51 protein-coding genes and 2 rRNA genes (1 of these 53 running past the window's edge) are annotated in these 57,671 nt (G+C 38.2%); 31 read left to right on the plus strand and 22 right to left on the minus strand.

From position 1 onward, the window contains the following. Positions 1-93 (plus strand): 23S ribosomal RNA (locus MM239_RS02200); the annotation flags it as partial. Positions 94-277: 184 nt separating this feature from the next. Next, positions 278-389, plus strand: a 5S ribosomal RNA gene (gene rrf, locus MM239_RS02205). 181 nt (positions 390-570) lie between these two features. On the opposite strand, the gene MM239_RS02210 is transcribed toward rrf, so the two are convergent. After that, positions 571-738 carry a DUF5522 domain-containing protein gene (locus MM239_RS02210; RefSeq protein ID WP_241346231.1) on the minus strand — a complete coding sequence of 56 codons (168 nt, stop codon included), beginning with the start codon at positions 736-738 and terminating at the stop codon, positions 571-573. 87 nt (positions 739-825) lie between these two features. Between MM239_RS02210 and rocD the strand changes: the two genes are divergently transcribed. From rocD to ftsY, 11 genes are all read left to right on the plus strand, one after another. After that, positions 826-2,100, plus strand: coding sequence for an ornithine--oxo-acid transaminase (gene rocD / locus MM239_RS02215; protein WP_262918402.1), 1,275 nt, complete (start codon positions 826-828; stop codon positions 2,098-2,100). A gap of 130 nt (positions 2,101-2,230) precedes the next feature. Continuing rightward, on the plus strand, positions 2,231-2,890 hold the full coding sequence (locus tag MM239_RS02220; RefSeq protein WP_241346234.1) for an HAD family hydrolase: 660 nt from the start codon (positions 2,231-2,233) through the stop codon (positions 2,888-2,890). Between the two features lie 346 nt (positions 2,891-3,236). After that, the gene (locus tag MM239_RS02225; RefSeq protein WP_241346236.1) at positions 3,237-4,445 is read left to right on the plus strand and encodes a porin; all 1,209 of its coding nucleotides are present in this window, start codon (positions 3,237-3,239) and stop codon (positions 4,443-4,445) included. A gap of 48 nt (positions 4,446-4,493) precedes the next feature. Beyond that, positions 4,494-5,006 carry a TlpA family protein disulfide reductase gene (locus tag MM239_RS02230; RefSeq protein WP_241346238.1) on the plus strand — a complete coding sequence of 171 codons (513 nt, stop codon included), beginning with the start codon at positions 4,494-4,496 and terminating at the stop codon, positions 5,004-5,006. Between the two features lie 33 nt (positions 5,007-5,039). Continuing rightward, positions 5,040-6,008 carry a porphobilinogen synthase gene (gene hemB / locus MM239_RS02235; protein ID WP_241346240.1) on the plus strand — a complete coding sequence of 323 codons (969 nt, stop codon included), beginning with the start codon at positions 5,040-5,042 and terminating at the stop codon, positions 6,006-6,008. Between the two features lie 159 nt (positions 6,009-6,167). Beyond that, the gene (locus MM239_RS02240; RefSeq protein ID WP_241346242.1) at positions 6,168-7,304 is read left to right on the plus strand and encodes a DUF4221 family protein; all 1,137 of its coding nucleotides are present in this window, start codon (positions 6,168-6,170) and stop codon (positions 7,302-7,304) included. A gap of 39 nt (positions 7,305-7,343) precedes the next feature. Beyond that, entirely contained in the window at positions 7,344-7,850 is a 507-nt protein-coding gene (locus MM239_RS02245) for a TlpA family protein disulfide reductase (protein WP_241346244.1), read from the plus strand. A gap of 172 nt (positions 7,851-8,022) precedes the next feature. Then, positions 8,023-8,265, plus strand: coding sequence for a 50S ribosomal protein L28 (gene rpmB / locus MM239_RS02250; RefSeq protein WP_241291275.1), 243 nt, complete (start codon positions 8,023-8,025; stop codon positions 8,263-8,265). A gap of 30 nt (positions 8,266-8,295) precedes the next feature. Next, positions 8,296-8,478, plus strand: coding sequence for a 50S ribosomal protein L33 (rpmG, locus tag MM239_RS02255; protein WP_014020702.1), 183 nt, complete (start codon positions 8,296-8,298; stop codon positions 8,476-8,478). Positions 8,479-8,522: 44 nt separating this feature from the next. Beyond that, positions 8,523-8,675: a DUF4295 domain-containing protein gene (locus tag MM239_RS02260; RefSeq protein WP_241291277.1), complete on the plus strand. Its 153-nt coding sequence runs from the start codon at positions 8,523-8,525 to the stop codon at positions 8,673-8,675. Positions 8,676-8,768: 93 nt separating this feature from the next. Continuing rightward, on the plus strand, positions 8,769-9,725 hold the full coding sequence (gene ftsY / locus MM239_RS02265) for a signal recognition particle-docking protein FtsY (protein WP_241346246.1): 957 nt from the start codon (positions 8,769-8,771) through the stop codon (positions 9,723-9,725). Between the two features lie 148 nt (positions 9,726-9,873). Here ftsY and MM239_RS02270 read toward each other — a convergent pair whose 3' ends face one another. Beyond that, complete coding sequence (locus tag MM239_RS02270) at positions 9,874-11,118, minus strand: M48 family metallopeptidase (protein WP_241346248.1); 1,245 nt, start codon at positions 11,116-11,118, stop codon at positions 9,874-9,876. A gap of 21 nt (positions 11,119-11,139) precedes the next feature. Beyond that, positions 11,140-12,189 (minus strand): PorP/SprF family type IX secretion system membrane protein, encoded by a 1,050-nt coding sequence (locus MM239_RS02275; RefSeq protein ID WP_241346250.1) that lies wholly within the window; start codon positions 12,187-12,189, stop codon positions 11,140-11,142. Between the two features lie 82 nt (positions 12,190-12,271). Here MM239_RS02275 and MM239_RS02280 point away from each other — a divergent pair, with 82 nt between their 5' ends. Together MM239_RS02280 and yaaA are read left to right on the plus strand one after the other, a co-directional pair. Then, the gene (locus MM239_RS02280; protein WP_241346252.1) at positions 12,272-17,815 is read left to right on the plus strand and encodes a gliding motility-associated C-terminal domain-containing protein; all 5,544 of its coding nucleotides are present in this window, start codon (positions 12,272-12,274) and stop codon (positions 17,813-17,815) included. A gap of 9 nt (positions 17,816-17,824) precedes the next feature. Beyond that, on the plus strand, positions 17,825-18,568 hold the full coding sequence (gene yaaA, locus MM239_RS02285; protein WP_241346254.1) for a peroxide stress protein YaaA: 744 nt from the start codon (positions 17,825-17,827) through the stop codon (positions 18,566-18,568). 72 nt (positions 18,569-18,640) lie between these two features. Here yaaA and MM239_RS02290 read toward each other — a convergent pair whose 3' ends face one another. The 4 genes from MM239_RS02290 to MM239_RS02305 all read right to left on the minus strand — a co-directional run bounded on the left by MM239_RS02290 (position 18,641) and on the right by MM239_RS02305 (position 22,975). Beyond that, entirely contained in the window at positions 18,641-21,169 is a 2,529-nt protein-coding gene (locus tag MM239_RS02290; protein ID WP_241346256.1) for an ATP-dependent Clp protease ATP-binding subunit, read from the minus strand. Positions 21,170-21,249: 80 nt separating this feature from the next. Further along, positions 21,250-21,870, minus strand: coding sequence for a WbqC family protein (locus MM239_RS02295; protein WP_241346258.1), 621 nt, complete (start codon positions 21,868-21,870; stop codon positions 21,250-21,252). Positions 21,871-21,891: 21 nt separating this feature from the next. Next, on the minus strand, positions 21,892-22,521 hold the full coding sequence (locus MM239_RS02300) for an L-threonylcarbamoyladenylate synthase (RefSeq protein WP_241346260.1): 630 nt from the start codon (positions 22,519-22,521) through the stop codon (positions 21,892-21,894). A gap of 37 nt (positions 22,522-22,558) precedes the next feature. Next, complete coding sequence (locus MM239_RS02305) at positions 22,559-22,975, minus strand: (deoxy)nucleoside triphosphate pyrophosphohydrolase (protein WP_241346262.1); 417 nt, start codon at positions 22,973-22,975, stop codon at positions 22,559-22,561. Between the two features lie 69 nt (positions 22,976-23,044). Here MM239_RS02305 and mltG point away from each other — a divergent pair, with 69 nt between their 5' ends. Genes mltG through MM239_RS02320 form a run of 3 tightly spaced genes read left to right on the plus strand, consistent with a single transcriptional unit; the run spans position 23,045 to position 25,459 of the window. Then, a complete protein-coding gene (gene mltG, locus MM239_RS02310) occupies positions 23,045-24,088 on the plus strand; it encodes an endolytic transglycosylase MltG (RefSeq protein WP_241346264.1) in 1,044 nt (347 codons plus the stop codon). A gap of 1 nt (position 24,089) precedes the next feature. Next, a complete protein-coding gene (locus MM239_RS02315) occupies positions 24,090-24,494 on the plus strand; it encodes an acyl-CoA thioesterase (RefSeq protein ID WP_241346266.1) in 405 nt (134 codons plus the stop codon). Positions 24,495-24,505: 11 nt separating this feature from the next. Next, on the plus strand, positions 24,506-25,459 hold the full coding sequence (locus MM239_RS02320; protein WP_241346268.1) for a YihY/virulence factor BrkB family protein: 954 nt from the start codon (positions 24,506-24,508) through the stop codon (positions 25,457-25,459). An 83-nt stretch (positions 25,460-25,542) separates the two neighbouring features. Here the strand turns inward: MM239_RS02320 and MM239_RS02325 are convergent, their stop codons facing one another. Continuing rightward, positions 25,543-26,331: a tetratricopeptide repeat protein gene (locus MM239_RS02325; protein WP_241346270.1), complete on the minus strand. Its 789-nt coding sequence runs from the start codon at positions 26,329-26,331 to the stop codon at positions 25,543-25,545. Positions 26,332-26,458: 127 nt separating this feature from the next. Between MM239_RS02325 and MM239_RS02330 the strand changes: the two genes are divergently transcribed. Continuing rightward, on the plus strand, positions 26,459-26,884 hold the full coding sequence (locus MM239_RS02330; RefSeq protein WP_241346272.1) for a heavy-metal-associated domain-containing protein: 426 nt from the start codon (positions 26,459-26,461) through the stop codon (positions 26,882-26,884). Between the two features lie 23 nt (positions 26,885-26,907). After that, a complete protein-coding gene (locus MM239_RS02335; protein ID WP_241346274.1) occupies positions 26,908-27,483 on the plus strand; it encodes a globin family protein in 576 nt (191 codons plus the stop codon). Between the two features lie 63 nt (positions 27,484-27,546). On the opposite strand, the gene hisB is transcribed toward MM239_RS02335, so the two are convergent. From hisB to MM239_RS02405, 14 genes are all read right to left on the minus strand, one after another. Further along, positions 27,547-28,641: a bifunctional histidinol-phosphatase/imidazoleglycerol-phosphate dehydratase HisB gene (gene hisB, locus MM239_RS02340; protein WP_241346275.1), complete on the minus strand. Its 1,095-nt coding sequence runs from the start codon at positions 28,639-28,641 to the stop codon at positions 27,547-27,549. Next, positions 28,638-29,690 carry a histidinol-phosphate transaminase gene (hisC, locus tag MM239_RS02345; RefSeq protein ID WP_241346276.1) on the minus strand — a complete coding sequence of 351 codons (1,053 nt, stop codon included), beginning with the start codon at positions 29,688-29,690 and terminating at the stop codon, positions 28,638-28,640. Before hisC ends, hisB begins: the two co-directional genes overlap by 4 nt. Beyond that, a complete protein-coding gene (gene hisD, locus MM239_RS02350; protein WP_241346277.1) occupies positions 29,690-30,988 on the minus strand; it encodes a histidinol dehydrogenase in 1,299 nt (432 codons plus the stop codon). Before hisD ends, hisC begins: the two co-directional genes overlap by 1 nt. Positions 30,989-31,029: 41 nt before the next feature. Continuing rightward, complete coding sequence (hisG, locus tag MM239_RS02355) at positions 31,030-31,890, minus strand: ATP phosphoribosyltransferase (RefSeq protein WP_241346278.1); 861 nt, start codon at positions 31,888-31,890, stop codon at positions 31,030-31,032. Between the two features lie 291 nt (positions 31,891-32,181). After that, positions 32,182-32,760, minus strand: coding sequence for a phosphatase PAP2 family protein (locus MM239_RS02360; protein WP_241346279.1), 579 nt, complete (start codon positions 32,758-32,760; stop codon positions 32,182-32,184). Positions 32,761-32,971: 211 nt separating this feature from the next. After that, entirely contained in the window at positions 32,972-33,661 is a 690-nt protein-coding gene (locus MM239_RS02365) for an SGNH/GDSL hydrolase family protein (RefSeq protein WP_241346280.1), read from the minus strand. Between the two features lie 72 nt (positions 33,662-33,733). Beyond that, entirely contained in the window at positions 33,734-34,090 is a 357-nt protein-coding gene (locus MM239_RS02370) for a translation initiation factor (protein WP_241346281.1), read from the minus strand. Between the two features lie 4 nt (positions 34,091-34,094). Next, positions 34,095-34,940 carry a universal stress protein gene (locus MM239_RS02375; RefSeq protein WP_241346283.1) on the minus strand — a complete coding sequence of 282 codons (846 nt, stop codon included), beginning with the start codon at positions 34,938-34,940 and terminating at the stop codon, positions 34,095-34,097. A gap of 68 nt (positions 34,941-35,008) precedes the next feature. Then, the gene (locus MM239_RS02380; RefSeq protein WP_241346285.1) at positions 35,009-35,923 is read right to left on the minus strand and encodes a 1,4-dihydroxy-2-naphthoate polyprenyltransferase; all 915 of its coding nucleotides are present in this window, start codon (positions 35,921-35,923) and stop codon (positions 35,009-35,011) included. 48 nt (positions 35,924-35,971) lie between these two features. Beyond that, positions 35,972-36,556, minus strand: coding sequence for a glutathione peroxidase (locus MM239_RS02385; RefSeq protein ID WP_241346287.1), 585 nt, complete (start codon positions 36,554-36,556; stop codon positions 35,972-35,974). An 80-nt stretch (positions 36,557-36,636) separates the two neighbouring features. Continuing rightward, complete coding sequence (gene argS / locus MM239_RS02390) at positions 36,637-38,424, minus strand: arginine--tRNA ligase (protein WP_241346289.1); 1,788 nt, start codon at positions 38,422-38,424, stop codon at positions 36,637-36,639. 96 nt (positions 38,425-38,520) lie between these two features. Next, the gene (locus tag MM239_RS02395; protein WP_241346291.1) at positions 38,521-39,471 is read right to left on the minus strand and encodes an arginase; all 951 of its coding nucleotides are present in this window, start codon (positions 39,469-39,471) and stop codon (positions 38,521-38,523) included. A 181-nt stretch (positions 39,472-39,652) separates the two neighbouring features. Then, positions 39,653-41,572 (minus strand): DUF3857 domain-containing protein, encoded by a 1,920-nt coding sequence (locus MM239_RS02400; RefSeq protein WP_241346293.1) that lies wholly within the window; start codon positions 41,570-41,572, stop codon positions 39,653-39,655. A gap of 392 nt (positions 41,573-41,964) precedes the next feature. Next, positions 41,965-45,207, minus strand: a complete 3,243-nt coding sequence (locus MM239_RS02405; protein WP_241346294.1) for a TonB-dependent receptor — start codon at positions 45,205-45,207, stop codon at positions 41,965-41,967. Positions 45,208-45,553: 346 nt separating this feature from the next. Here MM239_RS02405 and MM239_RS02410 point away from each other — a divergent pair, with 346 nt between their 5' ends. The 11 genes from MM239_RS02410 to MM239_RS02460 form a co-directional block, all read left to right on the plus strand. Further along, positions 45,554-46,276, plus strand: a complete 723-nt coding sequence (locus tag MM239_RS02410; protein WP_241346295.1) for an alpha/beta fold hydrolase — start codon at positions 45,554-45,556, stop codon at positions 46,274-46,276. Positions 46,277-46,387: 111 nt separating this feature from the next. Continuing rightward, positions 46,388-48,934, plus strand: a complete 2,547-nt coding sequence (locus MM239_RS02415; RefSeq protein ID WP_241346297.1) for a TonB-dependent receptor — start codon at positions 46,388-46,390, stop codon at positions 48,932-48,934. A 37-nt stretch (positions 48,935-48,971) separates the two neighbouring features. Further along, a complete protein-coding gene (locus MM239_RS02420) occupies positions 48,972-49,892 on the plus strand; it encodes a sulfite exporter TauE/SafE family protein (protein WP_241346299.1) in 921 nt (306 codons plus the stop codon). Positions 49,893-49,949: 57 nt separating this feature from the next. Then, the gene (locus MM239_RS02425; protein ID WP_241291331.1) at positions 49,950-50,360 is read left to right on the plus strand and encodes an RrF2 family transcriptional regulator; all 411 of its coding nucleotides are present in this window, start codon (positions 49,950-49,952) and stop codon (positions 50,358-50,360) included. A 146-nt stretch (positions 50,361-50,506) separates the two neighbouring features. Beyond that, on the plus strand, positions 50,507-50,995 hold the full coding sequence (locus tag MM239_RS02430; protein WP_241346300.1) for a hypothetical protein: 489 nt from the start codon (positions 50,507-50,509) through the stop codon (positions 50,993-50,995). Positions 50,996-51,127: 132 nt separating this feature from the next. Then, the gene (locus MM239_RS02435; protein WP_241291335.1) at positions 51,128-52,519 is read left to right on the plus strand and encodes an arginine decarboxylase; all 1,392 of its coding nucleotides are present in this window, start codon (positions 51,128-51,130) and stop codon (positions 52,517-52,519) included. Positions 52,520-52,778: 259 nt separating this feature from the next. Continuing rightward, positions 52,779-54,746 carry a hypothetical protein gene (locus tag MM239_RS02440; protein ID WP_241346302.1) on the plus strand — a complete coding sequence of 656 codons (1,968 nt, stop codon included), beginning with the start codon at positions 52,779-52,781 and terminating at the stop codon, positions 54,744-54,746. A gap of 4 nt (positions 54,747-54,750) precedes the next feature. Next, entirely contained in the window at positions 54,751-55,590 is an 840-nt protein-coding gene (locus tag MM239_RS02445; RefSeq protein WP_241346304.1) for a DUF2490 domain-containing protein, read from the plus strand. Positions 55,591-55,601: 11 nt separating this feature from the next. Next, a complete protein-coding gene (locus MM239_RS02450) occupies positions 55,602-56,069 on the plus strand; it encodes a hypothetical protein (protein WP_241346305.1) in 468 nt (155 codons plus the stop codon). A 257-nt stretch (positions 56,070-56,326) separates the two neighbouring features. Continuing rightward, the gene (locus tag MM239_RS02455) at positions 56,327-57,238 is read left to right on the plus strand and encodes an ROK family protein (protein ID WP_241346307.1); all 912 of its coding nucleotides are present in this window, start codon (positions 56,327-56,329) and stop codon (positions 57,236-57,238) included. 172 nt (positions 57,239-57,410) lie between these two features. Then, positions 57,411-57,671, plus strand: partial view of a hybrid sensor histidine kinase/response regulator transcription factor gene (locus tag MM239_RS02460; RefSeq protein ID WP_241346309.1) — the beginning only. Its footprint extends 2,499 nt past the window's final position; the window shows 261 of its 2,760 coding nt (coding positions 1-261); the start codon lies at positions 57,411-57,413; its stop codon lies off the right edge, out of view.

Below are 57,671 nucleotides of genomic sequence, written 5' to 3' on the forward strand. Positions count from 1 at the left end.
GGGCCGTCAGAGACGATGACGTTGATAGGCAGCAGGTGTAAAGTCAGAGATGACATAGCTGAGCTGTACTAATTGCCCGAAAACTTACGTGCTATCAGCCCGTTCAATTTTCTGCGAGACATATCAAGCCCGAAATTAATCGGGAGAGACAAGAAGCAATAAGCGAGAGATTAGAGCATAGTCCCGTGTAAGTTGAAGTCAAAGAACAAAAGAAATAAAGAGATTGAGGATAGAGCTGTCTAACAGTTTAAACGCTATCTTCTAAAAGTCTCAAAGATTAGGCGGCCTAGCGCAGGGGTCCCACCTCTTCCCATCCCGAACAGAGAAGTTAAGCCCTGCTGCGCCGATGGTACTGGGGTTACACCCGGGAGAGTAGGTCGCCGCCACATTATTAAAAAGCCTTTCAGGAAACTGAGAGGCTTTTGGCGTTTATGGGGGAAAACGAGAGATTAGAAATTAGAGACAAGAGAGTACTTTTAGTTTTTGAAGAATGCAAAACATTCTATCCTTCCTAAATTATCAACCGTCCAACTGAGACAGTCTGTATCTATGATAGAATCAATCGGGAATCTAAACGCTATCCTTACTTTCGTAAGGGCAGTGTTTACAACCGTTTTTACAGCAATACCCTCGTCTAATATGATATTGCGCAGTGAAAACCATCAATCCATTTTCATTTAAATAATAGTCTCCAGCAATCAGTTTTGGCGGTGTACTTTGCTTCTTTTTTGAATTCATGCGTTAAGCTGTCTGGCTTTTATTATATTTGTTCAATACTGAAATAGTTCTATAGATGACTTTTAGTGAATCAAAAATACAATTATTATGATGGAAACAATCAATTCGAGTAAACAAGCAATTGAATTAGAAGAAAAGTACGGGGCTCATAATTATCACCCCTTACCTGTCGTGTTGAGTAGAGGTGAAGGAGTGTTTCTTTGGGATGTTGAAGGTGAGAAGTATTATGATTTTTTGTCAGCATATTCTGCTGTTAACCAAGGCCATTGTCATCCTCGCATTAAAGAAGCATTGATCGAACAGGCTGGTACTTTAACATTAACATCTAGGGCTTTTTACAATAACATATTAGGCCCTTTTGAAAGATACATCACATCGTATTTTGGTTTTGATATGGTTTTGCCCATGAACACAGGGGCAGAAGGTGTAGAGACAGCGTTGAAAATAGCAAGGAAATGGGGATATGAAAAAAAAGGTATTGTAGAAAATGAGGCAGTTATCATTGTTGCAGAAAATAATTTTCATGGCAGGACAACTACAGTAATTTCATTTTCCAATGATGAAAATGCTCGAAAAAACTTTGGCCCATATACGCCAGGTTTTGCCAAAATCCCATATGATGATATTCCGGCTTTGGAAAATGCCCTAAAGGATCAGCATGTAGTTGCATTCTTGGTGGAACCGATTCAAGGTGAAGCAGGTGTGTATACTCCAGCTGAAGATTATATCCGAAAAGTTTCGGAAGCTTGCAAGAAAGCTAATGTGCTTTTTATCGCTGATGAAATCCAAACAGGGATTGCTAGGACTGGTTCATTATTAGCAGTATGTGGAAATTGTAGTTGTGAAGGACATTGTGAGCAGCAGCCTTCTTATACAAAGCCAGATATGTTGATTTTAGGAAAAGCTATTTCTGGTGGATTTTATCCTGTTTCTGCTGTACTAGCTGACGAGGATGTTATGAGTGTAATTCGTCCAGGCCAACATGGTTCTACGTTTGGAGGAAATCCGCTAGGGGTGAAAGTTGCAATGACAGCCCTTGAGGTAGTTAGAGATGAAAGACTCGCACTTAACGCTAGAAAACTTGGAGTCATTTTTAGACAAAGAATGCAGGTATTAGTTGATCAATATTCAATTCTAAAGCTTGTTCGAGGCAAAGGTTTGTTGAATGCAGTAGTAGTGAATGATACAGAGGAAAGTTCTACTGCCTGGGATATGTGTGTGGCCCTTAAGGATAATGGCTTACTAGCGAAACCTACACATGGCAACATAATCAGGTTTGCACCTCCTCTAGTAATGACGGAAGAGCAGTTGCATGAATGTTGTGATATAATTGAAAAAGTAGTGAAGGATTTCTCAAAATAGGTAATCAATAATTGAACCTAAAAGTTAAGTAGTGTTCATTAAATCATTCCCTCATGTTTATGCTAAAATCCAAAGGTAATACTTTGGATTTTTTATCTTTGTACCTTAACTGAACCAAACCTATTAATTCATGCAAAAAGCTATAATTTTCGATATGGATGGAGTAATCTGTCATACAAATCCATTTCATTCATTGGCATTCAAATCTTTTTTTGAAAAACGGGATATGTTTCCTACGGAAGAGGAATTTGCCCAGCATATGTATGGCAAAAGTAATTCTTATATCATGAGTCATTTTTTTGAGAGAAAAATTGAAGGCGAAGAGTTACTTCAGCTAGAAGATGAAAAAGAAAGTTTATTTAGAGAAATCTATAAAAATGAAATTGATCCTATTGCAGGCTATTTAGAGTTTTTAATTGAATTGAAAGCCAATGGAATTGTCACAGGAGTGGCTACTTCGGCTCCATTGGCTAATTTGGAACTTATAGGTAATAAATTAAATCTGTTTGACAAAATGGAGTCAGTTTTGGCAAGTGAGCATGTAACTAAGCATAAGCCAGACCCTGAAGTGTATTTGAAATCAGCGAGAAACTTGAAAGTACACCCCAGTCAATGTGTGGTTTTTGAAGACTCATACTCGGGGGTAACTGCTGCTATCAATGCAGGGATGAAAGTAGTAGGCGTATTGTCATCACACTCAAAAAAAGAGCTCCCTATTTGCGATTTGTATATTGAGAATTACATAGGGCTCAATATTGATTCAGTTCTGAGTTTGATTTCAGGAAAGTAAAGATTAAGAAGAGTATTTATTTATAATGGAAAATTATAACCTCGAGTATGCTATATATACTTGAGGTTTTTTTGTTTTGAGTATAAATGCATAGGAAATTCACTTAATAATTTTTTGACTTTTTATTAACATTGGTTGATGCTTAACATTAGCATAATATTGATTTTGCGGCTATTTGGCTATTTCGTGCTGTTTTTCAATTATTTGATCTTGTTTAATCAATGTTTGATGATATATCTCAATTTTTGGCGTAACAAATTTTTAATTTCTTGTTCATTATAAAGAAATATTAGAGTCTCACTTTTGCGTTGCTGTACAATTATTCTATTTATCAATTTTTCATTTAATGAACAAATTCGTAATCATGATCATCATCTTGATGGTCTATACAATGGATGGATTTTCCAACATTGATCCCGTTGACTCTATCGCTTCAGAAGAGATGAAGACTATCATTAGAAAGCCTTGGTATGAAACTATTCAGCTTAGAGGTTACGCACAAATGCGTTATAATGGATTCTTTGAAACAAACCCAGACTTACAATGTGCGCAATGCGATAGGTCTTGGGGTGGTGATGCAGATGGCTTTTTCTTTCGTAGGATAAGGTTGATTTTTTCTGGACAAATACATGAGCGAGTTTTTATGTATATCCAGCCAGATTTGGCTTCTGGAGGAAATAACACAGCCCAAATTAGAGATGCATATTTTGATTTGGGTCTTGATGCAAAACAAGAGTTTAGACTAAGAATAGGTCAATCAAAAGTGCCATTCGGGTTTGAAAACTTACAATCAAGCCAAAATAGACTTCCTTTGGATAGGCATGATGGGATGAATTCAGCCGTACTAAATGAGCGGGATTTAGGTGTGTTTTTTTATTATGCTCCTTCAGAGATAAGAAAACGTTTCAATTATCTAGTAAACTCCGGGCTTAAAGGATCAGGTGATTATGGTATGTTTGGTTTAGGCCTTTATAATGGTCAGACGGCTAATTTGCCAGAACAGAATAGAAATTTCCACGTGGTAAGTAGAGCCACATATCCTTTTGAGCTAGCCTCTGGTCAGATAATTGAAGCATCATTTCAGGCTTATACAGGTAAGTTTGTAATCAATAGAGAGATGAAGACAGATACAGATCAGACTGAGTTCGAGGAGTTTCGGTATGGGCCTACGTTTGTGATGTATCCACAGCCATTTGGCTTTCAAGCTGAGTTTAATTGGGGAAGAGGGCCTGAGTATGATCCGGAGTTGGATGATGTAGTAGATGCGCCATTGAGAGGTGGGTATATATTAGCTAACTATTTCTATGAAGCCGGAAAACACTTATTTATCCCATTTACAAGGTATCATTATTATCAGGGAGGTAAAAAATTCGAATTTGATGCAACAAGACACCGGGTGAGAGAATTAGAGATTGGTGTAGAGTGGCAGCCTCATAGAAACTTTGAGTTGGTAGCAATGTACACGATTTCAGATAGGACATTTGAAAACTCCCTAAATCCTGATAATCGACAAAAGGGAAGCTTGCTAAGGCTTCAAGCTCAAGTTAATTTTTAATTTCCATTTAAAGAATATATCTTTAGTCTAAACTAAGCAAATATTCACATGAAAGCACTTGTTAGCGTCCTATTATCTTTGGTTATTTTCTTGTCTACTTCAGAAGTGGATCATATAAGTTTCAAGGATGATTTCAATAAGGTACTATCTAATACAGCTGAGATCCCCGCATTAGCTCCTGGAGAAGTTGCTGTAATCAATTTATGGGCAACTTGGTGTGGGCCTTGTATTAAGGAGATTCCTGAGATGAATGAAATTGTAGAAGAATATGAAGGTAAGAATGTGAGATTTTTAGCGTTTTCTGAGGAAAACAGGAGTGTTTACGATACATTTCTTTCCAAAAGACCAGACTTTAAATTTAGTTATGAGATGAGCTTTGGAAACAAAGAAGCTGCAGCAATGATCAAAGCTCTAGATCAAAGTGAATATAAAGGTAGGGCGATACCCATACATGTTTTGATTGACAAGGATGGTCAAGTAGTTGATACCTTCATAGGTGCATCTCCAATGAATATTCAAAAAATTAAGGACTTCTTAAGTGAACATGCTTCTGCTGAATAGTGTTAACTTTGCATTGAGTTAAGAATACAAATTATGCAAAGAAGACCAAGAAGAAACCGAAAGTCACAAACTATTCGCAATATGGTGGAAGAGACTCGACTTTCTGTTAAAGACTTTATATTTCCTATGTTCCTTATTGATGGGGTTAATCAAAAGATTCCAGTGGCCTCAATGCCCGGAATATATAGATATTCTTTGGATTTGATGTTGCGTGAGATTGAGGACTGCGTGAATTTAGGAATCATGGCATTTGATGTTTTTCCTGCTTACCCTGAAAGCAAAAAAGATAAATTTGCTACAGAGAGTCATCATCCAGAAACTTTTTATCTTAAAGCTATTTATACTATAAAGCAAAAGTTTCCTGAAGTTGTTCTCATGACTGATGTGGCGATGGATCCTTATAGTTCTGATGGGCATGATGGGTTGGTAGAGGATGGAAAGATTTTGAATGACGAAACGCTCGAAATTTTAGGTAAAATGTCTTTAGCGCAAGCCCAAGCTGGTGCTGATATTTTAGGCCCCTCAGACATGATGGATGGTAGAGTCGGCTATATCAGGGAAGTTCTAGATAGTCAGGGGTATACTGACGTTTCTATCATGTCATATACGGCGAAGTATGCCTCTGCTTTTTATGGGCCTTTTAGAGACGCCTTGGATTCTGCTCCTAAACATGGAGATAAAAAAACCTATCAAATGGATCCAGCCAATTATTATGAAGCAATGATAGAGGCTGATTTGGATACTGAGGAAGGAGCAGATTTTTTGATGGTTAAGCCAGCTTTGGCCTACTTGGATGTGATAAGGTTACTCAAGGATAACTCAAACTTACCGATAGCTGCTTACAATGTCAGTGGTGAATACGCCATGATTAAAGCTTCTGCAGAGAAAGGATGGTTAGATGGAGAACGTGCGATGCTAGAGTCATTGCTGAGTATAAAAAGAGCGGGAGCCAATATCATCTTGAGTTACTTTGCTAAAGAATTTGCAATGCTAGATAAGTAGGAGGGTGAAAGCCCTCTTTTTTTTTGTCATTTCTAAAAAAGCAAATCACTAAATGTATAATGTATTGACTAATTTTGATTTAATACAATTTTACGATATATTGATTTTTTAATAGCTTAGTCGAAAAAGAAGGTTCTTCCTTTTCTCAAATCCTATAAAATGAAAATTGATAATACTTTAGTATTGCTTCTGTTTTTTCTTATGTCATGTTCAGAAACGAGCACTAGTTCATATCGTTTGCTAAGTAGTAATGAAGTCCTAGCTTTCCATATTGATGAACATACCCCAAATGCAAGTCTTGGTTTTTTGGCATTTGAGGACTTGTTGTTTAATGTAGTGTGGGAGAAAAATGAGCTTCAGATCTATGATATTATCCAAAGTAAATTTGTCAAGCGACTGAATTTTGATGTTGAGGGTGATCAAGGAGTTGGTCAAATATTTGGTTTTCATGTTCATAATCTTGATAGCATTTTCTTGTTTGGTCAAGTTGCGCCATTTGTTTATTTGACTGATACTAGTGGAGTACTAAAGCATCGTCTTCGCTATGAGATCCCCGACGGATATACTTCAGCGTTTGTTCATCCTCATTATTTTGTATCTCCACCAGTTGTCAAGGGTGAGGAAATGATCGTGAAAACGCATGTTAATGGTAGTTATCGAGAATTCACCAATGATCTCTTGAGCTCAAGCCATCTAGTCTATGCATTGAATTTAAAAAATGGAAAAGTTAGATTGATGAATCATTTGTATCCTGATGATTACTTGAAAGGTGGGTTGAAGCATTTTGAACCAAGTATGGCCATGGGAAAGGATAAGGTGGTTTATTCATTATTTGGAGATCATCGGTTGTTTTATGCAGCTTCATTTGAAGAAGAGCTAAGTTCAGTCGAAGCTGCAAGTGAGTATTTAGATAGTAATTTAAAGCTTCTTCCAACTGGAGGAGAAAGACTCGAAACCATGCAATACATGAATACCAGTTCCAGATATGATAACCTGATTTATGATTCATATAGGAACTTGTATTATAGGTTTGCTTACCCATCATTAGACTTGACTGATATAAATGATATTCAAAGGTTGAGAATTGCGCCAGGGCCATTTGTTATCATGGTACTTGACGAAGAGTTGAATGTGTTGGGGGAAACCTATTTTGAAGCGGGCAGGTATTTACCTAACAATTTCTTTGTCCATAAGGATGGGTTGTATATATCTACCAATCATCCTGATAATCCAGAAAATGAAGAAGATGAATTCAAGTTTGAGTTGCTGGAAATCAGAAATGAATTACCCAACTAGAAAGGTTTTGGGTAACAATCAGTTTAAACATATGGTGCTATGAAAATATATAGTATTCTAAGCATTCAATTGATCTTTACTTTGTTTTCCTTAAACATGGATAGCAGTGATAACTTTAAAAACCTGCTGAATCAAAGTGTGAAAGACAATAAATATATTCTTCAAGTGAAGCCGCAAGAAGCAGTCGTTATAAATCTTTGGGCGACATGGTGCGGACCTTGTATAAGAGAAGTAAAAGATTTGAATGAGCTTGTAGAAGCTTATGAAGGTAAAAATGTGAGGTTTTTAGCCTTTTCAAAGGAGTCAGTTGATGATTACAAGGCTTTCAGGAAGGGCAGACCGAATTTTAAATTTAAATATGAGCTGAGTTTTGGTGATGTTAATACAGTTAAACTGTTGCAACAGTTGGATAAAAATGATGGAGTGAGAGTCATTCCTGTACATATTCTGATAGATAAAGAAGGTCAGGTAGTAGAGGTTTTGAGAGGTGCGTCTTGGACAAATCTCCAAAAAATCAAAAGCTTTCTGAATACCCAGACTGGGTAAAGTTTAAAGTAAGGCTGTTTGAATAAGATTGATTAGGACGTTTGACTTCAAATCTCTCACATTTTTAAAACTTTACGGAATATTTTTACGCATGCCTTTTGGTTATTCGTGAAAAACTCCGATATTTGCAGACTCAATTAGAAAAACGCATTAAATATTACGATCATATATCATGGCAAAAGTTTGTGACATCACTGGTAAAAGACCTCAAGTAGGTAATAATGTATCGCATGCGAACAACAAGACCAAGCGTAGATTCTACCCTAACTTGCACAAAAAGTCTTTTTATGTGCCTGAGGAAGATGCTTGGATCACCTTGAAAGTTTGTTCGAAAGCTTTGAGAACCATCAATAAGAATGGTATCAGCGCAGTTTTGAAAAAGGCTCAAAACGAAGGTTACATTATCATTAAATAATTATTGACTCTCTATAAATAGTTCAAGAAGATGGCTAAGAAAGGTAACAGAGTACAAGTGATTTTGGAATGCACGGAGCATAAAACTTCGGGTATGCCAGGTACTTCAAGATATATCACTACCAAAAACCGTAAGAATACTACAGAGAGATTGGAATTGAAGAAGTTCAACCCTATCTTGAAGAAAGTAACGGTTCATAAAGAAATTAAATAATCAAAGGACTGATTGCTGAAAGGCAATATTAAACCCTCAAAGATATGGCTAAGAAAGTAGTAGCAACGCTAAAAAAAGAAGGTGGTGTAACTTACGCTAAAGTTATCAAGGCTGTAAAGTCTGAGAAAACTGGTGCTTACACCTTCAGAGAAGAAATGGTCCCTACCACTGCGGTACAGGATACATTGAAAAAATAATTGCCATTTGCATCGTAATGCAAATATAAAGTCCCTCTGAGTACGACTCTAGAGGGACTTTTTCATTATATTCGGGCTCAAATTGTAAATACTATGGGAATTTTCGGGTTTTTTTCAAAAGAAAAAAAAGAAAGCCTTGATCAAGGTCTTCAAAAATCCAGCGACAACATTTTTTCTAAGCTTAGCAAAGCTGTCGTAGGGAAGTCTAAAGTTGATGAAGAGGTTTTAGATGAACTTGAGGAGATTTTGATAACCTCTGATGTAGGTGTGGATACGACAATAAAGATTATTCGTAGGATCGAAGATCGAGTAGCCAAGGATAAGTACGTCAGTGCAGATGAATTGGACACTATTTTGAGAGATGAAGTGATGGCTTTGCTCGAAGAAAACAAAAGTGCTGATCAGGGTGATTTTGATCTTCCAAAGGATAAGAAGCCATATGTTATTATGGTCGTTGGAGTAAATGGAGTTGGTAAAACCACCACCATTGGAAAACTAGCATATCAATTCAAACAGGCTGGAAAATCAGTAGTCCTAGGCGCAGCAGATACTTTTCGAGCAGCAGCAGTAGATCAGCTGATCCTATGGGGTGAGCGTGTAGATGTGCCAGTTATCAGTCATGGTATGAACACAGATCCTGCTTCTGTAGCATTTGATACCGTTAAGAAGGCTGTAGAAATGAATGCTGATGTCGTGATAGTAGACACGGCAGGTAGGCTTCATACAAAGGTTAACTTGATGAACGAGTTGACAAAAATCAAAAGGGTAATGCAAAAGTTTATCGATGATGCACCCCATGAGATTCTTTTGGTGCTAGATGGATCAACTGGTCAAAATGCTTTTATCCAAGCAAAGGAGTTTACCAAAGCTACTGACATATCAGCATTAGCCATTACTAAACTTGATGGCACAGCCAAGGGAGGCGTGGTCATAGGTATATCTGATCAATTTAAGATTCCTGTAAAGTATATTGGTGTTGGAGAAAAAATGATTGACCTCCAAGTCTTCAACAGGAAAGAGTTTGTCAATTCTTTGTTTAAAAAGAAATAGCAAATTTATTGGTTTTTAAAGGGTCTCTTTTCTTGCAAATTTTAATCGAAATTACAGTTACAATTTTCTTGGAAAGGCTCAATTGTTATCAATATTAAACATATGAATATCCGCAAAGTTACTATTGACTCTTTGCGGATATTCTTTTTTAATCAATTGCTGTTTTTTCTAATTTTTCAAGCCTTTGCATCAATGGAGGGTGTGAATAATTCACAAATACATACCATGGATGAGGATTGATGTTGCTAAGACTATTTACTGATAATGTTTTCAAAGCTTCCGCAAGGGGTTTACCGTCATAAGTTTCTTTTGCAAAAGCATCAGCTTCATACTCATTTTTGCGACTTATCATGTTCATGAAGATCTCAATGATCATAGATATGGGGGAGAAAAGCATGGTAAATCCTATTATGTTGAGGTGTATGGAAGAGCTTTCTCCACCTAAGGCCATACTAATAGAAGTGCTATCAATGAATTGTGCCAAAATATACAGTAGAATTCCAATTTGAAAAATGCTGGATACCATACTTTTTAGGATATGCTTTTTCTTGAAATGGCCAATCTCATGAGCTAGTACAGCTACAAGTTCATCAGGGGTGTGTTGCTCGATGAGGGTGTCATAAAGTACTACTTTTTTCCTTTTGCCTATTCCAGAGAAGAATGCATTTGCTTTAGAACTTCGTTTGCTGCCATCAATAACAAATAAGTTTTCAAGTGGGAAATCCACTTTTTTTGCATAAGCCATTATTTTTTCTCTTAATTCAGAATCTGGTAATGGTATCAGTTTATTAAATAGTGGAAGTACGAGTGAGGTGTAGAAAAGATTGATAATTACCATGAAAATCCCAGCGATTAACCAGAACTGCCACCAAAAATCCTTCCCCATTTGATGTATTAGCCATAGTAAAATAGCCAAAAGGCCGCCTCCTACAAGAATGGAGAGAATATATCCCTTTATTTTATCTATGAAAAATGTACCTACCTGTGTTTTATTAAAACCAAATCGCTCTTCGATATGAAAAGTCTGGTAATAATCAAATGGTATGGATAACATATCCGAGCCTATGAAAATGATCCCAAAGAATACTATTGATTGTAAAATAGGATGTAAAATAAAGTCGGACAACCAAATGTCAATTGCCCCAAAAATACCAAAATTGATTAAAATTATGGTGATGCTTGTACTTACTAAACTCGTTAAGAAGCCAAATTTGAAATAAGCTTTTTGGTAAAGATAACTTTCGAGTAGTTTTTTTTCATCTATATATTCTTCTAGACTTTTTGGTACTTTGCTTGTTTTCCTGTAAGTATTTAGAAAGCTTAATGTTTTTTCAAATAAAAAGCTGAATATGACAATACCTATCAAGAGGTATTTCACTTGAGTAGCATCCATTCGTTGTAAACGGCTATTGAATTAGAATTTTGGACAAGGTAAAATGGTATCTCTGCTTCTAGGCTTGCCTTGATTTCTGCTTGGTAATGTGTATGATACACTCACTTCATGTGCGCCTCCAGATTGAATTCCCAAATTGGATACTGTGTAGTCAAAACTATACCCCATATTAAGTCCAGATAGTAAGTTGACTCCCACCATAAGTACTATCGCATCTCGGTTGCTCTGTTGCTCCACAGGTTTATAAGGTAGGCCTCGATACCAAAGTCCAAAGATAATAGGTTCCATGAAAAGATAAGCACCGACATCCAATTGTTCAAAAGGACCTTGTCTCTTATAGTTAACTGTAGGTACAAAATACCTTTGCTTAGACATGTGGGTAAAATCATTCCTGTAACCGCCTGAGCCTAGAGAAATTTTGTAACCAGAATGTAAAGAAACCTTCATTGGTAGATTACTTATACCATTATCAATAAAAGACTGATTTGGTTGATTTACATGATGAACAGATGCTCCCAACCAGAATTTTTCTGTAAAGAATAGCCCTCCGAGGGAAAGTGAGAGTAGATTTACAGGCTCACCAAACCCAGGTATATCATCACCAGGTAGGGTTGGGCCAAATGGGTCTGATGGGTTAATTTGATTCGCAAAAATCAAGTTGTCATAAAATCCAATATCCCTTCTGATATAGCTAGCTTGAAATCCAGGTCTGAAATATGCCCCTTGACCAATCCTGAGTTCATAGGAGTAAAGCCCTGAGATTGTTGTAGATCTCAATTGGGCAGCACCTTCAACATCATTCATTACCAAAAAACCTATACCACTATTGTAATCGTCTAAATAGGTGTCGATATATGCGGAGAATGTGGTGAATTGTGCATTCATACCTGGCCATTGATTTCTATAATTTGCACCAATTCGGGTCGTTTGCTCTGCACCCGTGAATGCTGGGTTCAAATATAAAGGAGCTGCGTAATATTGACTATATTGCGGGTCTTGAGCATAAAGCTTTCCAGAGACCAAAAGTCCCATAATTGAAAAAAAAAGAATGCTTAGATAAGACCGTTTCAATTGTTTATTCGTTAATTAAGGGATTCATCACCACCTCTGAACGTATGATCTCATTCGTTGTTGTAGATAGCAGCTGTAAATTATGAAAAGCCTTTTAAATAATATTAAGTTTTTAAAGTTTTTTACGGGAATAGGTCTGTTTTTTTATTTACTTCTACCTTTTCTTTCTTTTTCTCAAGGTGTCAACAATAACGAATGGATATTTGGGTATTGTAATGATGATAATATCAAAAGAGTAGTGTCATTTGGAAGAGGTTCAGAACCGACTATTCGTGATATTTCAGGTGCATACAATTCAAATAACTCAGCTGTAGCAGTAGATCCGATTACAGGAAATGTGATTTTTTATACAGATGGGGAGTTGATTTACAATGGGGATAACAATATAATGACTGGAGTTGGCAATGGTGTCAATGGCAACAGTGAGGGGAGACAACAAGTAGCAATTGGAACGCTTGATTATGAACCTAATGGAAATAGACTTTTTTATACTTTTTATGTATCAACTACGGGTCAATTGCAATATGCTGTAGTGGATATGAACGCACCAGGTGATGGAGGGGCAGGTTTATTGCCTAATCAGCCACCTTTGGGAGAGGTGATTTCTCCCAATTCTGTAATCGGCCCAGCCGAGGGATCCATCGCTGTCGTGAAATCTGCCCAATCTCCTTCTTATCTGATTAGTTTTACTGGAGGTAGTTTGATTTCAAGAAGAATAGAGGATACTCAAGGTGATTTTACAAATACTGATGATATCAATATCCCGTTCACACCTAAGGCAATCATTTTTAATGAAGATTCTGGTCAGTTGATCCTTATTCCCGAGGGAAATGGAGAGGATTTGATTGTAATTGATTTTGATACAAGCGATGGGACATTTGGAGCAGTTAGTACTATTGCTCAGTCAGGTGGAGATGATCCCATTGAAGGTGTTTCTTATAGTCCTGATGGAGCTTTTATTTATTTTTCAAGAGGTGATCAAATATTAAGAGTCCCTGCTAACGACTTGGATGCAAGTTCAGAGCTGATTCCATTAGAAAATGATGTTTTCAAAATTTATGATTTGAAAATCGGTCCAGATGGAAGGCTTTATTACATCTATGAAGAGGTAGAAGGTGGTCCTCAGCTGCTTGGGAGGGTGGATAATCCTAATGAAGAAGAAATAGAGGGCCTGGAAATAAATGAAGATCCTTTTAATGGAGTTGATTTTTGTGGAAGGATATTCCCTCAATTTGCTCCAAATGCGGATGTAGATGCACAAGTTGACTTTACTTGGCAGCCTGATGAGCCTTGTAGCAATAATCCCGTGCAGCTGACCAGCACAATCACACCAGAAAACTATAGGCCTGTAAGTTTTGAGTGGTCTTTTGAGCCAGAGTTGACAGATGAGGATGGAGATCCTATTGAGATGGATTTCAATCAAGAGCATTTATTGCTACCTGCTGAAGCTACTTCGGGGGAAAGTGTTACAGCGACTTTAGTGGTGACTTTTGCTGATGGAACGACTAGTGAGGTGACTCACACGATTACGCTTTCACCAAATGACCTTCAGGCTAACTTTACACCACAAGATACCACGATATGTGAACCTTGCCTAGACTTGATGCCTTTGCTAGAGGCACAGCAAGGTGGAGGGCAAGATGGCGGTCAGGGCCCAGGGGTTGGTGGGCCAGGAGGTGGAGGAGGAGAATTTGAGTATTTCTGGTCAAATAAGCGAGATGAAGGTTGGGGGCCAGAAGCGTCGAATGAAGTATGTGAGCCAGGGCTTTATTGGGCTTTGGTAAGAGAGCAAGGCTCTACATGTTATGCTTATGCAACTATCCGTGTTAGAATATGGGGGGAAGATGATCAAAGCAATAATATTTGGTATTTCGGCGATGGGGCAGGTATGGATTTCAACCTAGATCCTGATGATCCAGAGGGTCCCATGCCAAGGCCAGTTACTCACCCTCAAAATATTCCAGCAGGTACTACTACTATTTCGGATGAGACCGGGCAAGTACTTTTTTATACTGATGGATCCACAGTATGGGATCTCAATGGAAATGTAATGCAAAATGGGGAAGATATTGGAGGGAGTAGTCAGGCATCAGAAGGGGTCATTGCCGTGCCAGTACCACAAGAAGAAACCATGTTTTACTTATTTACCACTTCCACTGCAGCAGATGGAAGTAGTCAAGTAAAGTATTCTTTAGTAGATATCAAAGCAGAGAATCCCACAGGTGTCGGAAATGTGGTTACTAAGGATAATTTTCTTTTTAGCCCTGCGACACAACATTCTTCAGCTTTAGCAGCAGGAGATACCACTTGGGTTCTTTTTCATGAATTAGGAAACAATACTTTTAGAGCCTACCCTGTAGGAGCATTAGGTATTGGTTCTCCAGTTTTCTCATCTGTAGGTTCTACTCATGGGTTCAACTCTGGCGTAGGAGGCATGAAGTTTAGTCCAGATGGAACAAAAGTAGCTGTGACCATACAAGATGGAGCTTGTAGTAAGGTAGAGCTTTTTGACTTTGATCAAAGTTCGGGTCAGCTCACTGAATATGCATTGCTTGATTTGGGTTGTGATAATGATGAAGTTTATGGAGTGGAATTTTCTAATGATAGTGATAGACTTTTTGTATCCTATACAGGAAATGGAGGTAAGGTTGAAGAATTTATTATCCAATCCCCATCTTCTGAAGATGAAGGCGATGATTGTGGATCATGTCTCGAAAATGCAAGTAGTAGCGCTGAGAGAGCAACTTGTATTTTAGATTCAAGAAATGATTTGGGAATCAACGGGCCTATCGGAGCCATACAGATGGGGCCTTTAGGGGATATTTATGTAGCTAGACCAGGACAACCCTATTTAGGTACAATAAGACCAGGGTCAAACTGTGAACAAAGTACCGGTACTACTGAAGGGTTTGAGTTGCTTCCTGGGACTTCTTCTAATCTTGGATTGCCGTCATTTGTTCAGCAGTCAGGAAGTAGCATTCCCGAGCCCGCGATTAGTGGTCCTGATCAACTTTGTTTGGATCCTGAGACTGGGGCAGAGGGCCTCTTTGAAGGGGCTGGTGAACCAGATATTGATAGCTACTTTTGGACAATTGTCCACGAAGATGGAGAAGTGGAGTTAGATAATTTTGGAGGGCCTGGGGAAGATTTTCAGAATCATACGCATTTCTTTCAAAGGGAAGGGCTATACACAGTTACCTTAGTCGTAGATCGCTGTACTGAGATTGGTTATTACAGTGAAGATAACAGTATTCAGGTGCGAGTGATCGCTCCACCAACGATCACATTGGAAAATGATGTCACCTTGTGTGTTGGGAATCCAGTGACTCTGACAGCAATCGATGGATATGATCCGGCAGAAGGGTTGTATGATTTCGAATGGAGAAATGCGGCTGGCTTTCAGATTGGAGATGAAAACTCTAATAGTATAACCATAGATGAAGAGAGTGTATATACTGTCACAGTTTCATTTAGAAGACCAGAGGGAGGGAATGAGGAAGATGAATTCAATACCTGTCCTGCTTCAAGTGCTGTTTTTGTCGGGCCAGCGTTTGAATTTGAATTGACCCAATCAGCGGAAGAAGTTTGTTATGATGAGTCTCTGGTGATTTTTGCGCCAGATACACCAGTAGCAGGTGAGTGGTTTTATCAGCGAGCAGGTGATCCAGATAGGGTTCAGTTTCCAGTTGGTTTAGCTTTTGAATTGGAGATTGAGCCATCACTTGATTTGCCCTCACCAGGACAATATGAAATTATTTTTGTCACAGAGGACCCAATCGTAGAAGGGTGTTTAGTGGAAAAAGTATTGGAGTTGGAGGTGTTTCCACTACCAAATTTTGATATCGTTATCTTGATACCAGAGACCGAGTGTGGTGTAGATGATGGGAGCTTTGAGATCGAGGCATTAATTGATATGGATATTCTAGAAATTCTAGAAACAGGGGATCAATATCAGAATGTATCAACGGGGGATGTTTTTACTTTGATAGATTTAGCTCCTGGTAACTATACCATCAGAGGTCAGACAGCTTTTGGTTGTGAATATTCTCAGACCGTCACCATAGCAAATGCAAACCCTCCAGCTGAGTTAGAGAATATGACATTGTTATCCACTGATGAGACATGCGGTAATAATGAGATCTTACCTGGCTCAATTACTATTACATTAGAAAACGCACCTTCAGAAAACTATACCTATACCATAACGCGTCAAGGTGATGGGCTGGAGCTGTCTGGAACAATAGAAAGTCAAGTTACTTTGGTGACTGGTCTGGGATATGGAGTGTACGAGGTTCAAGTAGAAGATGAAAATGGCTGTGCAGTACCAGTAGGTTCAGTAGATATAGCAAGGCGTTTTTTGGCTGATTTTAATGTTCCTACTACTATTGTCGCTTGTGAGAGTTTTGAGCTGGAGATCTCTACACAGCAGAATTTGGTTTTTACTGTAACTGATCCATCTGGGGCAACAGTCGCTCCAGATAGTGATGGGATTTACTTGCTAACAGTGTCAGGTGAGTACATTGTGTTTGGTGAAGATCCTTCAGGGGATTCATGTTCAAGAGAGCGCTTTATGAATGTCACAATAAATGATGCTATTCAATTTGAGCTTTCTGACCCACAAGTAGATTGTGTTGATGGGGTGACTTATGAGGCTATACTTACGGGGACAAATGCTTCGGATGTGTTTTTCTTTTGGAGAAATGATGTTGGGGAGGTTGTAGGGAGAAGTCAGACTTTCAGGCCAAGAATGCCAGGTGATTATTCATTGGATGTTCAGCCTAGGGTAGGAAGTAATTGCCCCACACCTGTGATTCCTTTTACTGTAGAGGAGTTTGAAAGCAGTATAGATTATGAGCTAGAGGTATTGCCATTTTGTGCAGAGGATGTTTTTACATTGATATCGATCAATGGCGAATTGGAGAACACGAGTATTTCATGGTTTAGAATTGTAGGTCAAAATAGGTTACAGCTTGCGGAGTTTTCTGATCAAGTAGAAATTACGGTAATCGAAGATGGACTTTATGAGGTGGAAATCCTCAATAATTTCGGTTGTCTTGTTGGGAGAGAACAAATATCTATTAGACAATCAGACTTGGAAGCTCCAGACTTGGAAGCTTCATATACGATTTGTGAATTGGAAAATGTCCTTCAGGAGATTACCCCTGGTCAGTATGAAAACTATGCTTGGTATAAAGATGGAGAGGAGGAACCGCTTTCTCTTGCACCCACTTTTACACCAACCGAAGCTGGCAGCTATAGACTGGTCGTGTTTGATGAGGTAGGATGTGAAGAAGAGGTAAGGTTTGAGGTTGTAGATGATTGTGATATTATCGTTCGCTTCCCAAATGCCATGATCCCTAGTGATCCAAACAAGCAGTTTGTAGTTTATACAAGTGAGTTTGTAGATGAACTTGCTGTGTTTATTTATAACCGTTGGGGTGAGCTTATATTTTATTGTGAGCAGACCAGTCTACCAGGAGATTCTACAACTGGATATTGTCCTTGGGATGGAAAAGTTAATGGAGTTTCAGTGCCAATTGGAACATATCCAGTAGTTGTGAGGTTTAGAAGTAATAATCAGAATGTCACAAAGACACTCAAGGATGCCATTATTGTAATAGAATAGTATTTGGATATGATCACATTGATTTCACCAGCCAAGACGCTGGATTTAAGTTCTTCGGATGTTTCGGTCTATACACAACCTGATTTCCAAAAGGAGACTTTTGAACTTGTCTCTATCATGAAGAAAAAGACTTCTGATGAGATTCGTCAACTCATGGGAGTGAGCGAAAACATAGCTACATTAAATGAAAAGCGGTACAAAGAATTCAAAAAGTCCTTTGATCCTGATAATGCAAAGCAAGCAATTCTTGCATTTAAAGGGGATGTTTATACTAAGATAGATGTAGAGAATTTTAGTAAAGCTGATTTCGAGTTTGCACAACAGCATTTGAGGATTTTGTCTGGGCTCTATGGATTATTGAAACCTATGGACTTGATTCAACCTTATAGGCTTGAGATGGGGATCAAGCTTGAGAATAAAAGAGGGAAGAACCTCTATGAGTTTTGGGGGACGAGAATAGCAAAGGCGATTAATGAGGTAGCTCAAGCAGGGCCAATCGTAAACCTTGCCTCGGTAGAATATTTCAAAGCTGTGGATAAAAAAGCGCTTCAATCAGAGGTGGTGTCACCCACTTTTCAAGAATACAAAAATGGTAAATATCAAGTTGTTGGTTTTTTTGCTAAACAAGCCAGAGGCTTGATGACAGATTTTATCATAAAAAATAGAATCAATGATCCTGAAGGATTAAAAACTTTTAATGAAGCTGGATATGAGCTTCATGGAGATGGCTCGGAATGGAGGTTTGTGAGGTGATTCGAAGGATGAGTTCGATACAAAAAAGCGACTAGTTAATTCTAGTCGCTTTTTTACTATCTATTTCTTGACCTATTCGGCTTTTTCTTTCTTCTGTACTTTGATCTCAAGAGCTTCTCCTTCACCAGGATAGTCTGCAAGGATTACATCGCCTTCAGAAAGCTCACCTTTTAGGATTTCCTCAGCCAAAGCATCTTCAAGGTATTTTTGAATGGCTCTGTTGAGAGGTCTTGCTCCATACTGTTGATCATATCCTTTTTCTGCCAAGAAGTCTTTTGCCTTGTCAGATAACTCGATAGTATAGCCTAAATCGGTAATTCTACTAAACAATTTGCCTAAGCTAATATCAATAATCTGATGAATATGAGATTTTTCAAGCGAGTTGAAAACTACAACATCGTCAAGCCTATTAAGGAACTCTGGACTGAATGCCTTTTTTAATGCACTCTGGATAGTCGATTTCATGATATCATCCAAGTTTTCTTGTTTTGCCTTATTGGCAAAACCAATACCTGCACCGAAATCCTTGAGGTCTCTCACACCGATATTAGAAGTCATGATAATTATTGTATTTCTGAAATCAACTCTTCTTCCAAGTCCATCAGTCAATATACCATCATCCAATACTTGGAGTAAGATATTGAAGACATCAGGGTGTGCTTTTTCGATCTCATCTAGTAAGACAACAGAGTATGGTTTTCTCCTTACTTTTTCGGTAAGCTGTCCACCTTCTTCATAGCCAACATATCCTGGAGGCGCTCCTACGAGCCTTGATACGGAGAATTTCTCCATATACTCGGACATGTCTATTCTGACCAATGAATCTTCCTTGTCAAAGAGGTAAGTCGCTAGCATTTTGGCCAATTCGGTTTTTCCTACTCCAGTTGGACCCAGGAAAATGAAAGATCCAATTGGTTTTTTAGGATCTTTTAGACCTACTCTTGTTCTTTGGATAGCTTTAGTGAGCTTTTTAATTGCATCATCCTGCCCAATGACTTTTCCTTTGAGTTCGTCAGTCATGCTAAGGAGTTTAGCTCCCTCTTTCTGAGCGATTCTCTTGGCTGGAATACCAGTCATCATGGCGATTACTTCTGCAACATTATCTTCCTCTACTTTATATCGCTTAGACTTACTTTCCTCTTCCCATTTCACTTTGGCATTTTCAAGCTGCTCAAGAAGCTTTTTCTCCTTATCTCTAAGTTGAGCTGCTTCTTCATATTTTTGGCTTTTTACCACCCTGTTTTTTTCAATCTTGATTTGCTCAACTTCTTCCTCCAGTTTTAAGATTTCATCTGGTACATGGATATTGTTGATATGTACCCTTGCTCCAGCTTCATCTAAGATGTCAATGGCTTTGTCTGGTAAGAACCTATCAGAGATATATCTGTCTGAAAGCTTGACACAGGCTTCTATCGCTTCAGGAGTATAGATGACGTTATGATGATCTTCGTATTTGTCCTTGATATTATTGAGAATTTGTACTGTCTCTTCAGGAGAAGTCGCATCTACCATCACCATTTGAAATCTTCTGGCAAGTGCACCGTCCTTTTCGATGTACTGTCTGTATTCATCCAGGGTCGTAGCACCTATACATTGGATTTCGCCTCTTGCCAAGGCAGGTTTGAACATGTTGGAGGCATCTAGAGATCCACTAGCACCACCAGCACCCACGATTGTGTGAAGTTCATCAATGAAAAGGATGACATTTGGTGATTTTTCCAACTCGTTCATTACTGCTTTCATACGCTCTTCAAACTGCCCTCTGTATTTCGTGCCAGCTACAAGTGAGGCAAGGTCCAAAGTAACCACTCGCTTGTTGAAAAGCACACGAGAAACTTTTTTCTGAACGATTCTCAAAGCAAGACCTTCAGCTATAGCGGTTTTACCTACACCAGGCTCACCGATGAGGATTGGATTGTTCTTTTTTCTTCTAGATAAAATCTGTGCAACCCTCTCTATTTCTTTTTCTCTTCCGATGATAGGGTCTAACTTATCTTCTTCTGCCATTTTGGTGAGATCTCTTCCGAAGTTATCCAATACTGGGGTTCGAGATTTTTCAGTTCCTGGCTTAGAGGCTCCTTGTGACCCACTCCCCGAAGAACCAAATAGCTTGCTGCTATCCTCATCTGGATCATCAGCTTCAGCTCTTGATCTTGGGTTGGCGTCAGTCTGGAATTCCAACATTTCTTTGACTGCATCGTAGTTTGTGTCAAATTTCTGTAAGATTTGTGTAGCAATATTGTCTTCATCTCTAAGGATAGAAAGCAACAAGTGCTCTGTGCCTATCAATGCACTTTTGAAGATTTTAGCCTCCAGGTAAGTGATTTTTAATACTTTTTCTGATTGCCTTGTCAATGGTATATTGGCAAGGTTTTTCACGTTGTGCGTTGCGGTACCTTTAACGGCACGCTCCACCGAATTCCGAAGTTCGTCAAGTGGAACTCCAAGTTTTTTCAGTATGGAAACAGCCACTCCTTCACCCTCGCGAATCATCCCCAACAAGAGGTGCTCTGTACCTATGTAATCATGACCTAAACGCAAAGCTTCTTCGCGACTTAGGGAGATCACCTCTTTGACTCTGTTTGAAAATTTTGCTTCCATTTATATCCTTTCTAAATGATTTGAAATCTATTCTAATGATACCGATTTTGTTTTAAAAACGCAATCCATTCATATATTGTTCATCGATTTTTTTGTGATTGGTACAGAATGTTTCTTGTTTCTGGTCCCTTGCAAAACAATAAATCGAGGATACTTAAATTAGGTACAAAGTCTAAGCCAAATAGCTGCTGATAGGGTGCTGGGCTGTAGATGCCTCTATCTTCAAACGACTCTTTTGCTTGAATCTTACCTCTTAAGTCCTTAAAATCTCCTAATTCTTCGATATTTGAGAGTAATTGTAATTTTGTCTTACTTTGAATCATCTTAAGACAAACTGTCAGTAAAGCCCTGTTGAAATCTGCTAATAAGTCCCACTTTTCCTCATATATAGGTTCGAAGTAGGGGAAATAGAATTCAAAATATGGTGCTTTTCCGTAGGCACTTTGGATTCCTCTCAAATGCACATTTTTCCATTTTTGACTATGATCAATTCTTATCTGGCTTGATTTGACCTTTTTGTTACCTCCAATCACAGGGATGCTCAAGGTCTCTACTTTGTTTGCAAGCTTTATATGTGTTCGGTTTCTGTATGTTTGTTTCTGATAGTTTTCACTGATATCTAAATATACAACATCTTCATTCTGAATCGCAGTAAAGTATTCTAAAGAAGGTAAGTAAAACAGCTCTGAAATAATTGCCATGGAATAAATATCTGTTTTAGCTTAGATTATCGAATCAAATTCCCCCAAACCTTCTCTTAATACCACGATTTCTTCACCACTACAATCTACAATAGTAGAACCTACATTATTACCATAACCTCCATCGATCACGATATCTACCAAGTTTTCATATTTTTCAAAGATCAATTCAGGATCGGTACTGTACTCGATCACATCATCTTCATCTCTGATAGAGGTGGTCAGTATTGGCTGTCCCAATTCTTTTACCAATAGCCTCGGGATATTGTGATCAGGAACTCTGATACCGACTGTCTTTTTGTTACTATTCAAGATTTTTGGTACTGATGTGTTGGCTTCTAGAATAAATGTAAATGGTCCAGGAAGTGCTTTTTTCATCATCTTGAATACAGGCGTGTTCAGTGCTCTTGTATATTCTGAAATATTGCTCAAATCATAACATATAAACGAGAAATTATGCTTTTTTGGTTTTATCCCTTTGATTTGACAGATGCGTTCTACAGCTCGTTGGTTGTGGATATCACAACCCATTCCATAGACTGTATCAGTGGGATAGATAATTACGGCTCCATTTCTGAGTGCATTTACGATGTAGTCAATTTTTTTGATTTCTGGATTCTCAGGGTATAATTTTATCAATTCAGCAGACATGGTTGGTTTTGGTTTAGTTTTGAAAATATCGACTGGATTAGCTTGAAATATCTTTGATCATATTGTGATTGATCAATTGATTTAAGATTGGTATATCAGCCTCCGACCAGTCAAGGGTGTTCAATTCAGCAGGTCTTAACCATTTCGCTGACCTGTGTTCTTTGAGTTTTATTTCACCATTAATATAGCTACAAATAAATGGAATTAGTTCAATTTCTGCATTTTCTCTGATTTTGTGCTTGTTTGCAGTAAGAATTTCTAAGGTCTCAATATTTAGGTTTAATTCCTCCAATATTTCCCTTTTGATGCAATCTTCCAAGCTTTCAAAGGCTTCTAATTTGCCTCCTGGAAATTCCCATTTAAGAGGATTCGACATGGACTCACTTCTTTGGGCGACAAGGATTTTGCCTTGATGTATGATAATGGCGCAAGTAACTTTTATGGATTGAAACATGAAAATTGGAAAGTTCACTAAACAAAATTCCCTATTTTTGCGCTTTATCAAAGAGAATTAACAAAAAATATGTTTGAAGATAAGAAAACGAAGTACTACCTCATCGGAGTGATCACTTTCTCAGTATTGCTGACATCCTTGTCGTTTTATTTCTATCAGGCATTTTTCAGTCCAAATGCCCTTTTGGAGAAAGATGAGCCATATATGCTACGAATATCGAGTGGGGCAAATTTTCAAGCTGTGTCAGATAGCTTGTATAAAACTGAAGCAATTCATGATATTATAACTTTTAGCTTTGTTTCAAAAGTCCTAGGCTATCAGGATCAAGTGAAGCCTGGTCTTTATAAAATTGAACCTAGAATGAACAATTTGAATTTAGTCAAGTTACTCAGATCAGGCGCTCAAACACCTGTGCGATTGACATTTAACAATATAAGGACAAAGGAGGACTTGGCAGAAAAGATCGCTAAAAACCTAGAAATGGATAAAAGGTCATTTCTTAACCTCTTAGAGGATTCAGTGAATATCAGAAAATTTGGGTTTGAAGCAGAGACAATTATGTCTATGTTCATACCAAATACCTATGAGGTGTGGTGGAACACTAGCCCTGAAAATCTTTTTGACAAGATGCATAAAGAGTATGAGAAGTTTTGGTCGTCAGAAAGAAAGCAAAAAGCCGAAGAGTTAGGCTTGAGTCAAGTGGAAGTGTCTACTTTGGCATCAATTGTACAAGCTGAAACGCAAAAGGCCGATGAGAGACCAAAAGTAGCTGGTGTTTACCTGAATAGACTTAGGCTTAATATGTTGTTGCAGGCAGATCCCACGTTAGTATTTGCGACGGGTGACTTTAGTCTCAAAAGGGTACTGAATGTGCATAAGGAATTAGATAGTCCGTACAATACTTATAAATATGCAGGTTTGCCTCCAGGACCGATCAATTTGCCAGAAATTTCCGCTTTAGATGCAGTTTTGAATTATCAAGATCATGATTACTTGTATTTTTGCGCTAAGGATGACTTTTCAGGATATCATGCTTTTGCAACAAACTTCAATGAACATCTTGTCAATGCAAGAAAGTATCAACAGGCCTTGAATAAAGCAAAAATCTATTAAGATGTTTATCTCAGAAACAAAAGTAAGGGTAAGGTATGCAGAAACTGATCAAATGGGGTATGTGTACTATGGTAATTATGCCATGTATTTTGAAGTGGGTAGGGTAGAGGCACTACGATCAGTTGGCTTTTCATATAAAGAAATGGAAGAAAATGGCGTGATGATGCCTGTGCTAGAGCAAGAGACGAAGTATCTTCGACCAGGTAAATATGACGAGTTACTTACTATCAAAGTAAAAATTCCTCAATTGCCTGGAGTAAGGATTACTTTCGAGTATGAAGTATTTAATGAATCAATGGAGCTGATCACTATAGGTAAAACGATACTGACATTTCTGAAAACCGATTCTCATAGGCCAAGTAGGCCGCCACAATATTTGTTGGATATTTTAAAACCATATTTTTAAATTTAGAACTTTTGGTAAAGAGCAGACTAAGATTATTGTCCTTTAGGCTGATCCGAAAAGCGAAAAAGCTTAGATCGTTTCATTTTGGAAACCCAGACCAAAATGTATATGATGTAGGTAAGATATTTTTGGATCAGATTAGAAAAGATGAAATCATAGAACGTGCAGGTTCCGTGGCATTTAGCTTTACGATAGCAATGTTTCCTTTGTTGTTGTTTTTGTTGAATATGATTCCCTATATCGGTATATTTTTTACCAATGTTACCACACAAAATATCCTTTTGTTCATTGAGGAAATCATCCCTCCAAGCATTTATAGTGAGGCAGAAGCTACATTTTTGGATATTGTCAGCAAGCCAAGGCAAAGTTTGTTGTCTTTGGGTTTTTTCTTAGCATTATTTCTTGCAACCAATGGGGTGATGTCCTTGATGAACGCTTTCAACGCAGTCTATAGAACGAAAGAAAACAGAAAATTTTTTCAGACCAGAATGATAGCTGTAGGGATTATTTTGGTTTTGGTACTGACATTATGTGGCGCAGTGGTGATCATGATTTTGGGAAGCAGCATGCTTTATACAATCTCTGATTGGGAAATCGTTTCGAGTAATGTGTATTATTACCTTTTGGCTTTCTTCAGGTTCTTTGTGTTACTCACCGTATTTATGGTAGCGACTTCATTTATTTTCAGGTTTGCACCAGCAGTGCATGATAAGTGGAGGTTTTTTTCAGCTGGGTCAATTACAGCTGGGTTATTGATTTCACTTGGGTTTTACTTGTTCTCATTTTACCTGAACAATTTCGCAAACTACAACAGGCTATACGGCTCGATAGGGACCATGCTAGCTGTAATGCTGTGGCTTTTTATAACATCCCTGATTATATTAGTATGCTTTGAAATCAATGTGTCGTTAGATAAAGCTGCTAAGCGAAAACTAGTGACAAGGGCATTAAAGAACAACTTGTAAAATCTGTGAGCTTTACCGAATTTGATTGAAAAAATTAGTCTGTCTTTGAATTATGAGAATATGCCAAAAACATTCATTTATTTCTAGCAGTCTTCCATATTCATTTTGGCTATTTGACTGCCTCTTTTGGAAGCTAAAATAAGATCTTGGCAACCAGTGGGGTCTTTTAGAACTTTTTTGCACATTCCTTTTCTTGCAAGTGCATCTACATGATTGGGGTTCTTCTTGAGAAGCTTTTCAAAGTCTTCCAAAGCCCATTGAAATTCTCCAGTAGCCATATTAGCAATGCCTAGATTGTAAAGTGTTACCAAGTTGTCAGGGTCTAATTCCAGTGCCATGTTGAAAGAACCTGCCGCTCCGAATGTATCTCCAATAGCTGATCGTGCCATACCCTGATAAAAGTAAACCCGAGCATCTTTAGGATTTTTCTCTTTGGCATATCCCAAAAACTCATCAGCACTTTTGAAGTTCTTGTTTTGAAGCATCGCACGTCCAAGTAAAAATATTGTTTCAAAATCATCCCCTTCATATTTCGCAGCTTTGAGAAGGTGATTCTCTGCTTGCCTGTAGTCTTCAAGCTTCCAATAAAGCTTGCCTATGCCTGCATGGGCTTGTCCATAATTTGGGTCAATACTCAAAATTCTTTTGTAATCATCATAAGCATCTTCGTATTTCTCTAACTCTTCGTATGCTCTGGCTCGCAAATGGAGTGATTTGATATCAGTCACATTCAAAAATAGGGTCTTAGAGAACTCCGAAATTGCCTGATCATAGTCTCCATTTCTGAAGTGCAACTCCCCTTCTGAGAATGTTCCAAAACAAGATCCAAGGCCTAAAGCCAAGACTATTAGAAATTTAGAAAGATGTCTCATGATATTAGTTTTTTCAAAACTAATAAAATAGCTGATATGATAAAAGTTTTTTATTGCTTTTTAAAAAGTTGTAAATCCAATTGTGACCATAGACTCGTAAATGCCGATAATCAAACAGTAATTTATCATGTTAAAGAGAATTCTAATTGGAACCACATTACTATTAGTTGTTTTGGTTACTACGCTAGCCGTACATATATATGCTGTCACCAGACCTAAACCTGGTGCTATATCGCACTTGGCTTTGACCAGAATAGATTTTGATCAAAGTTTGGATTCACTTCAAGCTGTTCAAATGACGAACTTAGTGAATAAACTTGAAGGGGTACAGGAGGTAAGGGTAAATAAGAACTCAGGGCATGTGATCTGCATGTACAATCATAAAGAGATTTCTCCTAATGATATCGCAGCAATGCTTAAGTCAGAAACATCCATGGTGGCAAGTGTCTATCAACCCTCACAAGAAACATTGGCGCAAAGTTGTCCTGCATTTAATGAAGAATCCCTTACTTATAAACTGGGTGCATTCTTCCAAAAATCTTTTGAAAATTAAACTAAAACCAAACTTTAATGATTATGAAAAATGTGAAATACTGGTTAGCCAGTGCTTTGATTGGAACAATGATTGGGTTCTCTGCATGTAGCAGTGAAGATGAGCCTGATATGGTAGATGAATCTTTCTATGCTGTACAATTAGGTGGAGAGACAAGGGTAGCTGATCCGCAAAACTCGGGTCAGACGATAGAACAAGGGTTCTTGAATTTGAGAACTGTAGTAACCAATACTGTATTGACTATCGCAACAAATGAAGGTGGGAAATATGATGCATTGCAGCCGTACTTCAGTGTGCTTTTGACAGAAGTTGGTAGTGGTACGACTACTGGGTTGAATACTTTGGTTATGGACTTCTCGGAGTTTTTAGCTGAAGCTACAGGAGCTAAAAACTTCACCTATTCAGGATTGGATATGGCAGCTGCCCATGATCCAGATAGAAATCCAAGGATGACTGGAAGGGTAAATAATGCAGATTATGACTTGTTTATTCAGGCTGTAGTGGAAGGAGCTGCTCAAGCTGGTATTACTTCTACTGAAGTTTTAGGGCCAGTTGGACAATTGCTAGAATCTGTAAGACAGCCAATCGTTCAGAGATAATTGCAAATCAATAAAAAGAAAAACCTGTTTGAAATTTCTTCAAACAGGTTTTTTTGTTTTGTATCAAAGCACTCCCTTTGTACTAGGGAGTTGATTCAATGCGGATAGGTCTCTTTTTACAGCCATTTTGATAGCTCTTGCTAAGGCTTTGAAAATAGCTTCTATTTTATGATGTTCATTAGTGCCTTCTGCTTTGATATTCAAGTTACATTTGGCAGTGTCTGAGAATGATTTGAAAAAATGGTAGAACATTTCCGTTGGCATTTCTCCGATTTTTTCTCTTTTGAATTCTGCATCCCATACCATCCAAGGTCTTCCTCCGAAGTCAATAGCGCACTGAGCCAAGACATCATCCATGGGAAGAAGAAAGCCATACCGATAGATACCTTTTTTATCTCCAAGTGCTTTGAGATATGCTTCACCTAATGCCAATGCGGTGTCTTCGATTGTGTGATGTTCATCTATGTGTAAATCTCCTTTTACTTGGATGTCTAGGTCTGTACCACCGTGCTTGCCTAATTGCTCCAGCATGTGATCAAAAAAGTGTAACCCTGTACTGATATTACATTTTCCAGTACCATCTAGGTTCAGACTGATATTGATTGCAGTCTCAGAGGTAGTTCTTTCTACAGATGCAGTCCTTTCAGGTAGTCTGAGGTAATGATAGATATCATCCCAAGACTTGGTACTGAAAGTAGCGTCTTCAAATGAATCTCCTATAAAAATAGATTTTGCGCCAAGGTTTTTTGCTAGTTGAACGTCTGTTTTTCTATCTCCTATCACATACGAGTTAGCCAAATCATAATCGCCATTTTGATATTGCGTAAGCATGCCTATTCCTGGCTTCCGTGTAGGGAGATTTTCATGCTCGAAAGATTTGTCTATATGAACTTGAGAAAAAACGATGCCTTCACCCTGGAGTGTTTTCATCATTTTATTTTGAGCTGGCCAGAAAGTATCTTCTGGAAAGGATGAAGTTCCTAACCCGTCTTGGTTGGTCACCATGACCAGTTCGAAATCACATTCTTCGGCGATTTTTCTCAAGTTTGAGAGCGCGCGTGGGTAAAACTCAAGTTTTTCTAAACTGTCTACTTGAAAATCTACTGGTGGCTCGACAATGATCGTCCCATCCCTATCTATGAAGAGTACTTTTTTCATGCTTGATATTGGTTTAATGCCTGAAGGAAGGCTTTGTTTTCGGTTCTAGTACCAACAGATATTCTGAGGCAATCTGCACATAAGGTGACCTTAGATCTGTCTCTGATGATTATAGTCTGCTCTATTAGGAATTCATAGATTTTTCTTGCTTCTGTCGCTTTGATAAGGATAAAATTCGCATGAGAAGGAAAGACATGAGACACAAAGGGTGACTTGATGATTTCTTGCTCCAGATAGTGACGTTCAGATAAAATATCATTTACGATTTGTTTGATGTCTTTAACGTTATCTAAAGCTTCAAGCACTTTCTCTTGCGTCAATCCTGATATATTGTAAGGTGGTTTTATTAAATTGAGAATTTTGATGATCTCTACTGAGGCGAAAGCCATTCCTATCCTTAAAGATGCCAATCCCCACGCCTTCGAAAATGTCTGCATTACGAGCAGGTTTGGGTAATTTTTTAAATCCTGAATAAAACTTGGTTCATCACTGAAATCAATGTATGCCTCATCTACCACGACAATTCCGTCGAATTGATTTAGGATATGGTATATATCGGCACGATTCAGTTTGTTTCCACTTGGATTGTTAGGAGAGCAGATGAAAACAAGCTTAGTCTTTTCATCCACTTCTGCTAATATTTCTTTTGGTTTGAGTTGGAAATCTTCGGTGAGATTTACCCGCTTTATAAGGATGTCATTGATGCCTGCGCTAACTTCGTACATTCCGTAAGTAGGAGGGAGTATGATGATGTTGTCTACTGACGGTGTACAAAATGCACGCATCAGCAGGTCTATAGCTTCATCCGATCCATTTCCCAAGAATATCTGATTGGCTGGTATTTGCTTTACTTTGGATAATTTTTCCTTGATATCTAGTTGGTAAGGATCTGGGTAGCGGTTGTGGTTTCCTTTGGCCATAGACCCAAATGGATTTTCGTTGGCGTCTAGGAATATTCCAGCTTTGCCAGAATACTCGTCTCTAGCAGAGGAGTATGGTTTGATGCTACTGATGTGAGGTCTAAGTAGCTTTTCTAAATTGAAAGCCATTATTGATTTTCTTTTAGGAAGTTAAGGCGTAAGGTGACAGCATTTTTGTGAGCCTCCAGCAGTTCGTTTTCAGCCATGATTTCAATCGTTGGACCAAGGTTTTGAATTCCTTTGGGGCTGATTTTTTGATAGGTAATCTTTTTTGTGAAGCTATCCAAGGATACACCACTATAGCTTTTGGCGTAGCCATAAGTGGGGAGGGTGTGGTTTGTGCCAGAAGCATAGTCTCCAGCAGACTCTGGTGTGAAGTTACCTATGAATACAGAACCTGCATTGATGATTCTACTAACCACTTCTTCTTCATCATGTTCCTCTACACAGATGATTAAGTGTTCAGGTGCATAAGCATTGATAAGGTCAATGGCCTTGTCTTGGTTAGGCATGATGACAGCGACAGAGTTTGCTAGCGCTTTTTTAGCGATCTCCTTTCTGCTTAATTTTTCAACTTGACTATCTACTTCTTTGATCACTTTTTGAGCAGTTTTTTCTGAGCTAGCTACCAAAATCACTTGCGAATCTACTCCATGCTCAGCTTGAGACAATAAATCCGCTGCCACGAAAGCCGGGATAGCAGACTGGTCAGCGTAAACCAATACTTCTGATGGACCTGCCGGCATGTCAATGGAAACCCCTTTTTTCACTGCGAGCTGCTTTGCAGCAGTTACATATTGGTTTCCAGGACCAAATATTTTGTCCACAGCAGGAACTGTCTCTGTGCCATAAGTCATGGCAGCTATAGCTTGAGCACCACCAACTTTGATTATTTTATCGATTCCTATCAAGTCAGCTGTAAATAATATAGCTGGATGTATACTTCCTTCTTTGTTTGGAGGAGTGCAAAGTACAATTTCTTCACATCCAGCCAAGTTGGCTGGGACTCCGAGCATCAAGACGGTAGAGAAAAGCGGGGCAGTTCCACCAGGAATATAAAGCCCAACCTTTTGGATAGCCACTGATTTTCTCATGCATGTGACACCATCCATAGTTTCCATGGAAACGTCTGGAGTTTGTTGCGCTTTGTGAAACTTCTCTATGTTATCCTTTGCCAATATGATGGCGCTTTTGAGTTCTTCAGAAACCAGCAATTTTGCAGCGGCAATTTCTTCTCTTGAGACTAAGAGTTCTTTGATGGTGACATGATCGTACTCAAGAGCAAATTTCTTGAGTGCTTTATCTCCTTGTCTTTTGACTTTGCGAAGGATGGGTTTTACAATCTTCTCTATGTCTTTGGTCTTTTGAACTGGTCTGGCGAGTGCAGATTTCCATTCAGCTTTTACCGGATTGATTAATGTTTTCATCTTGACTATCGATCAGGTTTTACAAGTGATTTCAATTAAGGTTAAAGGACCATTTTTTCAATGGGAACTACAAGGATACCTTCTGCTCCAGCAGCACGCAAACCTTCAATATTTTCCCAAAACTGATCTTCGCTAATGACAGCATGTACGGATGACCAGCCTTTTTGAGCTAAAGGTAAAATTGTGGGACTTCTCATTCCTGGGATTATGGATACAATCTTGTCAAGAGAATCATTAGGCGCATTGAGGAGTATGTATTTGTTGCTTTTGCCAGTCTGAACGGCATTCATTCTGAAAAGAAGTTTGTCTACAATTGACACCTTTTCTTCGCTAAGATCCTTGTTAGCGATTAGTACAGCTTCAGATTTGAAAATTTCTTCTACTTCCTTGAGCCCATTCATCATCAAGGTGGATCCAGAGCTCACAATGTCACAGATACCTTCAGCCAAACCAATGCTAGGTGCGATCTCTACAGAACCAGAGATTTCGTGGATAGCAGCACTTATTTTTTTTGATTGAAGATAGTCTCCCAATATTTTTGGATAAGAGGTTGCTATGTTTTTTCCTTCAAAATAGTCGATACCTGTATAAGATTCGCTTTTTGGAATAGCCAATGAAAGTCGACATTTCGAAAAGCCTAGTTTTTTTAGGACATTGACATCTTTGTCTTTTTCTACTAACTCATTTTCTCCAACTATACCTAAGTCTGCGACGCCATCAGCCACATAGCCAGGAATATCATCATCTCTTAAAAAAAGGAATTCGATAGGGAAGTTTGTGGAGGTTGATTTTAGCTTGCCTGTGCCATTGTAAAATTTGATGCCACACTCCTTGATAAGGCTTAGTGAATCATCACTCAATCTACCGCTTTTCTGTACGGCTATACGGATAATATTTTCCATGTATGCAATATACGTTTTAGTATTTCAATAAGAATTTTTGATTTGGTAATATGGCTGAATAAATGTGTCATGCAGCCTACCTTGGGCGATATGTAAATAATGTTCCTCCTTAAGAGGAATGGTGGATATGATGAGCAGCCACAGCTTGTGGTGCATTTGAAAAAGAAGTGATATGTAGCGTATTGCTGTTCATTGATGAGTGCAAAGTTAAGAATGCTATTTTAACTTACAACTGTGGTGAAATGTTTTTGAGAATTTTTTGGATAAACAGAATTTAATCTATCTTAATGGTTAGAAAAACAAACTTAGCCAGCCACACAGACATCCAACAATGGCTCCAACCAGCAATTCCTCTTGGCTGTGTCTTCCTAAATACCACCTAGACCATCCTATCAAGAAAACAAATGCCAATAATGAACCACCATAGAGCCAAGAAATGCTAAGGATTTTTGCCAAAATAAACATCGCTATGGCCATATGCAAAGAGGCTTTGAGGCTTTCGTTGACCAAAGCCATGATGAACAGCATCAAGGTGAAAAAGAAAGTAGTGACAAGGACTACTTTGGGTAGCTCAAGAAAGTAAAAGGTTCCAAAACAAATGACAAATAGCATTATGCTAAATGGGTAGAAACCTTTCCTTTGCTCTTTATCAGATACATCGAAGTTTGAGTATTGACCTTTCTTAGATTTGATCCAATTGTGTATGGTAATCGGTGCTGTGATGAGACAGATGACTGTAGCTGAAATGACGATCGCTATCTTAGGATCAAGTTCTCGAATAGAAATTAGGATGACATACAAGGTGCCTAACAAAAGTGGATGTCCAATGATAGAAACCAAAAATGCAATTTTTCTAAGCTTATTATTCATTATCTCTATGTTGATTCGAGCAAGAGCTCAATCTTTAAACATTTCAAAGATAAGCGCTTTGTATTTCATCTCTTGAGGATAAGTGAAAGTTTTTCAAATCAAATGATCCAAAACACATCTTTTACTCGTATTTAATTTTCGAACAAGTTACCTCTTACACAAGAAGGTAAACAGGTTTAGTTTGTGGTTCAATTTTTCAGTAAAAAGGTGGTCAGTTTTGATCACCTTTTTCTCCCACACTTTCAGTTTTTGTCCAGATGGCACTAGTCATCATTTCATAGGCAAGATCTGATGGGTGAATTCCGTCTTTTGAAAAAAAATCAGGGTTCGCTTGAAGAGGAAGATTGATCACATGCAGGTTAGGGTGGTGTTTTTCGATTTGTTGCAATTGACGGGTTAAAAGATTGCGCTGGTTTTTAAGGAAGAACCTCATCAATTTTGGGATTGCGGGGAATTCGTGTACTGGAGGTATCGAACAGATGTAAACATATTCTGCATTCATTTCAGTTATAAAAATATTGATCCCTGACAAAAATGTGTTGGGGTTAGTAAAAGCAAAACAGTCATTAGCCCCTATCAATATGACGGTTGTCTTGTAATTGATTGGTAATTTTGCATTGTTTTTTTGCTTGAAATTAGTAAGGTAAGCTGCTTTTAAACCTACCTTGCCAATATTGTATATGTTATATTTGTTCGCTTGTACTTTGAGGATATTTCCAAAAATGGTGTCTTGAACTGAACTTGCACCTACTCCAGCTACCGTAGATTCACCTATGATGAGCACATTCTCTTTTCCTTTACTTATGATTTCGGATTGAAACTCACTCCAAGGTTTTAGCTTCGGTATAGATTTAATCAATCTTTTACCTTTGATCATTAGAAATGGTAAAAAAGGAGTCATGTAAATTAATCCCAAAAAATAAAGAAGTCTAGTTGAGAAAAGTGTTTTCATCTTATCCAATGAGCGTGAATTTTAGCCTCCTGATTTCTTAGCTTTATAACCTGCTTCTAGCAAAATAGACAATACTTTGTCTCTATGATCTCCTTGTATCAATATTTCACCATCTTTTGCACTACCGCCCACACCACATTTGTTTTTGAGTAATTTACCTAACGCTTTAAGATCATCTTCAGAACCTTGAAAACCATCCACCAGCGTAACTTGCTTACCTCCTCTGGCTTTTTTGTCAAGCATTACTTTTAAGTTTTGCTTTTGAGGAGGTAATGTCTCCGAGTTTTCATCTTCTCCAAAGTCAAATTCAAAGTCATCACTTGTAGAGTACACTACTCCGTCTCTTTTTTTCCAATCGTTATTTTTCTTTTTTGCCATCTCCTTATTTTACTTTGAATGTCCAAACTGGGCGCTTGGCATGGTTCACTACATCTTCTGCTATACTACCACCCAACAAATGAAGAAAACCTGTACGACCATGTGTAGCCATAGCTATCATGTCGGCATCTATATCTTCTGCATAATCTCTGATTCCCTCTTCTTCAGACCCGCTGTTATAAATAGAGAAGTGAGCATTTTCAAATTGATGGTCTTTGATAAATGCTTCCATACTTTTGGTGGAAATCCTGCTGTTTTCGAATAGGCTAGGGGTATTAATTTTTACCAAAAAAAGCTCCGCTCCCAAAGTACTTTGTAATGTTTTTAACTTATTGACAAGCTTGATAGAATTATCATTGAAATCACTTGCGAATACTATTCTTTTTATATCATCAGTTGAGACCTGGTCTTTGATTGTAATGACAGGACATTTTGCGTTTCTCACTACTTTCTCAGTATTGCTTCCTATGAGAAGTTCTTCTATTCCGCTACTTCCCTTGGAGCCCATTACGATGAGGTTTGCATCGAAATCAACCACTTCTTTAGTGATGCCTGCATAGGGGTTTCCAAAAATTAGTTTTGTTGAAAATTTATATCCTTCAGCATTTGTTTTTGCTTCAATCTCTGCCAATTGTTGTTTGCGTTTTTCTACTAATTCCAAAACATAAATCTGGTCTATTTCTGGGCCAGCATCTACTGTTCCCATGGTATTCATGGATGTCATGGTTGGAGTTTCTAACACATGTAAAAGCTTCAGGTGAGCAGCTTTCTTTTTGGCAAGCCCTTTGGCAAATTCAAAGGCATTTTCAGCTTGTTCTGAAAAATCAAAAGGAACGAGTATGGTTTTCATGGTGATTGCTTTGGTTTAGGTTCAGGAAATTACAAAAATTATGCAAATCTTGATAAACCTATGCTAGATTAATTGAAAAAATACCAACCAGCACCGAAGCTCAATGTCCAAAACAAAGTTGAAATTGCCATTTTTTTCAAAAAAGGATCAATCATCGGAGCATCTTTTCCTCGTGCCACTCCGATACCAATTTTAAGCATCATTGGTAAGGTGATCAAAGGAAGTAAAGCCCATGGGGACTTGCTAATTATTGCATAACAGATAATAAGGATGTTGCCTCCTATTATCAAAAACCAGTTGTATGCTACTGCTGAATGCTTGCCAATGCGTACAGGAATTGATTTTTTTCCAGCTAAGGTGTCTGAATCTATGTCACGAATATTGTTGATATTCAGTACAGCTGTACTGAATAGGCCAAGAGATATAGCAGGGATGAAGTTGATCCAGTCAAAGCTCAGTGTGTGTAAGAAGTAAGTTCCTGACACACCTAGCAAGCCAAAGAAGATAAATACGGATAAGTCACCGAGGCCTGCGTATCCGTAGGGTTTTTTACCAGAGGTGTAAGTGATGGCCGCTACGATAGCCAGCACCCCCAAACCTAGAAACAATAAGAAAAGCGTCCAGTCATGGAGGCTGTAATAGAGTAAGGTCAGTCCACTTGCCAAAGAAAAAATTGCGAGCAAAATCATTGCTCTTTTCATTTCAGGTAGGCTTATGATTCCCGACTGTACAGCCCTAATGGGGCCTTGCCTTGATTGGCTATCGGCTCCATGGATGCTGTCTCCGTAATCATTTGCTAAGTTGGAAAGTACTTGTAGAAAGATGGTCGTTAAGGCTGCAAGTAAGAATACTTCAATCTTGAATTGTTCTTGCACCGCAGCCAATATAGACCCCATCAATATACTGGATAAAGCTAAAGGCAATGTTCTAAGCCTTATAGCGTGAAGCCAGGCTTGTTTTTTACTCCCAAGAGTAGTTTCCACTATGATCTGTTTTTTACTGAAATAATACTAGCCTTTTCTTATGGATGCTTAGCTATTGACCAAGTTAATGATTTCATCGTCCATAGGATTTACCGATGACCCGAAGAATTTTTTCAACTCACCATTTTCATCAATCAAATATTTGCAAAAATTCCAAGTAGGTTCTTTATCGTTCCAACCATTGAGGTCTTTGTCAGAAAGCCACCTGTAAAGCGGGTGTTTATCAGCACCTTTGACCGATACTTTGTCGAACATTTGGAAGGTGACGCCATAGTTGGCGCTGCAAAACTGCTTGATGTCCTCGTTGGTTCCTGGCTCTTGACCGCCAAAATTATTGGCTGGGAATCCTAGAATCGTTACTTTATCTCCGTATTCTTCATGGAGTTTTTGAAGGTCTGCATACTGAGGGGTGTAGCCACATTTGGACGCTACGTTGACAAGGAGTAGTTTTTGCCCTTTGAACTGGCTGAAATCCACAGGGTTTCCGTCAATATCGTTTATTTTAAAGTCGTAGATAGATTTCTCCATTAGCATTTGATCTAATGTGACTGCTGCTGTATTTTGATCAGCTTTTTGAACGCTTGAAGTACAAGCAAATGCAATAAGGATAGCGAAGGCTAATAGTTTTTTCATAAGAATAAATTTGATCATTCAATTGTTGGTACAAGTTATAGAAAATTCTCTGCAATCAATCTCAACAATTGAACTTTGACTTACATTCTATCAGGTACACTTATTCCTAATAACTTCATTCCGGATTTGATTGTTTTGGCTGTGAGTGAAGAAAGTGCTACTCGAAATGCTAGCACTTCTTGGTCCGCTTCGTTGAAAATGGAGCACTCCGCATAGAATCTGTTGTACTCTTTGGCAACATCGAACAAATATTGGGCTATCGTAGCAGGTGAAAAATCCTCAGCTGCTTGTTTTATTTTTTTCTCATAATCATTCAGTGTGATGATGAGGTCTCTTTCTACTGGTTCTAGTTTGCTTAAATTGTCAAATCCTTTTTGATAATCCACACCAATTTGGTCTGCCTTTCTTAGGATTGATGCAATTCGAGCATGCGAATATTGGATGAAAGGTCCAGTGTTTCCTTGGAATTCTATGGATTCTTTTGGATTGAAAAGCATTCTCTTCTTAGGATCTACTTTTAAAAGGAAATATTTAAGCGCTCCCATGCCTAATATTTCATAAAGACTTTTGGCCTCTTCTTCTGAAAACCCTTCGATTTTTCCCAATTCCTTGGTGTGTGTTTCAGCTGTGTCGATCATTTCCTGCATGAGATCGTCAGCATCCACTACAGTACCTTCCCTTGATTTCATTTTCCCAGTAGGAAGATCCACCATGCCATAAGAAAGGTGATAAAGCCCATCTCCGTATGGTCTACCCAGTTTTTTCATGATCTTGAAAAGTACATCGAAGTGATAGTCTTGCTCATTGCCGACTACATAGATCGATTTGTCAAATCCGAAATCATTGAATTTCAGGTCACAAGTTCCCATGTCTTGTGTGATGTATACCGATGTACCGTCACCTCTCAAGACAAGCTTTTCATCTAGGCCTTCCGCACTTAGGTCTACCCATGTAGAGTTGTTGTCTTTTTTGAAGAAAACACCCTTTTCCAAGCCTTCTTCGACGATGTCTTTCCCCAATAAGTAAGTGTCTGATTCATAATAGAATTTATCAAAATTTACTCCCATTTTGGTGTAAGTAGCGTCAAATCCTTCATATACCCACTCATTCATTTGTTTCCATAAGGAGACAATTTCGGAATCGTTGGCCTCCCATTTACGAAGCATTTCTTGAGCTTCTAGTAATAATGGAGCATTTTTCTTGGCGTCTTCTTCAGATAGTCCTTCCTGGATGAGTTGGCTGATTTGTTTTTTGTACTCTTTGTCAAAAATCACATAATACTTGCCTGCTAAGTGGTCACCTTTCAGCCCAGATGAAGAAGGTGTCTCACCGTTTCCAAAATGTATGTATGCCACCATGGATTTGCAGATGTGTATACCCCTATCATTGACAAGGTTGGCTTTGATGACTTCATAGCCATTTGCCTTAAGTATTTCTGCGACTGAGAAGCCGAGAAAGTTGTTTCTCAAATGACCAAGGTGTAGCGGTTTGTTGGTGTTTGGAGACGAATATTCGACCAGTACTTTTTGACCATTGGAAGGTAGCTGGCCTAAGTTTGGATTGGTGTATCGTTCACGAAAAATATCAATCCATGAGTTTTCATTGACTGATAAGTTTAAAAAACCCTTGACTACATTGAATGCTGAAATGAGCTCACTGTGTGCTACCAAATATTCGCCAAGCTTGCTACCACTAGCTTCTGGGGCCATTTTGGTGACCTTCAGGTATGGGAACATGACAAAAGTAAAGCTTCCTTCGAACTCTTTTCTGGTAGGTTGTAGGGCTAGCTCTTCCAAGGATACCTCGTGATCAAAGATTTCTTTAAATCCTTTTTGGATCAATGGAATTATTTGTAATTCTAAACTCATCTCGATTTTATCTTATATCAGATTGATTTTATATACTTGTGTGGCAAAGATAATGAAAGCATTTGGGAATCATTCTGGTAAAATGACGTTGCTTTTTTAGTAGTTGTCCACAAGTGATTTGGTGGTAGCCTCAAGGACTTCAAATGCATTCTCTGCCATTAGGTTTTCTGTATCGAGGGTAGGATTGACTTCCACGATTTCCCAACAGCATACTCGCTTATCTCTGATAAGCGCTACATTGAGGTCAATGGCTTCTTCGACGGTAAGTCCGTCAGGTACAGGGGTGCCTGTGCCGACTGAAATCGAACTGTCCATGCTGTCTACATCAAACGAAATGTAAATTTGATCACAGGCATTAAGAATCTCAAGTGCTTCTTTGGCTATTGTTTCTACACCTTTTTCACGTACTTCTTTGGTTGTGAAGTTTTTGATGCCATGTTTGGCAATGATATGATCTTCTGGCTCTTCAGTGTCTCTGACGGAGATAAAAACAATGTCTTCGGGGGCCACTTTGGATGAGTCCCCACCTATACTTTTGATCTTATTCCAGTATTGAACTGTTTGAGCAGATGGCTCATTGACTTGACAATCCAAGTTGTCAGTATGAATGCACATAGCTAAAGGCATGCCGTGCATATTGCCAGAAGGCGTGGTGTATGGCGTGTGCAAATCAGCATGTGCGTCTATCCAAATCACACCAAGCCGCTTTTCTGGACTTGCTGCTTTGATACCCATGATGGTTCCAGCAGCTGTGGAATGATCTCCAGCCAGTACTATGGGAAATTTTTTCTCTAGGCGAAGTGATTCGATTGTGCTATATACGTTTTTTAGGACCTGATATACGCCTTCTATGTATTTAGCATGCGGATGATTGTTCCCTTTCCACAAAAAATTGTTGGCATCTGGAACATTGATAGGGTCAAACCTGGTGAAGAAATTAGATTTTTTGTCCAGGCTTGCAATTTTAAGTGCGTCAATTCCTAAGCTTGCTCCTCTTGTCCCTGCGGCTATTTCCGAACGGACTTCTACTAACTTGATTTTTCTCATAATTTAAGTTGGAATATATGGGTCTATCTCCTGTGCGCTTGTGATTAGCGAGGCAAAAGTAGTCAATCCCCCTCAATTTTCAAGATTTAAAGCTAAGTTGAAATGAAAAGCTATTGCTAGTCAGTTTAACGCAATTGATGTTTTCGAGGCAAGGAAAATGGTCATTGTGTATTTTTTAGAATTAGATCTTCTTTATTGCGATTGGCTCGTTAAGTTTATTGATAATTAGGTCAAAAATTGTTTTAAGTTCTTCATACTTCGATGGCATTATGATTTTATTGTTAATTGCAAATAGAATATTTAAGGTGAGTTTTTTATCATTTTGCTCACTTTTGTAAGAAAATGACACTTCCTTTTCTTGCATGCTAACATTAAGATTATCAGGCTTATGGTCAAAAGCGTAACCTTCTGGAAGTTGTAAGACTATTGAATATCGGTCGGCAAATAAGTGGTTAAAATCAATTGGGAAAGCCCTGTGTTCTTGTTGAAATGGGTTATTTTCAAATTTTTTGAATTGCAAAGGTGTTACAAAGGTTATTGTTGATATTGTATCGAAAACCTCTAATAGTGTGAATTTCAGATCAATTTTGAATATTTCCTCGTCTGAAATGTGGGAAAAAGAATTTATTTCACCTTCATTGTTTTTAGCTAATGCAGATTTAATGGCGTCTTCATCGCCCTCATAATAATGGTCAAATTGAAGCGCCTCATAATCAGACATGCGGATGTTTTGCTCAAATATATAAGCATTTTTGTCTATGGATATTTTGGAAAGTAAATTGATTCCAGATTTATGTTTTAAGTTTATTTCTGTCAAATGGCTTTTTTTATGATCAAGTAAAAATCCTTCATTTACATGGTTGTCAAGGCTTAAATATCCAATTTTTAGATTTGGTTCTGAAGCATCTAAGAATATTGGCTCATTATTGATGATTACCTTTATTATTAGCTGATTGAACTGAGAAATAAATGGGTACTTAACCAAATTGCTTCTCCCATTTCCTTTGCTGCTGATTAGGACTGGATATGCCTCTATGTCATTACTTTGTAGTATACTTAATAATAGTAAATTGATGTCAGCTTTTGATCCTGACCCAGAATTGATTAAGTCCTTTTGGGTTTTGCTAGGTAGTATTCCGTTCTTTGAGGTTGCTACAAAGTTGTTTTGGACATAAGAGTAGATACTTTTGAGATCATCTAAAGGAACTCCCGGGATCACGGCTTGACCTTTTTTTGTTTTTAGGTATGTGTTAAAATTGGAGGTCGATCGGATTTCATCACCTGCTTTTTCCCATGTGTGAAGCACATTGACAAGCTCTTGAGTGCGTGCTCCATAACCTGGATTGCTTAAAGTTTGATAGTTTGAAAGCTGAAACTCAATTTTTTCTACATAATCCACCGCATTACTTAGAAAGGGTTCAGGTTTGATCGAGTGGAGATCATTAAGTTCCCAGTAGTAATAGCCATTGCTGGTAGGTTTTGGTCTTAACTGTGTAAGTTTTGCACCTTGAGTCAGCATGTTGTAATTCATCCCTTCTGGGATACCAATAGTATATCTCGAATAAAGTGTTGGAGATGTGGACTGAAAGCTCCAACCATCTATGAATGTCAGGTATTTATCAGTTTTTTCATAAGTATATTCGATAATTGAGCCTTCTTTGGTATTTGGGAAAGCCATTCTTATTTCTTTATACCCATTGGGTAGGTTAGCTTCGAAGATTTCATTTTTACTTAGCTTGTAGATTACCTCTTTACCGTTTTCAAAATTCACGAGTTGAGCTTTGTCTATTTTAATTGATTCTATGGCATCGTCTCCATGGTAAAATCTTAAAATGACATTTGCCTTGTCTTTTCCTTCTTCTTTAAGGATCTTCTTTCGGAGATGGTGATAAGTTTGTAGGCTATTATTAGCAAAGCTGCTAATACCTACATGAAAAAGTATGACTTCATCAGCATCAGGTTCATAGTAGCAGTTTACTAACTCAATTTCTTCTAGATCATATTTGCCAAACTTAAAAGTTTGTTGAGAAAACCCCGTAGCATGAACGAAGCATGAGATACCTATGATTAAGGTGATTCGAGTGTTAAGAAATAGATTCATTTTGAGCATAAAATTATGTCTCAAAACTAATTGATTTTTAGTGAATTAAAAGCAATTTTTGATGGCAGTGAAAAATAAAAATAGTTTGAACTGTCTTTCTTGTGTAAAAACTTGTTTTTCAGCATTTTGGTGAGTGGTTGGGTGGTTTTTTCAGGGGTCTATTTTGGGTGTATATATGGTGATCAATTTAAGTTTGTAGATAAAAAATCGTGAAACTTCTAGAAAGTATGATTGATGAATGCTCTTGAGAAAAGTCCTGTCAGATTTTAACATGTTTATGAACGGTACTATATATGATAATTTAGTCCATAAAAGAGTTGAATCTGACAGGGTTTTGCTTTAAATAAAATGCCACCTAAGCGGTATTATTTTTTTGGGTTTTTCATCTATCCCTAATTGAAGATATACCTCAATCCCAATTGCATTTGCCAAACATCTCCGATATTGGCTGTGCGTGTGAAGCTGTCAGAGACAAGGCTTCCATTTGCTGGATTTAGTTGATAGGTTGGGATGTTGGTTGAAGGGTCAATATCTACTATCCCGATAGGTGTTTCATTGGTGATTATTTGACCAACGCCCCAGTTGTTGTTTAGCATGTTTGTGAAGTTGAATATATCAGCCCTTAATTGTAAAGTGTTTCTTTTTCCTTTGACATTCACAAAAAACTCTTGCATGAAAGAGATGTCTAGCCTTCCAACCACAGGGAATTGAACCCCATTTCTAAGTGCATAATTTCCTCTTCTTCCACTCAAATGCGGATCTTGCTCAATAAATTGATTGAAAGCAGCCCTCTGATCTGACGCAGAATACGTGGTACCATTGACTGTAATGGGTTCAAATTGCATTTCGGCGAGTTGCGCTTCGGTAGGTACAAATAGAAGGTCGTTGCCAATGATTTGATCTCCATTGACATCTGTATTGTAAACATAAGAAGCTACACCTTGGTTTCTCAATTCATAGAACAAAGAAATAGAACTTGCGAATTTATCGCTGTACTCTTTCCTATACCCTACAGAAGATATTAACCTGTGTCTTTGATCATCTAAAGAGAAGCCAAGCTCTGGGTAATTCCCACCTCTGACAGAAGCGATGTTTTCATAGGATAAGTAGTGCTGGGTGTTCCCGTCTACCATATTTTTGGCTACGGCGTAGTTATAAGCCGCCATGGCATGTAGGCCATTGTTGAAGTTCTTTTGAAGTTGAAATGTAAGGCTGTAGGAGTATCCTTGATCAGTATTGTCCAGAACTACTGCGTTGGTGATATTTTGATTAAGTCTATTTTCTTCATCTGAAAAGCCATACAAAGGTCTATTGTCTGGACCTGAAAGATTACGAGTAGATGGGCGTAAATTAGAGTCGTAAAAGAGTAGGTCTGAAACCTGTCTGGTATAGATCCCTTCAAATGTTCCTACTATACCTCCGAAAAGCTCCTTGTCAATCCCAATGTTTGAGCGCCATACTTGAGGGTTTCTGAAGCCAGGATCTATGTAAGCCAGATCGTAGGTGTCAGGTAGACCTCCTGCTGTTGGAATGTAGGCGTTTACATCAGGATTGAAAGGAAAGTTGGTGGTATTATCTTCTCTGATTTGCCCTTGAAGCATCCCATTTGTATTGATCATATTGGAGATATTGACATATATTGGCCTTCCTGAGAATAGCCCTGATCCACCTCTGATTTGGAAACTTCTATCTCCCATCACATCCCAATTGAAACCTACCCTTGGACTCCACATGAACTGTGGTTCTGGTAATTGATTGGTTTGGATGGTTATTGGTTCACCATCAGGTTTTTGAAAATTCAGACTTTCCGCCGCTATATTTCTCTCTGCAGTTTGTCCATAAAAGGGTACATCAAGTCTTAGTCCCAAAGTTACTTTCAAGTCGTTGGTTACATTGATCTCATCTTGGATATATGCACTGGCAATATAGGCATTGGTGACAGCAGTGGGTACTCCTCCTCCTGGAAGTGCGGAGAATTGACGCTGAAATCTCCTCAATTCTACTTCTTCTCCAGCAGCATCTCTGTAAAAATCATCCAGGGAGTTATATACATAATGCCCGAAGTAGGTTGGTGTAAAGGTATAGTTGAAGTTGAAGTATTCGAAATTCACACCAGCTGTGATGGTGTGGTTATTCATATAGGCTGTAAAATTGTTTTGGATTTGCCATGTGTCTGAATCTAAGCCTCTATTTGGCGACAAAAGATCCGTACCAAAAGAAATGTAATTTCTTCCTCCTTCTAAAATATCTACCATAGGAAAGTCTCCTCCGCCCCATGTTCTTGAGTTTCTATTTGAAGTTAGCCCAAACCTTAGTTCATTGGAAAATTTGCCGCCAAAATTCGATTGTAATTCTATGATTCCGGAGTAAATGTCGTCGTTAAGTAAGTAGTTTGAATTTTGAAAGTTTAAAGAAAAAAGGTTTTGATTTCTACCTCCAAATCCCAAAGAGGTGTTAGCCACAGGTCTTTCCCTTGATGATAGTAAAGTATTGAATCTTGCACTTAACTTGTGATTATCACTTATGTTATAATCTAGTTTGATCAAAAACTTATCTGAGACGGTCGGGAGATTGTAGTTTTCATAAAGTCCAGGATCATATCCATAATTGTCAACCAAAAAACCTCTTAATTCATCCATGTCGGACTGTTGTACTCTGGTTACATTAGCACCTGATCTCCCTGGTCCAGCTGCTATGAAAGGGGAGTTTGGATCACTTCTACGCTCGGATTCTGCACTTACAAAAAAGAAAAGCTTGTTTTTGATAATAGGGCCTCCCAATCTAAAGCCATATTGCTGTACATTGAAGTCTTCGGTGACTACATCTGTACCTCGCGCATTTGTCCCGACCAATCTTTGGTTTCTATTATTCATAAATGCGGAACCCCGGAATTCATTGTCCCCAGATCGGGTGATGGCATTGATAGCAGCTCCAGTAAATCCTCCTTGTGTGACATCATACGGAGCGATATTTACTTGAATTTCTTCGATGGCTTCTAGGGATATAGGAGTAGACTCTGTGGGAGCTCCAGGGATAGATCCAGATAAGCCAAATGAATTATTGAAAACACTACCATCTAGGGAAAAATTGATGGCTTTTGGATCTTGACCTGCAAAAGACTCTCCTGATGATTGGGGTGTAAGTCTGGTAAAATCTTGGACACTTCGGCTAAGCGTCGGCATTGTGGTGATGGCTTCTCGATTGATCGTGGTGGAGGCACCAGTCTTTTCATCATTGAGTAAAGGATCTCTGTATCCCTCAACTTGTACGGCCTCCATTTCAATCCCATCCTCGTCCATTTGAACATTAAGGGTGTAGCGCTGACCTAGTCTAAGGCTGATGTTGTTGTACTCCATTGGCTCAAAACCTATGAAAGAAACTACCACTTTGTAAGGTCCTCCAGTTCGCATACCAGAGATAATGTATCGGCCATTTGATTGGGTTACCATGTTGTATTGTGTGCCAGATGGTGTGTGTATGGCTTGGATTGTTGCGCCGGGGAGAGGTTCTCCCATTTCGTCTGTGATAAGGCCCCCCATACTACCTGTGGTTACTCCTTGAGCGTAACTCCTGTTACTCCCAAGTGCAAATACTAGTGAGACAACTAAGAGTTTTATGTAAAGTCTGATGTTCATAGAGATTGAATTTTAGTACGGTTTTCGATTTTCGAATATGATGCCGAAAACCTGTAATGTGCCTTTCTGAACAGTATGTGTTGTTTTTGACTAAAATGAGGATTTTTATTTGGGGATTTTTTCCCCAAAATGACCAATTGAAATTCCCCAATTTGAGTAAATTTTACAAATCATATAAAAAAGATAGGAAATATATGTTTATTTAAAAAAACATGCTACATTTGTAACGCCACTATAGGAATTGAAGTGATGTAGGGCGAAATGGAGTGGTTAATAAGAAATTAATTTTCTATTCTTTGGCCAAACGGCATGTGAGCTGTTTAATTAAAAAATCCTCTTGAGAACAATGGACAATAAAACAAAAAGAAGAAAATTTAGATTCGCTCAAATGGGTGAGGGGCCAGATATTTTGCTTCTGGGGGGAAGTGTTGCCGACTGGGGAGACGTTTTAGAACGTTTATCAAAATCATTTTCTGTCCACATCCCATTATTTTCTTATGATGTTGTCAGAGAGCAGTCAGACAGCGACTTGGTTCATTATCTAGAGCTCATCGTTGAGGAGTTGATGTTGAATGAATTTTCGATTATTGCACATTCTGTTTCAGCATTTACAGCAATTCAGTTTGCTAAACAACATGAGCAGAAGGTTAAAAATTTAATTATTCTAAGCTTTCCAAATCTAAATCGTGATAAAGAAGCGCTCATTGGGAAGCTGTATGATAAGTTGACCAGGTCTAACTTGAAGAAGAGTGGATTGGTGATGAGGCGAGTATTTTGGGAAGTATTGATTAAAAATCAGATTTCTCTTTTGAACCCAAGGCAATCCGATATAGAATTGGCAGCCGTCACTCTCTTTGTTTTTGGTGAGCATGATGTTTTGGCGAGTAGAGAAAGTTTGGGAGTATTCAACAAACAGTTTTTAGAGAAAAGTAAAGTGATTGTTTTTAACAATTGCGGGCATTTACTTATGAAAGACAACCCATTGTATTTGAGTTTAGTGATAAAGAAATTCATATTAGAAAATAATGATCAACAAATTTTTAGCTTAAATCATACTAAAAAGATATGAAAAATATAAATTGACTTCAGCCTTAAGTATCTATGGGAGCTCAGGTCTTTTGATCTAAGTTCCCTTTTCAACCCACTATTCAATTGTATACTCAAACCTATTTATTAACACATGAAAAAATTCTTACTAATCATTTTGATATTGCAGCTGGTATATAGCCTCAGCGTTGCACAGCAGCTCATCAAGGGTAAAGTCCTGGATCAATCCAAAGAGCCGATAATTGGAGCATCAATTTTAGTAGAAGGTGCCCAAAGCTATGGTGTAACCAATGAAGAGGGTGACTTTGAGCTGAGTACCAGTAAAGGCTACCCACTGGTGTTGAAAATAAGCTTTGTTGGGTTTAAAGCTGTCAGCAAAAGATTGACGGCTGAGAGTCCGCAAGCTTTGGAATTTATCTTGGAAGAGGATAACCTACTTTCGGAAGTATTGATCACTTCCAGAAGAAGACAAGAAGAAATTCAAGCAGTACCTATTCCTGTATCTGTGGTGAGTGGAGCCCTTTTGGAAGAAGCACAGGCTTTCAACGTAAACAGGCTCAAAGAGCTGGTACCCACCGTGCAGCTTTATTCTTCCAACCCACGCAACACTACGCTCAATATCCGTGGGCTAGGTTCTACCTTTGGACTGACCAATGATGGAATAGATCCAGGAGTAGGCTTTTATGTAGATGGGGTCTACTATGCAAGACCAGCGGTGACAACTTTAGACTTTATCGATATAGAGCAGCTGGAGGTATTGCGAGGCCCCCAAGGGACGCTTTTTGGGAAAAACACCACTTCTGGAGCTTTCAATATTACCACCAAGAGACCAAGATTCCAGACAGAAGCTACGATTGAGACAAGCTTGGGTAATTACGGGTTTCTGCAGAGTAGGGGTTCATTGACAGGAGCATTGAGCAAAAAAATCGCTGGTAGATTGTCTTACTCAGGCACTAAGCGAGATGGATTGATCTACAATACGGCAACTCAAAAATATACCAATGATCTCAATAACCTGGGATTGAGAGGCCAATTACTCTTTGTGCCTTCTGAAAGCATAGAAGTATTGGTGGCAGGTGACATTACCAGACAGCGGCCAGATGGCTATGCCCAAGTGGTGGCTGGAGTGGTAGAGACACAGAGAGCGCCGTTCAGGCAGTTCAATCAAATCATCAGTGATCTCAATTATTCCTTGCCAAGCAACAATCCTTTTGATAGAATCATCGATCATGATACACCTTGGAGATCAGGCAATGATATGGGAGGACTTTCTGTCAATGTGGACGCAGATATTTGGGGTGGTACACTTACGTCAACTTCTGCATGGAGGTATTGGAACTGGGATCCTTCCAATGATAGGGATTTTACAGGTTTGCAAGCCTTAAGTCTTTCGCAAGCGCCTTCTAGACATGATCAATGGTCTCAAGAGATCAGGTATGCTGGGGACATTACCTCAAATGTTTCAGCTGTAGTGGGAGTATACGCCTTGTGGCAAGATCTTCAATCTAGCCCTTTTCATACCGAAGAGTCAGGGATACATCAGTGGAGGTTTGTGCAAAGTAATCAAAATCCACTATGGGAAACCCCTGGTCTACTAGAAGGATATGGTATCAGAACCACAAATAGCTTACAATCTTTTAGTGGAGCTGTATTTGCTCAACTGGATTGGCAAATCAATGATAAACTCAACCTACTTCCTGGATTGAGGTGGAACTATGACGAAAAGCAAGTGTATTTCAATAGACAAACTTATGGCGGGTTGCAGACCAGTGACCCTGAATTGATCGCTCTTCAACAAGCTGTCTACAATGATCAGGAATTTGAAGCCTATGTGGATGAGTCTAACTTTTCGGGACAAGTTACGCTGGCTTACAAGCCAAATAGGAGAGTCAATAGTTTTGCAACCGTATCTACAAGCTTCAAGCCAGTGGGGATCAATTTGGGAGGACTTCCTAGAGAAAGTGGCAGGACAATGATAGAATTGGCGAGAATCGAGCCAGAGTATGTCCTTCACTATGAATTGGGTGTCAAAACCTCACCGACAAATAGGTCTACAGTAAACCTAGTTTTTCATAATTCAGCCATTACAAACTTCCAAGCTTTAGTTCAGACACCTGATTTATCGGTGAATAGAGGATATCTAGCCAATGCAGAAAAGGTAAGGGTAAGAGGTGCGGAATTAGATTGGAATTACAAAAACACCAGAAACTTCAGTACTTTCGGCGCTCTTGCTTATACAGATGGGGAATATGTAAGGTTTACCAATGCCCCAGTGCCATTAGAGGAAGTGGGTGGAGAAAGTTTCAAAGATATTTCTGGAGGAAGACTGCCTGGTACATCTAAATGGGCAGGATCTCTTGGTGCAGAATGGGCCAAAGAAGGCAATTGGTTAGGGGTAGCAGGGAAATATTTTATTGCTTCTGAGTTATTTTATAGGTCAGAATTCTCCAGTAGCCCTTCACCTTCTCAATTTCTGAATATTGATGGCTATGCCGTAGTTAATGCAAGATTAGGATTTAGAGGAGACAATGGTTTTTCACTATTCCTATGGTCTAGAAACTTGACCAATACCAATTATTTCGAAATCTTGTTGCCTGGGGCAGGGAATGCAGGACATTATGCAGCAGTGCTGGGCGATCCGAGGACCATAGGACTTACTTTGAAATTTAATTATAAATAGTTTTCCTATATATCATATAAAATAAATAGGAATTGTTATGTTTGTAGGATTAATAGATGCTCCACCATATTTACAAAGAAAAATCATGGACAAAATCTTGCTGAAAGTTAAAGCAGAGCCATTATGGGCGCTGTTTTTCTTGATAAGTTTTTTGCTAATCATATTGATTAGTTTCAAATCCTTCGCTGGGATTATGACATTAGAGGGGTTGGATTGGGAGATGTTTTTTTGGTTTTTGCTAGTTGGTTTTGTGGCGCAGACTATCGATGGGGCCCTAGGAATGGCATACGGTGTTACTTCAAATTCCATGCTGTTGGGTATCGGGATTCCTCCTGCGATGGCTAGTGCTTGGGTTCATTTTGCTCAAGTGTTTACAAGCTTGGCTTCTGGTTTTTCTCATTGGAGATTAGGTAATGTGAATTGGAGTTTGGCCAAGAGGCTAATCATCCCTGGTGTGCTGGGAGCTGTGATAGGTGCATTTTTCCTTTCTAACATCGATAGCAAGGTTATTAAGCCTGTGATTGCTTTATATTTATTGGTAATGGGTATTGTGATTCTCAAAAAGGTATTTAGAAAGAAGGTAAAAACTTTCGATGCCAAGGAGAAGAGTATTTCCTATCTGGCAGGTGTAGGAGGGTTTGCAGATGCCATAGGAGGAGGTGGATGGGGCCCTATAGTCAACTCTACTTTATTAGGAAAAGGACAGATGCCTAGATTTGCCATTGGAACAGGGAATTTTGTGGAAATTTTTGTTTCTCTAGGAAGTGCTGTCACTTTTCTCTTTTTCATCAAGGAGCTAAGTCTAGCACCTGTTTTAGGATTGATAGTAGGTGGGGTGATAGCTTCTCCATTTGCAGCTATCATTTGTAAAAAGATGAATGCCAAAATCCTCATGTTTATTGTCGGCGTTTTGATAGTTTTCCTAAGTATCAGAACATTCTATTTGACAATATTTTGAACATAGTTTATGGCTAAAATTAAATTTCCGTAAATTGGCATGTAAATTACACCCTGCATGCTGTCCAAAAGAGCCAAATACGCTATCAAAACGATTTTATTTTTATTTGAAAACAAGGACATTGTACCTGTTTCTGCAAAGTATATTTCAGAAAAAGAGAACATTCCCTACAAATTTCTGGAGAACATATTGAGGGATTTGAGGACTCATCAAGTCGTCAAAAGTACTCGTGGTCCTGTAGGTGGCTATTCCCTTGCCAAAGATCCTAATGACATCACAGTGACTCAACTCATGAGAATCATTGACGGACCAGTTGCATTGATCCCTTGTGTGTCAGAAAAGTTTTATGAAGCTTGTGGAGAATGTGAGGATGAAGAGACATGCAGGATTCGTAAACTTTTCTTTGAACTCCGCTCCGAAATGGTAGGCGTGTTGAACAAATCAATCGTGGAGCTTTCGAATTTATAGTAGTGATAAACAGGCGTTTATGTATTTAATTCTTTAATACCCTACAAAAATTATAGGGAAATTAGGATTATAGATATTATTCTCCTACATTTGAAGCGTCAAAGCAAGTCAGCAGTGATGAAAGTTTAATTAAAATAAAGCGTACCATGTCAAACACAGTAACCATTTCAACTGAAGCTCAACATGCGGGAGCATTTGCGTTTCAGAATATCAGCAGAGTAAAAAGATCCGAATCATCAGCAACAAGCGTGATCGGTATGCTTGAGTTGTGTGGTATGCTAGAGGTGATAGAAACATCAAGTTTTGATTTTCCGAACTTTCCAGAGGCCAAAAAGAAATTTAATGTGGTATACTTTAAGATAAATGAATCCTTTGCTTCATTGAAAGGGCTTTTTAGAGGTCTGACAAGTTTAGGCAAGCCGGGAGAAGTGATTTTAGAGAATGAGGTCAGTCAAGGTGTGTTTACACTGAAGTACTATCAAAGTAATGAGATAAAAGTGAAATCTTACTTGGCTACCTTAATTGAGACAGTAGAAAATGAATTGCGATTCAAGCAGGTTCTAGATCAAATCATTGAAAATCAGAGAAAAATCAAGGCAGAAGAAGGATTGCTATTGCAAAAGCTTTTCGCCTAATCAGTTTTATATAAGTGTAATAGTAACTAAAGGGAAGGTCTAAAATGGATTTTCCCTTTTTTCATTATGATTTCCGAAGAATATCCACAAATTTTGTAGCTGATAAATCAAGCAACAACTTTATCCAAAGGCATGAACAAATACATAGATCTTATTCAGCAGACTTTTGATTTCCCTACCAAAGAGTTTGCCGTCGAAAACAACCAACTTACTTTCAATGGGGTGAATTTGATGGAAATCATTGAGACCTATGGGACACCGTTGAAGCTTAGCTACTTACCAAAGATTTCTGAAAATATTCAGAACGCTAAGACTTACTTTGGAAATGCGATAGAGAAACATGATTACAAAGGTCAGTACACGTATTGTTACTGTACCAAATCATCTCATTTTAGTTTTGTGCTGGATGAAGCTTTGAAAAATGATATCCACATAGAGACCTCTTCTACCTTTGATATTCCTTTGGTAAGAAGTCTTTATGAACAAGGAAAGATCAACAAGCAAACTTACATTGTCTGTAATGGATTCAAGCGTGAACTTTATAAGCAATACATCACAGAGTTGCTCAACGATGGCTTTGTGAATTGCGTGCCAGTACTTGATAATCTTTCCGAAATAGATTATTATCTAGAGCATGTGAAGGTACCTTTCCAAGTTGGTATTAGGATAGCCGCAGATGAAGAGCCAAAGTTTGGATTTTACACTTCAAGGCTCGGTGTGCGCTACAATGATATCATCAAGCTCTATGAGGAAAAAATCAAAGACAACCCAAATGTTAGTTTGAAAATGCTACACTTTTTCATTAATTCTGGCATAAGGGATACTGCATACTACTGGTCAGAGTTGACAAGATTTATTCAGAAATATGTTGACTTGAAAAAGGTAGCTCCTAGCCTTGATACCATGGATATAGGAGGTGGTTGGCCAATCAAGACCAATGTGTTCTTTGATTACGACTATCAGTATATGGCCGAGCAGATCATCAAGAATATCAAATGGATGTGTGCCAAAAACAATACCGTAGAGCCAAATATTTTTACAGAGTTTGGTAGCTATACGGTAGGAGAGAGTGGTGCGGTATTGTACTCTATTCTCGATGAGAAGCTGCAGAATGATAAGGAGCTATGGTACATGATAGATGGGAGTTTTATCACACAGCTACCAGATAGCTGGGGATTAAATCAGAAATATATCATGCTAGCGGTGAACAATTGGGATGAAGAATATCACAATATCAACCTCGGTGGCTTAACCTGTGATAGTATGGATTACTACAACTCCGAAGCACATCAATTCAATATTTACCTTCCGAAGCCTGATAATGGCAAGAAGCAGTATCTTGGCTTTTTCCATACTGGAGCTTATCAAGAGTCTCTTGGAGGATATGGAGGTATTCAGCATTGCCTGATACCGGCCCCGAAGCACGTGATCGTAGATAGAGATACAGATGGAAGCATCAAGCATTGGTTATTTGCTCCTGAGCAGACTAGTGACAGTATGCTAAAGACGCTGGGCTATAGGTAATTTGCAATATATTCTCAAAAAAATGATTTCAAAAAATCAGGCGATTCATACAGGATTGTCTGATTTTTTAATTAGATGTTCTAATACCTTTTCTGTGTTTAGAATATTATTTTGTTTTTGAAGTTATTTTTTCATTTTTCTAAAGCATATATCTTAGAAAATGCCTATAATTTTTGCCATTTTGGTCTAAATTTTGGAGTTTTGTGTTTTGAAAAAAATCTAAAAGGTCTATCAAATCACCAATCTGTAATTTCGGAGTATGAGAAATTTCCAAGTAGCATTTTATTTATCTATAATTACAATACTCATTTTTCCATCTTATTCAATTGCCCAGGAAGCTTATGAGGGAGAATACAAATACAATAACATTGAAGGTTATGCGACTTTTCAATTGGTAGAAGGGCAAGAAGGATCAATGCTGAAGCAAGGTGAGTTTCGCTTCGAAAGAAAAGAAAAAGACGCCACGGATAACATGCGATTTTTGAAAACCGTAATTAGAGGTTTTTATGAGGCGGATAAGAAATCTGGTTTATGGAACTATTTGGATGAAAGCCATATGGTGGAAGTAAATGATGTAGTAGATTTTTCTATAGACTCAGAGTTGACGAGTAGTCAGATTAAATTAAAGGCTAACTACCTGAACGGAATACCAAACGGAAGTTGGGTTTTTGAAGAAAATGAGTTCATAGATGGTGGTCTGAGAAAGAAGGCGGAGGCTGAAGAATTTAAATTTAATAATGGGGACATACAAGGTAAGTTTCAATTCAAATCATTTGTAGGTAATAGAACGCATTTTATCAGAGGAGAGCTCAATCAGGAAGGCGTGATGCACGGTGAGTGGACACTCGTGTACCGCCAAGAAGAGAGATTGATTAGTGAAGTCAGGAACTATGAAAATGGATTTCTTTTGGGTTTAGTGAAGCGAGACTTGAATGATGATGAAATAGTAGAGGAGATGGTTTATTATGAAACGATAGCCAAGCTCAATCAAGTTAATGAAGGCAATAGAATAGGTTTTAGAGTTGCTGATCAAAAGTTTGGGATTTTCTTTAATGACGGATTTTTATCTAGCGCAGACCAATACCAGGTTCAGAGATCAGGAAATGAGTTTTTAAAGGATTTTTTGGTGAAATTTTTACAGTTTGACCAAGGATATGTTAATCAAGATGGAGATTTAATAGATTATCCGATACATACAAGAAAGTTTGTGTTTGAATTGAGTAGAGCGGAACAAAAACTAGTAGAAGATTTGCCTGCTAAATTTGATGAATTACAAAAAACAGTAAGTCAATATAAAGACAGAAATGTGTTAAGACTAAACAGGCAACGTTCAGATTCTTTGTCTGCGACTTTTTCATTCTTCGAATTTCAAGATACTAAGCTTTCAAAAGCTAAAGAATTGTTTGATCTGATTAGGTCCAAGGAAATTCAATACTATGATCTTGCAGAGATGGCTAATGCAGGGCTCGACTTTGTTACTGAAAAAGATCAAATAAATTACGATTTCCAAGATGAAGAAAAAGTCTTGGAGTTGGAGTATCAAGTAGGTGATTTTGAAAACGAGTTTTTTGTAGCCTTAGAAAATTATCTCAATCAAATGAGAGATAAGACAAGGGAATTCAGGACTTATGCCGATACTCATTTGAATAGGATACAAGAAGATTCTGATTTAGTATCCTTGGAAGAGCAAATTCAGGATAAAAAAGTCAAAGTCGATACTTTATTTTACAACCTTGATGAGTTAGATAATTTTTCACGAACACTTATTTCTAGTGTAAGAGAAAACATCGTTGAATCACAATACAGTAGAATAAATGAGCGATATGCTCAGGCAGAAAGATTTTCTTCGAAAAAGGATGAGGCAGAAAGAATGCTTGATTTGTTAGAAGAGATGGAGACTCAATTTGAGACTTTAAAGAATGTTTCTAGCAATTGGCAGATTCTTGATGAATTCTACATGGAAGAGACTTTTAACCCATTCTTTAATGAGCGATATGAAATACGTTTCAAAGAAAGGCTTTTTGAAAGTGGAGAGAGGCTTTACAATCACTATGTAAAGCGTATCAAGGAAGAAACAAATTATTCTGAAATCAAAGTTTGGACCAATAGAATTGAAAGTTTAATTCGTCGTATGTCAGATTTGAGAAATAGTGACACAAGGAGTTTAGAAAGAAGGCTCAACAGAAGGTCTTCTTTGGAAAGAATTGAATCTGATTTAGGACTATAAGAAGATGAGAAATAAGAGTATGTTTAGCAAAGAATTGAGGTATTTCTTGCCTTTGGTATTAATTTTTTCATTGAAGTTTAGTTCGGTTAGTGGGCAAGGTGGAGTAACGATTCCAGATGAAAAAATTGGACTACCAGCAACCACCGAAAATTGGAATGGACTTTATTTGAAGCTTCGATTCAATGATAAATGGTGGTGGTATCAAGAGAATCACTACAGAAGAAGATCAAGTGTGGACAATAGGTTAGATTTTGTTGGGAGAATGAGTCAGCTTTATAACAGGTTTGGGATGACCTATATGTTTACGGAGTATTTTGAGGTAACATTTGGGCCTACATTAGTTTGGAACTTTGCACCTGAAAGGGGTAATCCAGAATATGTTGATTCCGTGTTAGAACCAAGGTTTTGGCATCAATGGTTATTGACACAATCGGTCGGGTCGGTGAAAGTCTTGCATCAATTCAGGTTTGAGCATAGATTCAAGAGGAATAATGATTTGGGGGCTGAATTTGATTATACTGACAGGTGGAGATATAAAATCACAGCATATGTACCTCTTAATAAGCCTAGGATGGAAGATAGGACATTCTTTATAGCACCTTCCAATGAGTTCTTCTTTGAGACAGGAAAGCAGGTTTGGAATATTTTTGAAGAAAACAGGGTGTATACTGCGATTGGTTATACTTACAATAACTATATGTTTTTTGGAGGACACATGTGGACATATGGACCCACAGCTACTCCAGGAACATATAGAAATAGGCATATCATCAGGTTAAATGTGATGTATACTTTTGACTTTAGAGGAAAGAGGAAGCCACTTACCAGAGATTTTGCATTTTAAAAGGACGATTAATGAAGCGCATAATAATATTAGTTTTACTCTGTATTGTGGTTAATACAGCCTCTGCACAATACAAAAATCAATATAGAGCTATTCATGCATATGAAATGGCTTATGATAAACCATTTTTTGGTTTGAATTTTACTGGTGAGTATTTTCCTACAAATTACTTCTCTGTAGTACCTTCTTTTACATTCTTTACACCAGCCACAGGTAATGCACGTAGCTTTGATATCAATGCTAGATACTATTTGACTGAAAAAGAAAAGCAATGGTATGTCACTGCAGGATATGGATTTTATAGAAGAGTTTTTGAGTTTAATCCAATGGGACGATTTGATTTTAACTCCCTTAACCTTGGGGCTGGTGGTATGCTAAGACTTACTGATGAATTGGGTGTAAACCCAGAAGTAAGGTTTCAAGCAATAGGCAGGAATAGTATGGTTTTTAAAATCGGTATCGTTTATTTTATAAATTAACACTTGAAGTAATAGGGTTATTATACAGCGTATCTTTTCGTAGAAATTAGGAGGATTTTTGATTTTTTAATGCATTGCTTTTAATGATCTAGGGACTGTATGACGCTCCATTGTTGTATTGTTTACAAAATTTTGAAAAGAGTTTGTTATATAGGCATTAAGGTGTATTTTTGAATTTAGTAAAACGTTTTAGCTTATTTATAATGTGCTATTTACTTTCATTAGGCAAAACAGGGGATTAACAAACATTGAAAACTATGCAAAATCTTTGGGGGATAGACCTGGGGGGGACTAAAATAGAAGGAGTAATCGTCAATACTACTTCAGGTTTGGAGGAGTTGCTAAGACTTCGAGTACCTACTGAGGCACATCTCGGCTATGATCATATCTTGTCGCAGGTTAAGAAATTGATCTCAATGATGATATCCCAGTCGGGTGAAACACCAAGGATGGTGGGAATTGCAAGTCCCGGGACTTATATTCCTACCAAGAAAGTAATGAAAAACTGTAATGCAACAGTAATCAATGGGCGTGACTTGAAGTCGGATTTAGAAGAGTTGCTCGGTTTTCCTATTGCACTGGCAAATGACGCCAATTGTTTTGCACTTGCAGAAGCACGTCTTGGAGTTGGGAAAATGCAATATCCAGATGCCAAGGTGATCTTTGGAGTAATCCTTGGGACAGGAGTAGGGGGTGGCTTAGTAGTCAATGGTCAAGTGATCAATGGCAAGCATGGTATAGGTGGAGAATGGGGGCATAACTATCTTTATCCAGGCGAAGGAAAGCTTTGCTACTGTGGAAAGCAAGGCTGTAATGAACAGATCATATCAGGGCCAGCTTTGGAGCGATACTATGAAAGCCTGACGGGTGACAAGTGTCCTTTGAAAGAAATCTATCAGAGATCAAAGGATGGTGATGCTGATGCTAAAAATACAATGACACGGCTAATCGAAGGTTTTCAGAAAGCATTTAGCATAGTAATCAATGTCGTAGATCCAGATTTGATAGTTCTTGGTGGGGGAGTAAGCCATATAGATTTGCTGTACGAAGATTTTTCTTTAATGAGAGACATGGTGTTCAATCATGAGTTTGAGACACCTCTAGTCAAAGCAGCCTTGGGTGATAGTGCTGGGGTATTTGGTGCGGCATTGCTTCTGGAAGGGATATAGGGCATAATTGATCATCAACGTACTTTAGGTGTGATTCGTAATTGCGAGTAGACACTGTTTTTTCAGGAAGTCTATACAGGTTATTTTTAAAGGTAGAGGATAAGGGAATTCCTGATCTTATTAACATTTATTTGAATTTTTGGCTTAATTTACTGTGTAACTCAAAACCAGAATGACCTTAAAGTTTAGATATATTTCGCTACTGTATATACTGTCCCTATTTACACATGTTTCTTGTGATGTAAAAGAGGAGAGAAAATTGGTGATTGGGTTTTCCCAATGTGTAAGCAATGACGCATGGAGAGAAGCTATGCATGAGGAGATGTATCGCGAGTTGTCGTTTTATCCCTCTTTAGACTTGGTGATCAAAGATGCTGGAGGAGATAGCAAAGTTCAGATAGAAAATATCAAAGCTTTTCAAGAAATGGGGGTG

The organism is Belliella filtrata, assembly GCF_022549775.1.
Lineage (GTDB): Bacteria > Bacteroidota > Bacteroidia > Cytophagales > Cyclobacteriaceae > Belliella > Belliella filtrata.

Coding starts and splice junctions, on each gene's coding strand:
- MM239_RS02430 (WP_241346300.1), top strand. CDS start 50,507: ATGTCAAACACAGTAACCATTTCAACTGAAGCTCAACATGCGGGAGCA.
- rpmB (WP_241291275.1), top strand. CDS start 8,023: ATGGCAAAAGTTTGTGACATCACTGGTAAAAGACCTCAAGTAGGTAAT.
- hisG (WP_241346278.1), bottom strand. CDS start 31,890: ATGGAAAATATTATCCGTATAGCCGTACAGAAAAGCGGTAGATTGAGT.
- MM239_RS02400 (WP_241346293.1), bottom strand. CDS start 41,572: ATGAATCTATTTCTTAACACTCGAATCACCTTAATCATAGGTATCTCA.
- MM239_RS02335 (WP_241346274.1), top strand. CDS start 26,908: ATGAAAAATGTGAAATACTGGTTAGCCAGTGCTTTGATTGGAACAATG.
- MM239_RS02385 (WP_241346287.1), bottom strand. CDS start 36,556: ATGAAAAAACTATTAGCCTTCGCTATCCTTATTGCATTTGCTTGTACT.
- argS (WP_241346289.1), bottom strand. CDS start 38,424: ATGAGTTTAGAATTACAAATAATTCCATTGATCCAAAAAGGATTTAAA.
- MM239_RS02240 (WP_241346242.1), top strand. CDS start 6,168: ATGAAAATTGATAATACTTTAGTATTGCTTCTGTTTTTTCTTATGTCA.
- MM239_RS02405 (WP_241346294.1), bottom strand. CDS start 45,207: ATGAACATCAGACTTTACATAAAACTCTTAGTTGTCTCACTAGTATTT.
- MM239_RS02450 (WP_241346305.1), top strand. CDS start 55,602: ATGAAGCGCATAATAATATTAGTTTTACTCTGTATTGTGGTTAATACA.
- MM239_RS02220 (WP_241346234.1), top strand. CDS start 2,231: ATGCAAAAAGCTATAATTTTCGATATGGATGGAGTAATCTGTCATACA.
- MM239_RS02415 (WP_241346297.1), top strand. CDS start 46,388: ATGAAAAAATTCTTACTAATCATTTTGATATTGCAGCTGGTATATAGC.
- MM239_RS02420 (WP_241346299.1), top strand. CDS start 48,972: ATGTTTGTAGGATTAATAGATGCTCCACCATATTTACAAAGAAAAATC.
- MM239_RS02230 (WP_241346238.1), top strand. CDS start 4,494: ATGAAAGCACTTGTTAGCGTCCTATTATCTTTGGTTATTTTCTTGTCT.
- MM239_RS02365 (WP_241346280.1), bottom strand. CDS start 33,661: ATGACTCCTTTTTTACCATTTCTAATGATCAAAGGTAAAAGATTGATT.
- MM239_RS02435 (WP_241291335.1), top strand. CDS start 51,128: ATGAACAAATACATAGATCTTATTCAGCAGACTTTTGATTTCCCTACC.
- rocD (WP_262918402.1), top strand. CDS start 826: ATGATGGAAACAATCAATTCGAGTAAACAAGCAATTGAATTAGAAGAA.
- MM239_RS02360 (WP_241346279.1), bottom strand. CDS start 32,760: ATGAATAATAAGCTTAGAAAAATTGCATTTTTGGTTTCTATCATTGGA.
- yaaA (WP_241346254.1), top strand. CDS start 17,825: ATGATCACATTGATTTCACCAGCCAAGACGCTGGATTTAAGTTCTTCG.
- MM239_RS02300 (WP_241346260.1), bottom strand. CDS start 22,521: ATGTCTGCTGAATTGATAAAATTATACCCTGAGAATCCAGAAATCAAA.
- MM239_RS02395 (WP_241346291.1), bottom strand. CDS start 39,471: ATGAGAAAAATCAAGTTAGTAGAAGTCCGTTCGGAAATAGCCGCAGGG.
- hisB (WP_241346275.1), bottom strand. CDS start 28,641: ATGAAAAAAGTACTCTTCATAGATAGGGATGGGACGATCATTGTCGAG.
- MM239_RS02210 (WP_241346231.1), bottom strand. CDS start 738: ATGAATTCAAAAAAGAAGCAAAGTACACCGCCAAAACTGATTGCTGGA.
- ftsY (WP_241346246.1), top strand. CDS start 8,769: ATGGGAATTTTCGGGTTTTTTTCAAAAGAAAAAAAAGAAAGCCTTGAT.
- MM239_RS02325 (WP_241346270.1), bottom strand. CDS start 26,331: ATGAGACATCTTTCTAAATTTCTAATAGTCTTGGCTTTAGGCCTTGGA.
- MM239_RS02245 (WP_241346244.1), top strand. CDS start 7,344: ATGAAAATATATAGTATTCTAAGCATTCAATTGATCTTTACTTTGTTT.
- MM239_RS02440 (WP_241346302.1), top strand. CDS start 52,779: ATGAGAAATTTCCAAGTAGCATTTTATTTATCTATAATTACAATACTC.
- MM239_RS02375 (WP_241346283.1), bottom strand. CDS start 34,940: ATGAAAACCATACTCGTTCCTTTTGATTTTTCAGAACAAGCTGAAAAT.
- MM239_RS02295 (WP_241346258.1), bottom strand. CDS start 21,870: ATGGCAATTATTTCAGAGCTGTTTTACTTACCTTCTTTAGAATACTTT.
- hisD (WP_241346277.1), bottom strand. CDS start 30,988: ATGAAAACATTAATCAATCCGGTAAAAGCTGAATGGAAATCTGCACTC.
- MM239_RS02445 (WP_241346304.1), top strand. CDS start 54,751: ATGAGAAATAAGAGTATGTTTAGCAAAGAATTGAGGTATTTCTTGCCT.
- MM239_RS02260 (WP_241291277.1), top strand. CDS start 8,523: ATGGCTAAGAAAGTAGTAGCAACGCTAAAAAAAGAAGGTGGTGTAACT.
- hisC (WP_241346276.1), bottom strand. CDS start 29,690: ATGGCTTTCAATTTAGAAAAGCTACTTAGACCTCACATCAGTAGCATC.
- MM239_RS02270 (WP_241346248.1), bottom strand. CDS start 11,118: ATGGATGCTACTCAAGTGAAATACCTCTTGATAGGTATTGTCATATTC.
- MM239_RS02370 (WP_241346281.1), bottom strand. CDS start 34,090: ATGGCAAAAAAGAAAAATAACGATTGGAAAAAAAGAGACGGAGTAGTG.
- MM239_RS02305 (WP_241346262.1), bottom strand. CDS start 22,975: ATGTTTCAATCCATAAAAGTTACTTGCGCCATTATCATACATCAAGGC.
- MM239_RS02410 (WP_241346295.1), top strand. CDS start 45,554: ATGGACAATAAAACAAAAAGAAGAAAATTTAGATTCGCTCAAATGGGT.
- MM239_RS02290 (WP_241346256.1), bottom strand. CDS start 21,169: ATGGAAGCAAAATTTTCAAACAGAGTCAAAGAGGTGATCTCCCTAAGT.
- MM239_RS02455 (WP_241346307.1), top strand. CDS start 56,327: ATGCAAAATCTTTGGGGGATAGACCTGGGGGGGACTAAAATAGAAGGA.
- MM239_RS02330 (WP_241346272.1), top strand. CDS start 26,459: ATGTTAAAGAGAATTCTAATTGGAACCACATTACTATTAGTTGTTTTG.
- hemB (WP_241346240.1), top strand. CDS start 5,040: ATGCAAAGAAGACCAAGAAGAAACCGAAAGTCACAAACTATTCGCAAT.
- rpmG (WP_014020702.1), top strand. CDS start 8,296: ATGGCTAAGAAAGGTAACAGAGTACAAGTGATTTTGGAATGCACGGAG.
- mltG (WP_241346264.1), top strand. CDS start 23,045: ATGTTTGAAGATAAGAAAACGAAGTACTACCTCATCGGAGTGATCACT.
- MM239_RS02425 (WP_241291331.1), top strand. CDS start 49,950: ATGCTGTCCAAAAGAGCCAAATACGCTATCAAAACGATTTTATTTTTA.
- MM239_RS02280 (WP_241346252.1), top strand. CDS start 12,272: ATGAAAAGCCTTTTAAATAATATTAAGTTTTTAAAGTTTTTTACGGGA.
- MM239_RS02315 (WP_241346266.1), top strand. CDS start 24,090: ATGTTTATCTCAGAAACAAAAGTAAGGGTAAGGTATGCAGAAACTGAT.
- MM239_RS02225 (WP_241346236.1), top strand. CDS start 3,237: ATGAACAAATTCGTAATCATGATCATCATCTTGATGGTCTATACAATG.